Source organism: Mycobacterium sp. NGS41 (genome assembly GCF_059812725.1).
In genome coordinates this window covers 1-47,797 of sequence record NZ_JCALDF010000037.1, presented here as the reverse complement: position 1 = coordinate 47,797, position 47,797 = coordinate 1, and the positions used below count along the sequence as shown (strand labels likewise).

At 65.5% G+C, this 47,797-nt stretch carries 45 protein-coding genes and 3 riboswitches; of the genes, 40 read left to right on the top strand and 5 right to left on the bottom strand.

Annotation, left to right across the window (positions count from 1 at the left end; all coding sequences use genetic code 11):
- Positions 1–250: 250 nt before the first annotated feature.
- From AC5Y21_RS23135 to AC5Y21_RS23040, 20 genes are all read left to right on the top strand, one after another.
- Positions 251–550, top strand: coding sequence for a PE family protein (locus tag AC5Y21_RS23135; protein ID WP_499915915.1), 300 nt, complete (start codon positions 251–253; stop codon positions 548–550).
- A 10-nt stretch (positions 551–560) separates the two neighbouring features.
- Positions 561–1,778, top strand: a complete 1,218-nt coding sequence (locus tag AC5Y21_RS23130; RefSeq protein ID WP_499915912.1) for a PPE family protein — start codon at positions 561–563, stop codon at positions 1,776–1,778.
- A gap of 430 nt (positions 1,779–2,208) precedes the next feature.
- On the top strand, positions 2,209–2,508 hold the full coding sequence (locus AC5Y21_RS23125) for a PE family protein (protein WP_499915910.1): 300 nt from the start codon (positions 2,209–2,211) through the stop codon (positions 2,506–2,508).
- 326 nt (positions 2,509–2,834) lie between these two features.
- Positions 2,835–3,131, top strand: coding sequence for a WXG100 family type VII secretion target (locus AC5Y21_RS23120; RefSeq protein WP_499908221.1), 297 nt, complete (start codon positions 2,835–2,837; stop codon positions 3,129–3,131).
- 37 nt (positions 3,132–3,168) lie between these two features.
- Positions 3,169–3,453: a WXG100 family type VII secretion target gene (locus tag AC5Y21_RS23115; RefSeq protein WP_499908220.1), complete on the top strand. Its 285-nt coding sequence runs from the start codon at positions 3,169–3,171 to the stop codon at positions 3,451–3,453.
- A gap of 86 nt (positions 3,454–3,539) precedes the next feature.
- Positions 3,540–4,442, top strand: a complete 903-nt coding sequence (locus tag AC5Y21_RS23110; RefSeq protein ID WP_499915908.1) for an ESX secretion-associated protein EspG — start codon at positions 3,540–3,542, stop codon at positions 4,440–4,442.
- A gap of 193 nt (positions 4,443–4,635) precedes the next feature.
- Entirely contained in the window at positions 4,636–6,147 is a 1,512-nt protein-coding gene (gene eccD / locus AC5Y21_RS23105; RefSeq protein ID WP_499915906.1) for a type VII secretion integral membrane protein EccD, read from the top strand.
- The gene (gene mycP, locus AC5Y21_RS23100; RefSeq protein ID WP_499915904.1) at positions 6,125–7,870 is read left to right on the top strand and encodes a type VII secretion-associated serine protease mycosin; all 1,746 of its coding nucleotides are present in this window, start codon (positions 6,125–6,127) and stop codon (positions 7,868–7,870) included. Before eccD ends, mycP begins: the two co-directional genes overlap by 23 nt.
- A gap of 13 nt (positions 7,871–7,883) precedes the next feature.
- Positions 7,884–9,086, top strand: a complete 1,203-nt coding sequence (gene eccE / locus AC5Y21_RS23095) for a type VII secretion protein EccE (RefSeq protein ID WP_499915902.1) — start codon at positions 7,884–7,886, stop codon at positions 9,084–9,086.
- Positions 9,083–10,918, top strand: coding sequence for a type VII secretion AAA-ATPase EccA (gene eccA / locus AC5Y21_RS23090; RefSeq protein ID WP_499915900.1), 1,836 nt, complete (start codon positions 9,083–9,085; stop codon positions 10,916–10,918). The genes eccE and eccA overlap by 4 nt, the downstream gene beginning before the upstream one ends.
- A gap of 111 nt (positions 10,919–11,029) precedes the next feature.
- A riboswitch (M-box (ykoK) riboswitch) is annotated at positions 11,030–11,206 on the top strand.
- A gap of 295 nt (positions 11,207–11,501) precedes the next feature.
- A complete protein-coding gene (locus AC5Y21_RS23085; RefSeq protein ID WP_499915898.1) occupies positions 11,502–11,801 on the top strand; it encodes a PE family protein in 300 nt (99 codons plus the stop codon).
- 14 nt (positions 11,802–11,815) lie between these two features.
- On the top strand, positions 11,816–13,036 hold the full coding sequence (locus AC5Y21_RS23080; RefSeq protein ID WP_499915896.1) for a PPE family protein: 1,221 nt from the start codon (positions 11,816–11,818) through the stop codon (positions 13,034–13,036).
- A gap of 701 nt (positions 13,037–13,737) precedes the next feature.
- Positions 13,738–14,985 (top strand): PPE family protein, encoded by a 1,248-nt coding sequence (locus tag AC5Y21_RS23075; RefSeq protein WP_499915894.1) that lies wholly within the window; start codon positions 13,738–13,740, stop codon positions 14,983–14,985.
- A gap of 13 nt (positions 14,986–14,998) precedes the next feature.
- On the top strand, positions 14,999–16,405 hold the full coding sequence (locus tag AC5Y21_RS23070; protein WP_499915892.1) for a PPE family protein: 1,407 nt from the start codon (positions 14,999–15,001) through the stop codon (positions 16,403–16,405).
- Positions 16,406–16,485: 80 nt separating this feature from the next.
- On the top strand, positions 16,486–16,809 hold the full coding sequence (locus AC5Y21_RS23065) for a DUF732 domain-containing protein (protein WP_499915890.1): 324 nt from the start codon (positions 16,486–16,488) through the stop codon (positions 16,807–16,809).
- Positions 16,810–17,740: 931 nt separating this feature from the next.
- Positions 17,741–18,994: a PPE family protein gene (locus AC5Y21_RS23060; protein ID WP_499915919.1), complete on the top strand. Its 1,254-nt coding sequence runs from the start codon at positions 17,741–17,743 to the stop codon at positions 18,992–18,994.
- A 75-nt stretch (positions 18,995–19,069) separates the two neighbouring features.
- Positions 19,070–19,369 (top strand): PE family protein, encoded by a 300-nt coding sequence (locus AC5Y21_RS23055; protein WP_499915888.1) that lies wholly within the window; start codon positions 19,070–19,072, stop codon positions 19,367–19,369.
- 22 nt (positions 19,370–19,391) lie between these two features.
- Positions 19,392–20,783, top strand: a complete 1,392-nt coding sequence (locus AC5Y21_RS23050) for a PPE family protein (protein ID WP_499915886.1) — start codon at positions 19,392–19,394, stop codon at positions 20,781–20,783.
- Positions 20,784–20,788: 5 nt separating this feature from the next.
- Positions 20,789–21,106, top strand: a complete 318-nt coding sequence (locus tag AC5Y21_RS23045; protein WP_499915884.1) for a DUF732 domain-containing protein — start codon at positions 20,789–20,791, stop codon at positions 21,104–21,106.
- Between the two features lie 97 nt (positions 21,107–21,203).
- The gene (locus AC5Y21_RS23040; RefSeq protein ID WP_499915882.1) at positions 21,204–21,914 is read left to right on the top strand and encodes an MgtC/SapB family protein; all 711 of its coding nucleotides are present in this window, start codon (positions 21,204–21,206) and stop codon (positions 21,912–21,914) included.
- Positions 21,915–22,029: 115 nt separating this feature from the next.
- Here the strand turns inward: AC5Y21_RS23040 and AC5Y21_RS23035 are convergent, their stop codons facing one another.
- Positions 22,030–23,229, bottom strand: coding sequence for an NAD(P)/FAD-dependent oxidoreductase (locus AC5Y21_RS23035; RefSeq protein WP_499915880.1), 1,200 nt, complete (start codon positions 23,227–23,229; stop codon positions 22,030–22,032).
- A complete protein-coding gene (locus tag AC5Y21_RS23030; RefSeq protein WP_499915878.1) occupies positions 23,226–24,146 on the bottom strand; it encodes an alpha/beta hydrolase fold domain-containing protein in 921 nt (306 codons plus the stop codon). Before AC5Y21_RS23030 ends, AC5Y21_RS23035 begins: the two co-directional genes overlap by 4 nt.
- Positions 24,147–24,267: 121 nt before the next feature.
- Between AC5Y21_RS23030 and AC5Y21_RS23025 the strand changes: the two genes are divergently transcribed.
- Together AC5Y21_RS23025 and AC5Y21_RS23020 are read left to right on the top strand one after the other, a co-directional pair.
- A complete protein-coding gene (locus tag AC5Y21_RS23025) occupies positions 24,268–25,179 on the top strand; it encodes a sterol desaturase family protein (RefSeq protein ID WP_499915917.1) in 912 nt (303 codons plus the stop codon).
- A 103-nt stretch (positions 25,180–25,282) separates the two neighbouring features.
- Complete coding sequence (locus tag AC5Y21_RS23020) at positions 25,283–25,942, top strand: Rv1815 family serine proteinase (protein WP_499915876.1); 660 nt, start codon at positions 25,283–25,285, stop codon at positions 25,940–25,942.
- Positions 25,943–25,954: 12 nt separating this feature from the next.
- On the opposite strand, the gene AC5Y21_RS23015 is transcribed toward AC5Y21_RS23020, so the two are convergent.
- Positions 25,955–26,404 carry a nitroreductase/quinone reductase family protein gene (locus AC5Y21_RS23015; RefSeq protein ID WP_499915874.1) on the bottom strand — a complete coding sequence of 150 codons (450 nt, stop codon included), beginning with the start codon at positions 26,402–26,404 and terminating at the stop codon, positions 25,955–25,957.
- A gap of 122 nt (positions 26,405–26,526) precedes the next feature.
- On the opposite strand from AC5Y21_RS23015, the gene AC5Y21_RS23010 reads away from it, so the two are divergent.
- The 3 genes from AC5Y21_RS23010 (at position 26,527) to AC5Y21_RS23000 (ending at position 29,400) form a co-directional block, all read left to right on the top strand.
- Complete coding sequence (locus AC5Y21_RS23010) at positions 26,527–27,210, top strand: TetR/AcrR family transcriptional regulator (protein WP_499915872.1); 684 nt, start codon at positions 26,527–26,529, stop codon at positions 27,208–27,210.
- Between the two features lie 196 nt (positions 27,211–27,406).
- The gene (locus tag AC5Y21_RS23005) at positions 27,407–27,922 is read left to right on the top strand and encodes a VOC family protein (protein ID WP_499915870.1); all 516 of its coding nucleotides are present in this window, start codon (positions 27,407–27,409) and stop codon (positions 27,920–27,922) included.
- The gene (locus AC5Y21_RS23000; RefSeq protein WP_499915867.1) at positions 27,919–29,400 is read left to right on the top strand and encodes an FAD-binding protein; all 1,482 of its coding nucleotides are present in this window, start codon (positions 27,919–27,921) and stop codon (positions 29,398–29,400) included. Before AC5Y21_RS23005 ends, AC5Y21_RS23000 begins: the two co-directional genes overlap by 4 nt.
- Before the next feature lie 99 nt (positions 29,401–29,499).
- On the opposite strand, the gene AC5Y21_RS22995 is transcribed toward AC5Y21_RS23000, so the two are convergent.
- Complete coding sequence (locus tag AC5Y21_RS22995; RefSeq protein ID WP_499915865.1) at positions 29,500–31,407, bottom strand: ABC transporter ATP-binding protein/permease; 1,908 nt, start codon at positions 31,405–31,407, stop codon at positions 29,500–29,502.
- Between the two features lie 83 nt (positions 31,408–31,490).
- Here AC5Y21_RS22995 and AC5Y21_RS22990 point away from each other — a divergent pair, with 83 nt between their 5' ends.
- From AC5Y21_RS22990 to AC5Y21_RS22925, 14 genes are all read left to right on the top strand, one after another.
- Positions 31,491–33,131, top strand: a complete 1,641-nt coding sequence (locus tag AC5Y21_RS22990) for an acetolactate synthase (protein ID WP_499915863.1) — start codon at positions 31,491–31,493, stop codon at positions 33,129–33,131.
- A 117-nt stretch (positions 33,132–33,248) separates the two neighbouring features.
- Positions 33,249–35,585 (top strand): accessory Sec system translocase SecA2, encoded by a 2,337-nt coding sequence (gene secA2, locus AC5Y21_RS22985; RefSeq protein ID WP_499915861.1) that lies wholly within the window; start codon positions 33,249–33,251, stop codon positions 35,583–35,585.
- A 181-nt stretch (positions 35,586–35,766) separates the two neighbouring features.
- Entirely contained in the window at positions 35,767–36,396 is a 630-nt protein-coding gene (locus AC5Y21_RS22980; protein WP_499915859.1) for a CDP-alcohol phosphatidyltransferase family protein, read from the top strand.
- Positions 36,389–37,312 carry a DUF881 domain-containing protein gene (locus AC5Y21_RS22975; RefSeq protein ID WP_499915857.1) on the top strand — a complete coding sequence of 308 codons (924 nt, stop codon included), beginning with the start codon at positions 36,389–36,391 and terminating at the stop codon, positions 37,310–37,312. Before AC5Y21_RS22980 ends, AC5Y21_RS22975 begins: the two co-directional genes overlap by 8 nt.
- Before the next feature lie 55 nt (positions 37,313–37,367).
- Positions 37,368–37,700 carry a small basic family protein gene (locus AC5Y21_RS22970; RefSeq protein WP_067232259.1) on the top strand — a complete coding sequence of 111 codons (333 nt, stop codon included), beginning with the start codon at positions 37,368–37,370 and terminating at the stop codon, positions 37,698–37,700.
- Between the two features lie 37 nt (positions 37,701–37,737).
- Positions 37,738–38,625, top strand: coding sequence for a DUF881 domain-containing protein (locus tag AC5Y21_RS22965; RefSeq protein WP_499915855.1), 888 nt, complete (start codon positions 37,738–37,740; stop codon positions 38,623–38,625).
- A 26-nt stretch (positions 38,626–38,651) separates the two neighbouring features.
- Positions 38,652–39,050, top strand: a complete 399-nt coding sequence (gene gcvH / locus AC5Y21_RS22960; protein WP_499915852.1) for a glycine cleavage system protein GcvH — start codon at positions 38,652–38,654, stop codon at positions 39,048–39,050.
- 221 nt (positions 39,051–39,271) lie between these two features.
- Positions 39,272–39,754 carry a glycogen accumulation regulator GarA gene (gene garA / locus AC5Y21_RS22955; protein ID WP_499915850.1) on the top strand — a complete coding sequence of 161 codons (483 nt, stop codon included), beginning with the start codon at positions 39,272–39,274 and terminating at the stop codon, positions 39,752–39,754.
- On the top strand, positions 39,754–40,518 hold the full coding sequence (gene ftsR / locus AC5Y21_RS22950; RefSeq protein ID WP_499915848.1) for a transcriptional regulator FtsR: 765 nt from the start codon (positions 39,754–39,756) through the stop codon (positions 40,516–40,518). Before garA ends, ftsR begins: the two co-directional genes overlap by 1 nt.
- A 107-nt stretch (positions 40,519–40,625) precedes the next feature.
- The gene (locus AC5Y21_RS22945) at positions 40,626–41,120 is read left to right on the top strand and encodes a bifunctional nuclease family protein (RefSeq protein ID WP_499915846.1); all 495 of its coding nucleotides are present in this window, start codon (positions 40,626–40,628) and stop codon (positions 41,118–41,120) included.
- A gap of 275 nt (positions 41,121–41,395) precedes the next feature.
- A complete protein-coding gene (locus AC5Y21_RS22940; protein WP_499915844.1) occupies positions 41,396–42,019 on the top strand; it encodes a MerR family transcriptional regulator in 624 nt (207 codons plus the stop codon).
- A gap of 111 nt (positions 42,020–42,130) precedes the next feature.
- Positions 42,131–42,228: riboswitch (glycine riboswitch) on the top strand.
- A riboswitch (glycine riboswitch) is annotated at positions 42,229–42,349 on the top strand.
- Positions 42,350–42,393: 44 nt separating this feature from the next.
- The gene (gene gcvP, locus AC5Y21_RS22935; protein ID WP_499915842.1) at positions 42,394–45,219 is read left to right on the top strand and encodes an aminomethyl-transferring glycine dehydrogenase; all 2,826 of its coding nucleotides are present in this window, start codon (positions 42,394–42,396) and stop codon (positions 45,217–45,219) included.
- Between the two features lie 45 nt (positions 45,220–45,264).
- Positions 45,265–45,531: a type II toxin-antitoxin system Phd/YefM family antitoxin gene (locus AC5Y21_RS22930; protein ID WP_499915840.1), complete on the top strand. Its 267-nt coding sequence runs from the start codon at positions 45,265–45,267 to the stop codon at positions 45,529–45,531.
- Positions 45,519–45,911, top strand: coding sequence for a PIN domain-containing protein (locus AC5Y21_RS22925; RefSeq protein ID WP_499915838.1), 393 nt, complete (start codon positions 45,519–45,521; stop codon positions 45,909–45,911). The genes AC5Y21_RS22930 and AC5Y21_RS22925 overlap by 13 nt, the downstream gene beginning before the upstream one ends.
- 23 nt (positions 45,912–45,934) lie before the next feature.
- Here the strand turns inward: AC5Y21_RS22925 and AC5Y21_RS22920 are convergent, their stop codons facing one another.
- Positions 45,935–46,795, bottom strand: coding sequence for a haloalkane dehalogenase (locus AC5Y21_RS22920; protein ID WP_499915836.1), 861 nt, complete (start codon positions 46,793–46,795; stop codon positions 45,935–45,937).
- Positions 46,796–46,836: 41 nt separating this feature from the next.
- Here AC5Y21_RS22920 and AC5Y21_RS22915 point away from each other — a divergent pair, with 41 nt between their 5' ends.
- Positions 46,837–47,703, top strand: coding sequence for an alpha/beta fold hydrolase (locus AC5Y21_RS22915; protein WP_499915832.1), 867 nt, complete (start codon positions 46,837–46,839; stop codon positions 47,701–47,703).
- The last annotated feature ends 94 nt before the right edge of the window (positions 47,704–47,797 follow it).

The window sequence follows — 47,797 nt, the reverse complement described above, 5'->3', positions numbered from 1 at the left end:
TAGGAGGTTAACTTCAGCCGAATTTTTTTGCCCAGCGGTACGCGAGGAGTACGTGGGACCTCGCAGTATCCACGGAATTCGTAAGCGAACTACAAGTGAATTCTCCTTGCCAATACATGAACACTGGTTGGCCAGGAATGAATTGTTGGCATTGCGGGCAGCACCGTTTGGTGCAAGCGAAGTAGCGTGACCACGGAATGACTTCCGCTGAAGGTGATCGAGTTACAAAGCTATCGAGGAGGAAAACAAAATGTCGTTTGTGACGGCGCAACCGGAAGCATTGGCGGCAGCCGCGGCGAATTTGCAAAGTATCGGCTCGGCGGTAAGCGCCCAGAACGCGGCTGCGGCAATGCCGACGACAGGGGTGATTCCGGCGGCGGCTGACGAGGTGTCGGCGCTGACCGCGGCCCAGTTCGCCGCACACGGACAGATGTTCCAAGCGGTCAGCGCCCAGGCGCAGGCCATCCACGAGATGTTCGTCAGCACATTGCGCACCAGCGCAGGGTCGTATGCGGTCACTGAGGCGGCCAACGCGGTGGCGGCCAGGTAAGGGACGGGAAATGGATTTCGGGGCACTACCGCCGGAGGTCAACTCCGTGCTGATGTATTCGGGGCCGGGATCGGCCCCGATGGTGGCCGCGGCCGCCGCGTGGAACGGATTGGCCGCGGAGCTGTCTTCGGCCGCGTCCGGCTACGAAGCAGCGGTTACCACGCTGACCGGCGAAGAATGGCAGGGTTTCGCATCTGGGGCAATGGCAGAGGCGGCCAACTCATATATCTCGTGGATGAGCACGACCGCCGCGCAAGCCCAGGAGACGGCCAGCCAGGCCACCGCCGCAGCGGCGGCATATGAGACCGCGTTCGCGGCAACGGTGCCACCACCGCTGATTGCGGCAAACCGCGCCGAGGTGGCCCAATTGCTGAGTACCAATGTTTTGGGTCAAAACACCAACGCCATTGCGGCCCTTGAGGCGCAATACGGCGAAATGTGGGCTCAAGACGCTTCAGCCATGTACAGCTACGCCGGCAACTCGGCGACCGCGACCAAGCTGACGTTGTTCAACGCGCCGGCAGAAACGACCAACCCGGCCGGACAGGGCCTTCAATCTGCCGCGGTCGCTCAAGCCACCGGCACATCAGCGGGCACGTCCGCGCAGTCGACTGCAAATCTGATGACCTCGATGAACAGCCAGCTACAGAGTCTGTCGGTTGCCGGGTCCGGGGTGACGACGACCGCGACCGGGCTAGCTGTCGACCCGAATTCGATCCTTGGCTCTATCCTCACCGGGATAGGTGGAAGCAGCACAATAAGCCCGCAGTGGTTCATTACCGCATTCAGGAACTTTGTCGGTCCGCTTTACAACCTCGAGGGGTTGCCATACTTCTCATTCGGTATGGCAAATTCGATGATGTCCATCAGCAAAGGCCTGGGGGCAGGTGCCGGCGCAGCGGCGGCGGCAGGGGCCGCCAAAGGCCTGGGTGGTCTGGGTGGACTGCTGGGCGGAGGTGGCGGCGGTCCGGGAGTAGCTGCGGGATTGGGCCAAGCGGCGTCGGTCGGCAAGCTATCGGTCCCGACCACCTGGTCAATGCCCAGCCCTGCGCTGAGCCATGCCGCACCGCTACCGATTAGCACCATCAGCGCGGCCCCCGAATCGGGTGCCGGAAACCTGCTGGGCGGCATGCCGCTCGCCGGCGTTGGCGGTGGCGCCGGGGCCAACACCGGTCCCCGATACGGCTTCCGCCCCACCGTTATGGCGCGCCCGCCCTTCGCCGGATAGCCACGCACCGGGAGTTGCTGCGGTGTCCAATGAGCGGTGTCGCGCGGCCGGAGAGTTGCGCGCCTGCGCTGAGCCGCCATACGTCGGGCCGGCAACGGACCCGGGATGCGGCTCGGTCGCTACCGAGCCCGGCCGGCGCGAATTCATCGACGGCACGATTTTTATCGGACTCGCGCTCGGGCCGCCTGCCGTACACGCTGTTCAACAGGTGTTTGACGGCGTGGCATGGTTCGCCCACCTGCCTGGGGTTCACCGCTGCGAGCAGGCGCAGAACGGGCCGGAGACTGTTACTGTGTCGTTACAGAAAGTGAATTTGTCGTACCGCTTGGTGAACAGTTGCCAACAGGCGGCGCCGAAAACAACCTTGGACAGCGGAGTCATCTACTCTCGTGCAGAGCAGTTGCTGAGGGTCTATTGAGGAGGAAGCAACATGTCGTTCGTGACCACGCAGCCAGAAGCCTTGGCTGCGGCGGCCGGAAGCCTGCAAGGCATCGGCTCCGCCATGAACTCCCAGAACGCGGCTGCGGCCGCCCCGACGACCGGGGTGATTCCCGCCGCCGCCGACGAGGTGTCGGCGCTGACGGCAGCTCAGTTTGCCGCGCACGCGCAGATGTATCAGGCGGTCAGCGCTCAGGCCGCGGCGATTCACGAGATGTTCGTGAACACTCTGACGACCAGTTCCGGTTCATACGCGGCCACGGAGGCCGCCAACGCAGCCGCTGCCGGCTGACAGGCTGGCAAGGGCACGGGTTGTGACGGAGCACCACCGAGATGGATTCGTACGTGGGCTCTACCGCAACCCCCCAGCAGTCGGTGATCCCGGGGATCGACGGCTGGGCCGTAAGCGCCCGGGACGGTGTGAGTAGTTCGTCGAACGCGACTGTGCGGATTCGGCATCTGCTTGACCGTGTTGGAACGGCCGGTGGCACCGGCGACTGACGGAAAGGGGAGCGTAGTTAGTTAGCGGCTGGACGGGCGCGTCATCGCGTAGCCAGTCCGGCCATCGCCTTCCAGCACGACAATTCAAGTAACTAATCCACTGAGGAGAAGATTCATATGGCAACGCGCTTTATGACCGACCCGCACGCGATGCGGGCGATGGCGGGGCGTTTTGAGACCCACGCCCAGACCGTTGAGGACGAGGCCCGCCGGATGTGGGCGTCGTCGCAGAACATCTCGGGTGCGGGTTGGAGTGGTGCCGCCGAGGCGACCTCCTACGACACCATGGGTCAGATGAATACGGCGTTTCGCAACATCGTGAACATGCTGCACGGGGTGCGCGATGGCTTGATCCGTGACGCCAACAACTACGAGCAGCAAGAGCAGGCCTCCCAGCACATCCTGAGCAGCTAGCTGCCGACCCCTTTTCTGACGATAGGAGAACACCGAGATGACCATTAACTACCAGTTCGGCGACGTCGACGCGCATGGCGCGTTGATCCGTGCCCAGGCTGCCTCGTTGGAGTCCGAGCACCAGGCCATCGTCAGCGATGTGCTTGCTGCCGGTGACTTCTGGGGTGGTGCCGGTTCGGTGGCCTGCCAGGAGTTCATCACCCAGTTGGGACGCAACTTCCAGGTGATTTACGAGCAGGCCAACGCCCACGGCCAAAAAGTCCAAGCGGCCGGCAGCAACATGGCCAGCACGGACAGTGCCGTCGGCTCCAGCTGGGCCTAACAACCACATCAGGCGCGGCAGCACACCACCCCGGTGTGCTGCCGCGTCCTGCATCGTCTCAGCACGTCAACCCTTTGAGGTAACTGATGGATCAGCAGAGCACCCGCACTGATATCACCGTCAACGTCGACGGTTTCTGGATGCTCCAGGCGTTGCTGGACATTCGCCACGTCGCGCCGGAGCTTCGGTGCCGGCCATATGTGTCTACCGATTCCAATGACTGGCTGAACGACCATCCCGGGATGGCGGTCATGCGCGAGCAGGGCATCGTCGTCAAAGACGAGGTGAACGAGCAGGTCGCCGCCCGGATGCGGGTCCTTGCCGCACCCGACCTCGAGGTCATCGCCCTGCTGTCGCGCGGCAAACTGCTCTATGGCGTCCTCGACGACGAAGACCAGCCGCCGGGTTCGCGCGACATTCCCGACAACGAGTTCCGGGTGGTACTGGCCCGCCGGGGTCAGCACTGGGTGTCTGCGGTTCGAGTCGGCAGCGACATCACGGTCGACGACGTCGCGGTGTCGGACAGCGCCTCGATCGCGGCACTGGTGATGGACGGCCTTGAATCGATCCACCATGCCGAACCCGCAGCGATCAACGCGGTCAACGTGCCGCTGGAAGAAATGCTCGAGGCTACGAAATCGTGGCAAGAGTCGGGATTCAATGTGTTCTCCGGAGGCGATCTGCGGCGGATGGGCATCAGCGCCGCCACCGTGGCCGCGTTGGGGCAGGCGTTGTCGGACCCCGCGGCCGAGGTCGCTGTGTACGCGCGGCAGTACCGGGACGACGCCAAGGGACCCAGTGCGTCGGTGTTGTCGCTCAAGGACGGCTCAGGCGGCCGCATCGCGCTCTATCAGCAAGCCCGAACAGCCGGATCCGGGGAGGCCTGGCTGGCCATTTGCCCGGCGACCCCGCAGCTGGTGCAGGTCGGCGTGAAGACGGTATTAGACACACTGCCGTACGGCGAGTGGAAAACTCACAGTCGGGTTTAACAGCCGCGTAACTAGATACAGAGCGAAACCACGGGATCGAACATAAAGTGCTCCCGAGATGCGAACGCGGGATACTTCTCTAGAATCAGCAGCAAAACTCACACTGACATTGACCTTGAACTGACACAAGTCACCACAACTACTCACCGCGAGGCGAGCCACATGATTCGGAATTGGCAGGGGGTGCACGGCGATGACTGCGGTAGCTGACGCGCCACACACTGACATCGAGGGTGTTGCACAGCCTCGGGCCGTCGTGGTCGGCCTCATGGCCGGCGAGGGTGTCCAGATAGGCGTTCTGCTGGATGCCAACGCACCGGTTTCGCTGATGACCGACCCGTTGCTGAAGGTCGTCAACAGTCGGCTCAGGGAGCTTGGCGAGGCCCCGCTGGAGACCACCGGACGTGGCAGGTGGGCCTTGTGTCTGGTGGACGGCACGCCGCTGCGGCCCGCTCAATCGCTGACCGAGCAAGACATTTACGACGGCGACCGGCTGTGGATTCGGTTCATCGCAGACACCGAGCATCGGTCGCATGTCATCGAGCACATCTCCACCGCGGTTTCGACCAATCTCAGCAAGCGATTCGCCGCGATCGACCCGGTGATGGCGGTGCAGGTCGGCGCCTCCATGGTGGCGATCGGGGTGTTCCTTTCCGCAGCGCTGCTGGGCTGGTATCGCTGGCACCACCACTCCTGGCTGCCAACCATTTTCGCCGCTGCGGTCGCCGTGCTTGTGCTGGTGGTTTCGGTGCTGCTGTTGATTCGGGCCAAGAGCGACCAGGATCGGCGCGTCGGCGACGTCCTGCTGATGAGCTCGCTCGCGTCGCTGACGGTGGCCGCGACCGCCGCGCCGCCCGGGCCGCTGGGGTCCCCCCACGCACTGCTGGGCTCCGGAGTGCTGACCGTGGCCGCGATGCTGGCCCTGCGGTTCACCGGTCGCCGGCTTGGGATTTACACGGCGATCGTCACCGTCAGCATGGTGACGATGATCGCGAGCCTGGCGCGGATGGTCGCGATGACCGGCGCCGTCACCCTGTTGTGCTCCGTGACGCTGGCCTGCGTGGTGGCCTATCACGCGGCACCGGCGCTGGCCCGCCGGTTGGCCGGCATACGGCTTCCGGTGTTTCCGTCGGCCACCAGTCGGTGGGTTTTCGAGGCACGGCCCGACCTGCCCACCACGGTGGTGCGCTCCGGCGGCGGACCGCCGGTCTTGGAGGGGCCGGCGTCGGTGCGCGATGTGCTGCTCCAGGCGGAACGCGCGCGGTCGTTCCTGACGGGCTTGCTGGCGGGGCTGGGCGTGTTGACGGTGGTGTCGCTGACCGCGTTGTGCGATCCGCACACCTTCCAGCGCTGGCTCCCGCTCATACTCACCGGCTTCATCGCCGGCTTCCTGTTGTTGCGCGGCCGTTCCTACGTCGACCGGTGGCAGGCGATCACCTTGGCCGGAACGGCAGTGCTGGTTGTGGCTGCGGTGGTCACTCGGTACATCTTGGTGCTGGCGTCGCCGTTGTCGTTGTCGATCGGGGTTTCGATCCTGGTCCTGCTGCCCACGGCGGGATTGACTGCCGCGGCGGTAGTGCCCAACACCATTTACAGCCCGCTGTTCCGCAAATTCGTGGAATGGATTGAATACCTGTGCCTGATGCCGATTTTCCCGTTGGCACTGTGGTTGATGAACGCTTATGCGGCGATTCGGTACCGCTGACGGGCGGATATGGCGGGGACGGGCGTCCCGAGCGATCACCGCCGCAATCCTGCTCACTTCAGGTGCATTAGCGGGCCTGCCCCCCGTCTATGCGGTGACGCCGCCGCCGTTTGACCCGGGCGCGGTCCCACCGGACAGTCCGCCCGGACCCGCAGCACCGATGAAGCAGAACTCTTACTGCACCGAGGTCGGGGTGTTGCCGGGCTCGGACTTTCGGCTGCAGCCCAAGTACATGGACATGCTCAACCTGTCCGAAGCCTGGGCGTTCGGCCGCGGCGCCGGGGTGAAGGTCGCCGTGATCGACACCGGCGTGACACCGCACCCCAGATTCCCGCACCTGATTCCCGGCGGCGACTACGTGATGGCAGGCGGCGACGGATTGTCCGACTGCGACGCCCACGGCACCATCGTGGCGTCGATGATCGGCGCGGCGCCGGCGAACGGCGCGGCCGGGCCGCCGGCGGCGCCACGCAAGCCCGTCACGATTCCCACCACCGAGCCGCCCCCGAAAGCCCCACCGCCACAGACGGTAACGTTGTCACCGCTGCCTCAGACCGTGACAGTGGTGCCCGCCCCGCCGCCGCAGGAAGGCGGCGCGGGAGGTGCGCCGGGAGGCCCGCCAGCTCCGGCAGGACCGGCGCCGGGCCAGGCTCCGTCCGCCAATCATGGTGGCGGCACGATGACGGTCCCCAGCTACTCCGGCGGCGGACGAGTGGTCAGCGTCAACGGACCCCGCCCGCTCGACCCAGCGCCCAAACCGCCGGACGCGTTCAGCGGAATCGCCCCCGATGTCGACATCATCGCGATTCGCCAGTCCAGCAACGCTTTTGGCCTGAAGGATCCCTATACCGGCGACGAGGATCCGCAGACGGTGCACAAGGTCGACACCGTCGAGACCTTGGCGCGCGCGATCGTGCACGCGGCGAACATGGGCGCCTCGGTCATCAACGTCTCCGACGTGACCTGCATGAGTGCGCGCAACATCGTCGACCAGCGCACGCTGGGGGCCGCGCTGCACTACGCGGCGGTCGATAAAAACGTCGTCATCGTGGCGGCCGCCGGTGACAGCAACAAGAAGGATTGCAAACAGAACCCGCCGTACGACCCGTTGCAGCCCAAAGATCCCCGCGGCTGGAGCGGCGTCACCACCGTGGTCACGCCGTCGTGGTTCAGCGACTACGTCCTCACGGTCGGCGCGGTGGATGCCAGTGGCTCGCCGATGAGCCAATCCAGTATCGCCGGGCCGTGGGTCTCGATCGCCGCGCCGGGAACCGATGTCATCGGGCTTTCACCTCGGGACGACGGCCTGATCAACGCGATCGACGGTCCGGACAACTCGTTGCTGGTGCCGTCCGGCACCAGCTTCTCGGCCGCCATCGTGTCTGGGGTGGTTGCGCTGGTCCGCGCCAGATTCCCCCAGCTGTCGGCATACCAAGTCGTCAACCGGTTGATTCACACCGCCAGGCCGCCGGCTCGAGGGGTCGACAATCAAGTCGGGCACGGAGTCGTCGATCCGGTGGCGGCACTGACCTGGGATGTACCCGAAGGGCCGGCAAAGCCGCCGACCCGGCTGTCGTCGCCGCTGAACGTGCCGACACCGCCCGCTCGTCGCGATATGGTGCCGGTGTGGGTGGCTGCCGGTGGATTGACCGGTGCGCTACTGATAGGTGGCGCGGTATTCGGTACGGCGACGTTGATGCGGCGATCGCGTAAGCAGCAGTAGGGGCGGAGCAGCAATGAAAGCTCAGCGCAGGTTGGGATTGGCGTTGTCGTGGCCGCGGGTCACCTCGGTTTTTCTGGTCGACGTTTTCATCTTGGTGCTGGCCAGCCATTGCCCTAAGGCGTGGCAGGGCGAACATCATGTCGCGTGGTGGGTCGGAGTTGGCCTGGCCGCGTTAGTGGCGCTGATTTCGCTGGTCACCTACCACGGCATCACGGTGGGGTCCGGATTGGCCAGCTGGGTGTGGGACTGGTCCGCCGACCCCGGCACCGCGCTAGCGGTGGGGTGTACACCCGCGATCGACCACCAGCGCCGCTTCGGGCGCGACCGGGTCGGAGTGCGTGAATATCAAGGCCGGCTGGTCACCGTGATCGCGGTGGACGCCGGTGAGGAGGAAGCGTCGGGGCGGCATCGGCACCGGACGTCGTCGTCGGCCGCCCTGCCGGTGGACGCGGTTGCCGATGGCTTGCGTCAGTTCGATATCTACCTCGACGGCATCGACATCGTCTCGCTGAAGGTACGCCGCGGGGGCACCGCGGACGAGTTGTCGAAGCTCGACGACTGGGGCCCCGAGGAATGGGAGGAGCTCAACGACCGCCCCTACTCCTATCAGCGCCGCACCTGGCTCGTGTTGCGGATGAACCCGCAGCGCAACGTGGCCGCTGTCGCGGTTCGCGATTCGCTGGCCTCGACGTTGGTAGCGGCCACCGAGCGGCTCACCCAGGATCTGGACGGGCAAACTTGCGCCGCCCGCCCCCTCACCGCTGACGAGCTCGCGGAGGTCGACAGCGCTGTGCTGGCCGACCTGGAACCGACCTGGAGCCGGCCGGGGTGGCGGCGCCTCAAGCATTTCAACGGCTATACCACCAGCTTCTGGGTGACGCCGTCGGACATCAACGCCGAGACACTGGACCATCTCTGGGAGGCCGACACCGACGCGACGGTGGTCACGATCCGGCTCACCAGTCGCGGCGGTCGGCCTCGGGTCTCGGCGTGGGTGCGCTATCACACCGACGGCAAGCTGCCCAGAAAGCTGGCGGCCGGACTCAACCGGCTCACCGGCCGTCAGCTGGCCGCGGTACGCGCCAGCCTCCCCACCCCTTCGCTGCGGGCCCGGCTGTCCCTGCCCAGCCGGGGCTTGTACGACCATGACGACGAATTGATGTTCGAGCTTGGTCAGCCCCAGGAAAGCTCAACGAGCTTGCCTGCAGGGCGATGAGCCGCCCGCAGTCAACCGCGGAAGACGCCCGCAATGCGATGGTCGCCGGTTTGCTGGCATCTGGGATCTCGGTCAATGGGTTGCAGCCGAGCCACAACCCGCAGGTGGCGTTGCAGATGTTCACTACCGCCACCCACCTTGATCCCGGGATGTGCGACGCCTGGCTGGCGCGGGTGCTGGCCGGCGAGCAGGGCATCGAAGTGCTCGCCGGCGCATGGGCGGCGGTAAGGACATTCGGCTGGGAGACCCGTCGTCTGGGTGTCACGGACCTGCAGTTCCGCCCCGAGGTCTCCGATGGGTTGTTCCTGCGGCTGGCGGTTACCAGCGTCGATTCGTTGGCCTGTGCTTACGCCGCCACTCTGGCCGAAGCCAAGCGGTACCAGGAGGCGGCAGACCTGCTCGACAACATCGAGCCACGCCATCCCTTCGATGCCGAGCTGGTCACCTATGTCCGTGGCGTGCTGTACTTCCGCACCAAGCGCTGGCCGGATGTGCTCGTCCAGTTTCCGGAGGCCACGACGTGGCGCCATCCCGAGCTGAAGGCCGCGGGCGCCGCTATGGCCACCACGGCGCTGGCGTCGCTGGGGGTCTTCGAGGAGGCCTACCGTCGCGCGCAGGACGCTATCGAAGGAGACCGGGTGCCGGGCGGGGCCAACATCGCCCTGTACACCCAAGGAATGTGCTTGCGGCACATGGGTCGCGAAGACGAGGCCGTCGAGGTGCTGCGGCGGGTGTATTCGCGCGACCCGAAGTTCACCCCGGCCCGGGAAGCATTGGACAACCCCACCTTCCGGCTGGTGCTGAGCGACCCGGAGACCATCGAGGCCCGCACCGATCCCTGGGACCCGGACAGCGCACCTACCCGCGCGGAGACTGAGGCCGCCCGGCACGCTGAGGCCGCCGCGAAGTACCTGGGCGAAGGCGATGCCGAGCTCAACGCGATGCTCGGGATGGAGCTGGCCAAGAAAGAAATCAAACTCATCAAGTCCACGACCAAGGTGAACTTGGCCCGCGCCAAAATGGGGCTTCCGGTCCCCGTGACGTCGCGCCACACCCTGTTGCTGGGCCCACCGGGTACCGGGAAGACGTCGGTGGCCCGCGCGTTCACCAAGCAGCTGTGCGGGCTGACCGTGCTGCGCAAGCCGCTGGTGGTGGAGACCAGCCGCACCAAGCTGCTGGGCCGCTACATGGCCGATGCCGAGAAGAACACCGAGGAATTGCTCGAGGCGGCACTAGGCGGTGCGGTCTTTTTCGACGAGATGCACACCCTGCACGAGAAGGGCTACTCCCAGGGCGACCCCTACGGCAATGCGATCATCAACACGCTGCTGCTCTACATGGAGAATCATCGCGACGAGCTGGTGGTGTTCGGCGCCGGCTATGCCAAGGCGATGGAAAAGATGCTCGAGGTGAATCAGGGTCTGCGACGGCGCTTTTCGACGGTGATCGAGTTCTACAGCTACACGCCCGACGAGCTGATCGCGCTGACCAAGTTGATGGGCCGGGAGAACGAAGACGTCATCACCGACGAAGAGGCGCAGGTGCTGTTGCCGTCGTACACAAAGTTCTACAACGAACAGAGCTACTCCGAGGACGGCGACCTGATCCGCGGGATCGATCTGCTCGGCAATGCCGGCTTTGTGCGCAATGTCGTCGAAAAAGCGCGTGATCACCGCAGCGCCCGCCTGGACGACGAGGACCTGGACGCGGTGCTGGCCAGCGATTTGACGGAGTTCAGCGAGGACCAGCTGCTCCGGTTCAAGGAGCTGACGCATGAGGACCTGGCCGAAGGGCTCAGTGCGGCGGTAGCCGAGAAGAAGAGCCCGGACTAGCCGCTTTTCGGGCCCGCCGCGCCCGCCCACGACGAAGCCAATTGCGGCTTTATTGCAATTGGGTGGCAGTTGGGTTGACTCACACCGTTGTGAGTGCCACCATTTCCTTTGTACGCACCTCGCTAGGTGAGGCGTCTACATGGATACAGGCCACTGACCTCGAACGTCGAAAGACGCCCAGGGTCAGGACAGCTCTTCCCGGCTTAAGGGTTGAGCCCAAGTGGCTTCCGGCTCCGATTGAGTTGGATACGCCGTGTGGTGCCGAAGCTCTGACGAGAGGGGTGCCGCGCCCGCCGTCTTTGTCGGGCCCTCATCCTTGTGTGCAGCACGTGGCATCCCCGTATGCCCTGGCCGCGAGGAGGTGAGAGCGAAATGAGTCCCGGTGAGAGTCCGTATTCCAGATCGATGACCATTTCGTTGCGATCCGACCCCGGCACCTTCTCGGCAGTCTGACTCGGCTTACGCCGCAAAGACCGCACGTCTCCGCTGCGCGGAGACGTGCTGGCGGACTGCGGAAAACGTGAAGACGTGAAAACCTAGCCACCACGTCCGGGTTCGATCCCTTTCGATGAGGAGAAGCCCGATGTCCTTTGTAATTGCGCATCCAGAAGCACTGGCTACGGCCGCCGGTCACTTGAATGCTGTTGGAACCATGATGGCCGCGCAGAACACAGCCGCGGCAGCGGTGACGACGGGAGTGTTCCCCGCCGCCGCTGATGAGGTATCAGCCTTGACCGCAACGCAATTCAGCGCTCACGGCGCGATGTATCAGGCCGTCAGCACCCAAGCGGCGGCGATCCACGAGATGTTGGTCGAAATGCTGCGCTCCAGCGGCATTTCATACGCCGCCACCGAAGCCACTAACGCCATTGCCACCCGCTGAAGGGAAGATTCACCATGACACTGGATTTCGCAATGCTTCCGCCCGAAGTCAACTCGGCGCGGATGTACATGGGACCGGGTTCGGCCCCGATGCTGGCCGCCGCGTCGGCCTGGAAAGGGCTGGCGGCCGAGTTGCGTTCGACCGCACTGGTTTACGACTCGGTCCTGACCGGCCTTACCGGCGAAGATTGGCATGGTCCGGCGTCGGCGTCGATGACGGCCGCGGCTATGCCGTATGTGACGTGGATGAGCACCACGGCCGCGCAGGCTGAGCAGACCGGCGCGCAGGCCGACGCCGCCGCGGCGTCCTTCGAGGCCGCGTTTGCTGCCACGGTGCCGCCGCCGGTGATCGCGGCCAACCGCGCTCAGCTGGCGGCGCTGGTCGCCACCAACGTCCTGGGCCAAAACACCGCGGCGATCGCGGCCACCGAGGCCCAGTACACCGAAATGTGGGCCCAAGACGCCGCCGCGATGTACGGCTACGCGGGTTCCTCGGCGGTGGCCACCCAGCTCAGCCCATTCGCCCCGCCCCAACAGGCCACCACCCCAAGCGGGCTGACCGCGCAGTCTGCTGCGGTTGCCAAGGCGGCGGCCACTCCGGCCGGCACCCAGCAATCGACGCTGTCCCAGATGATGTCGGCGCTGCCCAATACGCTGCAGGGAATGGCCTCGCCAATGTCGTCCACATCGACGACGGGGACGGGCGCCGGGGGATTCCTCAACCTGCTGCTAGGAGGTTCTTCTGGGAATACCGCGCTCAACAACTTCTGGAACACTTGGGGACCCAACGCCAACATCTGGAACACCATCTTCTCGTCGGGCTTCTACATGCCAGGCAACTACTTGGGCAACGCCGTCGACTTCATGGCATTGTCCGGCCAACAGGCGGCCGCGGACGTCGCCGGCGCCGCCCCAGAAGCGGTCGCTGCGGCCGAGGGTGTCGCAGGAGCCCCGCTGGGCAACATCGGAGCAGTGGGCAACTCCGTAGCCGCGGGCTTGGGCCGCGCCTCGTTGGTCGGCCCGCTGTCGGTGCCGCCCAGCTGGACCTCCCCTGCACCCCTCGCGGGCCCGCTGTCCTCAGCGCTGGGGGGCACACCGATGATCGGCCCGCCGGCGGTGGCAGCGGGCATGCCGCCGGTACCCTTCGGCAACTTCGGCGGCCAAGGGTTTGGTCGGGCCGTGCCCCAATACGGCTTCCGTCCCACTTTTGTCGCACGTCCGCCCGCCGCCGGATAATATGTCCGATTCACGCGCGAACCGAGCATTCATGACACAAAAGACGACAATATTGCGAGCAGACTTATTTAGAGCGCGCGCACACTGCGATGTGCGACGCGGCACGGTCGCGTCGTCGTTGTACAAGTATTTGTAATGGTGCCATAGGTGCCATCAATTTTGCGGTCGACACGGTGACGAATATCTCATCGACAACGCCGATCGGCTGATTTACCTGCCCGGAACTGGCGCATGCGACGCCCTTCCGGTGCATTGCTAGATCTTGCCTTGCGAGGTCATAAGCTGTGTTTTTATTCAGGATCGGATTAGCCGCCGAGCGAATCTCACATGCTTTGTCCCGGCGCCTGCAGGTCTTTTTTACATTGTGATTACCTGGCGGGAACGCTCTGTGCATAAGTTCCAATCACCCTGGTCACTGTATTAAGGGCGGTCCTGGACCAGCACAAAGAGTGGCCAATCTGGTGCATTTTTTGTACATGGTGCGCAGATTCGCCGGCAAGGTTAGGGGAACCGGATGGCCATGGCGGCCATCTAAGGAACCAGAAGCAATACGTCGGCCACATATATCTAACGCCGTCAACAGTTTCCTGATGACACGGTTATAAGCGAGGTACTCCATGTCTTTTGTGATCGCACAGCCGGAGGACTTGGTATGGGCCGCTACCGACGTCGCGGTGACGTGAGGGCCGGGGGTAACGGGGTTGTTTGTCGACTTCGGGGCGCTTCCGCCAGAGATTAACTCGGCTCGGATGTATGTCGGCGCAGGGTCGGGACCGATGCTGGCCGCCGCCGCGGCCTGGGATGAATTGGCCGCGGAGTTGGAGTCCACGGCCGCCTCGTACCGCGCGACGATCGAAAGCCTGACGGGAGGACCGTGGACCGGTCCCAGCTCGATGACAATGGCGGCCGCGGCCACGCCGTATGTGGCGTGGATCAATACGACGGGCGCTCAGGCCGAGCTGGCCGGCACCCAGGCCAAACTCGCCGCCGCCGCCTATGAGACCGCATTCGCGGCCACGGTGCCGCCGCCGGTGATCGCGGCCAACCGCGCGTTATTGGCGACGTTGATCGCCACCAACATCCTCGGGCAGAACACCCCGGCGATCATGGCCACCGAAGCCGCCTATATGGAGATGTGGGCGCAAGACGCCGCCGCGATGTATGCCTATGCCGGCACCTCGGCGTCCGCGTCGCGGCTGACGCCATTCACCGAGCCGCCCCAGACCACCAACGCCGCGGGGAACACCCTGCAATCCGCGGCGGTGTCTCAAGCCGGCAGCGCGGCCGGCTCGGAGAACGGCACGCAGCTATCGCAGCTGATCAACTCGGTGCCGACTTGGCTGCACAACCTGGGCTCGACCGCCGGATCAGTTGGACAGTCGGGCGGACTCATGACCGACATCAACAACTGGAACACCATCATGTCCACCATCGCCTCCGGGCCTTACTCGTTGCAGGGGCTCACTTCGATACCCGGTGGCCCGTTCCTGTCGTTCGGGCAGATGTACGCCTACGTGCAGAATGCTCAGGGTCTCCAGGCGTATTTCACCCCACCCAAGCCCTTCACCGGGGCGTTGGCGCCCTTGACGACCGAACTGCCGGCGCAGATGGCGCCCGCGGGCTTAACGAACGCCTCGGTGTCTGGATCCATGGGCCGCGCGGCCCTGGTCGGCAGTCTGTCGGTGCCCCAAGGCTGGACCCAAGCCGCCCCGGCGATCAGAACGCTCGCCTCGGTGCTGCCCATCCATCCCGCAGCCCCGCCGGAGGCCGCCCTGGCGGGCGAGGGCGGCGTCTTCGGCGAAATGGGTCTGGCGAGCCTGGCGGGACGGGCCCTCGGCGCCACCGCATTCGGGTCGGGTGGCACTGCGACGGCCCGGTCGCTGAGCCTTGCCGTCGAGGCTGATCCCGCCGCGGCCACCATCTTCGTGATACCGGCGCTCGAGGACTGACGGGGGCATCGACATGTTCTATGCGGCGTTTCCACCGGAATTCAACTCTGGCCGGATGTACAGCGGCCCGGGGTCGGGCTCGATGCTGGCCGCTGCGGCAGCGTGGGACGGGCTGGCCAGCGAATTGCAGTCCGCAGCGAGCTCCTATTCGGCAGTGATCGCCAGCCTGACCGGCGGGCCGTGGGTCGGTCCGTCCGCGGTGGCCATGGCCGCCGCGGTCGCGCCCTACCTGACCTGGATGAGCGCCACCGCCACCCAGGCCGCGGAAGCGGCGAGCCAGGCCACCGCGGCTGCCAGCGCCTATGAGACGGCGTTCGCCGCTCACGTCCCGCCGGAAGCGATCGAGGTCAACCGGAGCCAACTCGCGATGCTGTTGGCGACCAACATCTTTGGGCAGAACACCGCGGCCATCGCGGCCACCGAAGCCGAATACGGCGAAATGTGGGCCCAGGACGCCGTGGCGATGGACAGCTACGCCGCATCCTCGGCGGCCGCCAGCCAGGTGACACCTTTCACCGAGCCGCCGCAGGTTGCAAATGCCAGCGGGCTGGCCGGCCAAGCCCTCGCCGCGGGTCAAGCCGCCGGCACCTCGGCCGGCAGTGTGCAGTCGACGGCGTCGTCGCTGTCGTCGATTTCCAATCCAGGGTCGTGGCTCTTGCAAGTGGGAGCAAACTTCAGCACCTCTTACACGCAAACGGCCCGTCAGATGTTGAACGCCCTCTTCGGGCCGTCCGGGGCATCGACGTTCGAAGCCCTGTATTCGGCCATCAAGGGACCGCTTGGCTTTACCACCGGGTTCAACGACATCGGGCTACTGGTCAACTTTCCCGCATCGCAGTTCTTGAAGTTCGCCCCGCACGCGACCGCGTTCGGCGACCTCCCGAAAGACGCACTCGGGGGCGGGCTCACGCCGCACTGGGGCCGAGGCTGGCTGACCAGCGCCACCAACCCGGCGCAGGCGGATTGGGGACGCGGAGTTCTGGTCGGAAAGTTGACCGTCCCGCCGAGCTGGGCGACTGCCACCCCAGGCATCAGGATGGTCGCCGCCGCGTTGTCGGCCGCCGGCCCGGACGCGGTTCCGGCGGCCGCGCTTGGCGAGGCGAGCCTGCTCAGTTCGATGTCTATGGCGGGCATGCTCGGCAGTGCCCTGGGCGCCGGGGCTCCGAGCAAGGTTGCGACCACGGGCGTTCGAGGCCGTCTTACCCCGCTCAAAGACCTCAAAGACAACGCCTCGCCGGACAAACTGAAACGCCTGGTCGCACAGATCGCGGAAAAACCCGAAAGCGTGCAGCACCACAACGTCGACCCAGAGGGCCTGGACAGCCTGCTCGAGCAACTGTCGAAGAAACCCGGTGTCCACGCGGTGCATCTGACCAAAGCCAAATCCAGAGTCGCGCCGCCGGATGAGCAGGTGAGTTAAGTGCTCGTCACGCGAAAAGCAGTACCTACCAAGCAATTTAAGAAAAAACAATTGCAACGGCCCGGACAGGATGGTGAATCATGAGAATGCTGCTGGCACTCCTGGGCGTCTCTATGGTGATCGGCCTCGCCGCGCCGGCATATGCCGAACCGCAGGAATACGGCTTCGGTGACGACGCCGGCTTCATCGGAGCTCTGCGGGACAGCGACATAGGCTTCAACAGCCCGGATCAAGCCATCATGTCGGCTAAAGCGGTGTGCACGTGTTTGGACAACGGCGAATCCGGCCTCGAGTTGATCCATGACCTGAAGGTCCGCAACCCGGCGATCACGTTGGAACACGCAAGCAGGTTCGCCGTACTCGCGGCGAAGTTCTACTGCCCCCACCAACTCTCCAGGGCATAGCAGTCTTGTTCGGCCTGGTCTGGGGGTTGAGAAGTGTTGCTTACCAAAGGATTCGAAACGCGTCGACTGACATGCAGCGGCGAACCGTATCCCGCCGAGCGTGACGCTGCAGTCACGTTGGGCACCGAACGTGACTGCAGCGTCACGTTCGAAGGGAGTAGCATTGCGGACGCGACTATTTTCGCCAAAATACACAAACTGACTTGTAAATTCGATGTGCCACGAGCCAAACCGGATCCGATACCTGCCAAATTCAAATAATTCGGCAGGCACACAGCGACTGCCGTGAATTCGGCTGCGCGACATAGATGACGACGTGCTTAATAGCACATATCAACATTCGCCAACGGTGCCGGTGTGCAGCAATTTGCCGGATACCGCGCTGCAACCCTGAAAATGCTTGAGATCCACCAGAGCTAGTTTGCTGAAACCAGCTCTACTGCTAGAGAACAGTAATAATATCGTTAGCTACACAGTCGAGCTCACGTCGCACATCTCACCGGCCGGGTGTCCCGAACGCGCCGCGCGCGAGTTCCCGGTCCAACGCCGCTGTATTAGCGCACTGCGGCCTCACCGGATCGAATCATCAGCCAATCTGATGTGTTTCCTATGAACCGCACTGCGTCAACAGCATGCCCAACGGTGCGTGATTACCATGGCGGCCATCTAAGGGACCAGAGGAATACGTAAGACGGCCAAACAACGCCGTCCACAGGTTCCTAACACTGGTCATCGAGGAGGTAGTTCATGTCGTTTGTGACCGTGCATTCGGAGGTCCCGCCCGCGTCCGCTCCGACGGGTGAGCTGAAATATGTTGCTGCCGAATCACTTTCGGCATCAGCAAGCGTACAGACCAGGATCGTTCACGAGCAGCCGGTGGCCGCCCCGGCGCTCGCGGCGTCGTAAGGAACCGGAGGTAGCGGGGGTGTTTGTGGATTTCGGGGCTCTTCCGCCCGAGATCAACTCTGCGCGGATGTACGCCGGCCCAGGACCGGGGCCGATGTTGGCCGCTGCGGCGGGTTGGGACGCATTGGCCGCCGGATTACATTCCAGCGCAGCGTCATTCGGCTCGACGATCCAGGGGATGACAGTCGGGCCCTGGCAGGGCCCGGCGTCGACCGCGATGATGACCGCGGCGGTGCCCTACGTGGGGTGGATGACAACGACGGCAACCCAGGCAGAGCAGTCGGCCGTACAGGCCAAAGTCGCCGCGGTCGCATACGAGACCGCATTCGCCGCGACGGTGCCCCCGCCGGTGATCGCAGCTAACCGCAGCCTGTTGATGACACTGATTGCCACCAACATTCTCGGCCAGAACACCGCGGCGATCGCCGCCACCGAAGCGCACTACGCCGAAATGTGGGCCCAGGACGCCGCGGCGATGTACGCCTACGCCAGCTCGTCGGCGGCCGCCACGCAGCTGACACCGTTCACTGAGCCGCCGCAAACCACCGACCCATCGGGGGTGGCCCGTCAATCCGCCGCCGTCACACAAGCCGCCGCCTCGGAAGCGTCGGAACTAACGGCACAGGTACCTCAGCTGATCAACCTGGTGCCCAACATGCTGCAAAGCCTCGGCGCGACAGCCCCGCTGGCAGCGACCCCGGCAGCGTCGATCATCGACTTCCTCTATCCAATCTCAGTGGAATTCCGCTCCATTTTTCAAGCCATCACCGGTGCTTACAGCCCCATCGTTCCGTTCGTCTTGGGCGGCGGCTGGTGGCTTTTTGCACTTCAGTTCCTGGGCCTGTCGCAGAACGCGCCTGGCGTTGCTGCACTTCTCAACGACAAGGGTGCCGTCGGGGCGCTTTCGCCGCTACGGGGCGGCTACGTGTCTTCGGTTACGCCGAACCCCGGGGCGGGATCAGTGGCAGGATCCATGGGCCGGTCGACCCTGGTCGGGTCGCTGTCGGTCCCGCCGGGGTGGGCCACGGAAGCACCGGTGATGAGAACGGTCGCGTCGGTCCTGCCCGGCACGACTTTGAGTGCGGGCCCGGCGATTCCGGCAGCCTCGCCGGGCGCGCTGTTCGGCGAAATGGCCGCGGCGAGTCTGGGCGGACGCATCTTGGCGGGCGCCGGTGTGAGCACGGTCAGTAATGGCGTCCGGGCCACGGGCGGCGCGGGAACATTGGAGCCCACTGACACGGCTACGACGGCCACCATCATCGTGGTTCCGGCGGACTAGAACGAGGGATTTCGGCGTGGCATCTGACTTGGGCGCAGCAGTACGGGGACTACTAGTGGAGATGGAGTTAGAGACATGAGTTTTGTTACGGCACAACCGGAGATGCTGGCGGCCGCGGCCGGCAACCTGCAGGCTCTCGGCTCGTTAATGACGGCCGAGAACGCTGCCGCAGCACCTCCGACGACTGGCGTGGTTCCGGCCGCAGCCGACGAGGTTTCGGCGCTCACCGCAGCGCAGTTCGCCGCACACGCGCAGATGTACCAGGCGGTCAGCGCCCAGGCAGCGGCGATTCACGAGATGTTTGTGAACACCCTGGCGACCAGTGCCGCATCGTATGCGGCCACTGAGGCCGCCAACGCAGCAGCTGCCGGCTAGCGGCCAAAGGAACGGTACGGCAATGAGTTTCGCATTCCAGCCACCGGAGATCACCTCCGCCGAGATGTATACCGGGCCGGGTGCCGGCCCGATGCTGGCGGCCGCCGCCGCTTGGGATGCGTTGGCGAGTGAGTTGCAGTCCACAGCGGTTTCCTACGGCACGATCGTCGAAGGCCTGGCCAACGATGCGTGGAGCGGGCCGTCGTCAGTGGCCATGGCGAGCGCGGCGGCGCCGTACGTGGCCTGGCTGTCGGCCACCTCGGTGCAGGCCAAAACCGCGGCCGGCCAGGCCGGTGCGGCCGCGAGCGCCTATGAGACCGCTTTTGCGGCCGTCGTACCGCCGCCGGAGATCGCGGCGAACCGCGCCCAGCTGGCAATGCTGGTGGGAACGAACGTTTTCGGGCAGAACACCGCCGCGATCGCCGCTACCGAGGCCGAGTACGGCGAAATGTGGGCACAAGACGCCGCCGCGATGGTCAGCTACGCCAGCTCGTCGGCAGCCGCGTCTCAACTCACGCCATTCACCCAGCCGCCGCCGACCACCAATGCGGCTGGGCTCGCCAGTCAGGCGGCCGCGGTAGGTGAGGCCGGCGGTGCGGCAAGCGGCACCAGTGCTGTGACGAATGCGCTGCCCGCGGCGGCAGCGCTCTCCTCCAACCCCATCGCGGACTTCCTGCGACCTTTCGGCGATGCTGCCCGCGCCTATATAGCTTTCGGGGACGGGATCCTCAATAGCCTGACGGGGTCACCCTTGGCCGGACCGCTGTGGCAGAACACTTTCGGGATTTTCGCCGACATCAGCCGTTTCAGCACGGTGGCCAACGACGGCATGAGCGTCCCCAACCTGGGCATGACCGAGTTCAAATATTTTTATAACCCTTCGGCCGGGCCTGATATCCCGAAATCGTCGCTGGGAGCGGGGCTGGGGCTACGGTCGGCGGGCCTGGCCAGTGCGGTCTCGGCCGGCGTCGGCGACGCGAACGTGGTGGGCAGCTTGTCGGTGCCACCGGCCTGGGCGTCGGCGACTCCGGCGATCAGGCTGGCCAGCAACGTGTTGCCGGCTACCAGCCTAGCCGCGGCGCCCGCCGCGGGAATCCCGGGCAGTCTGGTCGGCCAAATGGCAATGGGCGCCATGACCGGGGGTGCTCTGGCAAGTGCAGCTCCTCGAGTCCTCAGCGGAAGTGGTGCGCGCGCCCGCGCGACTGGCCGCGGCGGGCCGGTCGAGCCCGTCAAACTCGACCATGTCATCGCGAAGCTGCAAAAGGACCCCGACGCGGTGCAGCACTGGAACGTCGACAAGGCCGGCCTCGACGCTCTGCTAGATCGATTGTCGAAAAAGCCCGGCATCCACACGGTGCACGTCTCCAGCGGAGACAAGCCCAAAGTCACATTGCCCGACACGCAATCGAGTTGAGTGCCATGAAACGGCTATTAGCACTTGTCATCGCAGGTTCGGCGATCGCTCTCGCGGCACCCGCGTACGGCGAGCCGGAAGGCGAGGATGCCGCTTTCCTGTTCGCGCTGGAGAACGCCGGGTTCACCTACAGCAGCCCAGGCCAAGTCATCACGTCCGCCAAAGCCGTGTGCGGGATGATGAGCAGAGGCGAAACGGGCTTGCAGGTCGTCCATGACATCAAGAACGAAAATCCCGGAATGACGATGGACGCCGCCGCCCGATTCGCGGCCATCGCGTCGAACACGTACTGCCCCGAACATCTGACACCGAAATCCCGCTGACCGCAGCAACCACCGGTTCGCCTCGGCTCCACTTGCTGTTAACCCGCATCTGCTTAGCTGCCGTCGCCGTCGTGGAAGCGGAAGGAAGTGCGGCGTCATGCATACGCTGACCATCGCCGATTTCGCGCTCCGACTGGCCGTCGGCATGGGCTGTGGCGCCCTCATCGGTCTCGAGCGGCAATGGCGAGCGCGGATGGCCGGCCTGCGCACCAATGCACTAGTGGCCACGGGCGCCACCTTGTTCGTCCTCTACTCCGTCGTCACCGAGGACAGCAGCGCCACCCGGGTCGCGTCGTACGTGGTTTCCGGGATCGGGTTTCTCGGCGGTGGGGTGATCCTGCGCGAGGGGTTCAACGTCCGCGGACTCAACACCGCCGCCACCTTGTGGTGCTCGGCAGCCGTTGGTGTGCTGGCCGCCTCGGGACATCTGGTGTTCGCATTGATCGCGACCGGTGCCGTCGTGGCCATCCATTTGTTCGGACGTCCGCTGGGGCGCCTCATCGACCACGACAGCGCCGTCGAGGAAGACGAAGGCCTGCAGCCCTACCAGGTCCAGGTGATCTGCCGCCCCAAATCGGCAAAGTACGCGCGCGCCCAGATCGTGCAGCACACCGCCAGCAACGACCTCATTCTGCGCGGCATCCACACCGGGCGGGCCGACGACGAGGACAACCTCACCTTGACCGCGCACCTGCTCATGGACGGCCATACGCCTGCCAAGCTCGAGCGGCTGGTGGCCGAACTGTCGTTGCAGCCGGGCGTCTACGCGGTGCACTGGTACGCCGGCGAGCAAGCTCAAGCCGAGTGACCTACGTGGCGATCGCAAGCGCGGCGTAGCCGCGCGCTGCGGGTCGCCACCATCTGACCTACGTGGCGATCGCAAGCGCGGCGTAGCCGGGCGCTGCGGGTCGCCACCATCTGACCTACGGACGGGCCTGCAGCTCGGGCGCGGCCGCGGCCAGCAGATCGCCCCGGTCGCCCGACAACGGCGGATAGATCCGCACGGTATTGATGGTCTGTTTGGTCGTCTTGGCCTGCGCCCCTTGGGCCACCACTGTGCGGTCCCAGCCTTCGGTGTACACCGCGCCCGCCGGCCCGAGATCGAGAACCGTTACATACCAAGGGATCCGCAGCGTGAGCAACGGCTCGCCGAACAGGTCGCTGATGACGTTGTAGCCGGCGTAGCGGCCCATCGGGCGCCCGTGCTGGCACGACATCACCGAGACGTGCTCGTCGTCCATGCGGGCAACGGCGACGTCGCCCGCGGCGAATACCGCTGGGATACCGATCACCCGCAGGTGATCGTCGACCTGCACTCGCCCCAACCGGTCGCGGGCCACCGGCAGCTGTTCGGTCAGCGGGCTGGCCCGCATACCGGCACACCACACCACGGTGGCCGCCTCGATCTGCTCACCCGAGGACAGCGATACGCGGTCTTTGCCGACCGCGGCGACGCGCACGCCCGTCCTGGTCTCCACGCCGTTGTCCGACAAGGCCTGTTCGATCACCGGCCGCGCTGACGCGCCCATATCGGAGCCGACGAAGGCGTTGTGGTCGACCAGCACCACCCGGGGTGGGACACCGTTGCGCCCGAACATTGCCCGCAGCCGATCGGGCAGCTCGCAGGCCGCTTCGATACCGGTCAGGCCGGCTCCGACCACCACCACCGTGGCGGACGCCGTACTCGGCGGTCCGTCGGCCAGGCCGCACAAGTGGTGCTGCAGTAAGACAGCGGCGTCATAGGTGTCGACGTCAAAGCCGAAGTCGCGCAGACCCGGAACGTCGGGCTTGAGCACCTGACTGCCGGCGGCCAGAACCAGCCGATCGTAGCGGTGTGTCGTTCCGTTCGACGTCGTCGCGGTGCGCGCGTCGGTGTCGATCGCGGTCACCTCGGTGGCGACGTGCGCAATTCCGGCGGGGTCGAGCACATCGGCGAGCCGAATTCGGCACTCGCTCAGGTCAGCTTCGTAATTGCGAACCCGGATGTCGTGAAATGGCTTGGCGCTCAGCACCGTGATGTCGACCGTGCCCGGCGGGACGGCGAGGTCGTCGAGTCGCCGGGCGGCCCCGAGCGCAGCCCACAGGCCGGCGAACCCCGAGCCGATCACTATCACGTCGGTCAACGGCTCAACACCTGACGGATCTGGTCCAGCGCGGTCACGGCGTCGCGACCCGGCAGCAGCATCCAGGTGTGCAGGCCTCCCTCGAGTTCGTGCCAGCCGACATCGAGACCTTCGTTTGCCGCCCGCTTGCGAAAGGCCCTGGCGTCGGGGTTGAGCACGTCGTGGGTCCCGGTGAATATCGTCAGGCGCGGCAGTTCAGTCAGCGGTCCCACGCTGGGACTGACCAGGGGAGTGTCCAGCGGGTCGCCGTCGGCATAGCGGATACCGGCCGCGCGCAGGTCGTCCAGGTTGAGAAACGGGTCGCGCTTGGCGAGGGCCGGCACATCCGGGTCCGGCAGGCCGACGTGCATCCACGGGGAGAGCAACACGGCGTCGCTGGGCGGCGGGAGACCAGCGTCTCGCACCGCATGGCACAGTGCGAAGGCCATACCGCCGCCCGCCGAATCACCCATGAAGGCAACCGAACTCGGGTCACAGCCGTCCAGCATGCGCCGGTACACCTGCAGCAGGAAGGGGAACACCTCGCGGTAGCTGTGCTCGGGGGCGATGGGGTAGATCGGCACGATCATCGTGCGCCGCAGCAGGTTCGCCAGCTTGGCGATCGCGGGCCAGTGGAAGTGCGGCATCAAATCGAGCACGTAAGCCCCGCCGTGCAGATAGAGCACGTGATCGCTGGGCGTCTCGCCGTCGGCCAACCGCGGGGTGACCCGATATACCGACCGGTCGTTGAGGACTTCCCGAGTGACCTCGACCCTCTTCAGCACGCGCTTGGACGGCTGGCCGGCGTAGGGCAGTCGGGGGTTGGCCGCCCACTGATCCAGCTTCGCGGCCGGAAAGAGCCGATTTCGCACACCGGTGGCGCGGAGCAGACGCTGGGTGAAGCCTCTGTTGAGCATCCCGTGATTTGTCGGTCTCATCACGCACAGTGTGTACCCACCGTCCGCGGTTCCGTCAGGTGCTCACGTGGCGAGAACAAGGAGCCGTAATCTAGGTGCTGTGAATGCGCTGACCGGATTCTGGTTCGGGCTACCCGAGCAAATGCGGGAACCGGTCCTGTTCGCCATTCCCTTCTTCCTGTTGCTGCTGATCCTGGAGTGGACAGCGGCCCGCAAGCTCGAGCACATCGCCGCCGAGCAGACGCAGAACTCAACGCAGTCGCGACCGGCCTCCGGCGCATACCTCGTCCGCGACTCCATGGCCAGCATCTATATGGGGCTGGTTTCCATCGCCACCTCGGCCGCCTGGAAGGCTCTGGCCCTGCTCGGCTACGCCGCGATCTATGCGTACCTTGCGCCGTGGCATCTATCGCCGAGCCGGTGGTACACCTGGGTCATCGCGCTGCTCGGCGTCGACCTGCTCTACTACGGCTACCACCGCATCGCACACCGGGTCCGGCTGATCTGGGCCACACACCAGGCGCACCACTCCAGCGAATACTTCAACTTTGCCACCGCGTTGCGCCAGAAGTGGAACAACAGCGGCGAGGTCTTAATGTGGATCCCGTTGCCGCTGCTGGGACTTCCCCCGTGGATGGTGTACTTCAGCTGGTCGTTGAACCTGATCTACCAGTTTTGGGTGCACACCGAGCGAGTCGGCAAGCTGCCGCGGCCACTCGAATTCGTCTTGAATACCCCGTCGCACCATCGGGTGCACCACGGCATGGACCAGCTGTACCTGGACAAGAACTACGGCGGCATCCTGATCATCTGGGACCGGCTGTTCGGGTCGTTCCAGCCCGAGTTGTTCCGCCCGCATTACGGGCTGACCAAGCAAGTCGACACGTTCAACATCTGGAAGCTGCAGACCCGCGAGTACGTGGCGATCGCTCGTGACTGGCGCTCGGCCACCCGACTGCGTGATCGCCTCGGCTATGTCTTCGGGCCGCCCGGCTGGGAGCCACGCGCCGCACGTCAGGCCGACGACGCGGCCGCGCTGGCCAAGTCGCGGTAACGCTGGCGTCCGACGGCGCGAAAAGCTACGTCGAGGGGGGTTACGCGTAACCTCGACCTGTGGTCGGCCGTTGGCGCCGGCCCTGATGGATCGGAGGCCTTTGATGCGTCACCGGGCTATGCGCGTATGCGCCTCGGCCGCGGCCGGATCGGCAATTGCGTTCGGGGTGTCACCGGTGACGGCCAGCGCAGACCCCCCGACGGTATTCCCGGGCATGGAGATCCATCAGGACAGCAAACTCTGCACCCTGGGCTACGTCGACCCGGGCCGCAGGATTGCCTATACCGCCGGCCATTGCCGCGGAGGGGGCGTGGTCACCGACTGGGCGAACAACGTCATCGGTCATCTTGCGGCTTTCCGGGACAACACGCCGACCGGCACGACGGTGGCCACCGACCAGATGATCTCCGACTACGAGGCGATCGTGTTAGCCGACAACGTCGCGGTGAGCAACGTCCTGCCTGGCGGTCGGCCGCTGGAAGGCAGGGGAGTTTCGGTTGCTCCCGGCGAACCGATCTGTCATTTCGGCGTGACCACCGGTGAAACCTGCGGAACCGTCGAAAGCGTCAACAACGGCTGGTTCACCATGTCCCACGGCGTCGTCAGTCAGAAGGGCGACTCGGGAGGACCGGTCTATCTGTCCGGCGGGGGCGCGGCCCAAATCGTCGGAATCTTCAACAGCGTCTGGGGAGATTTTCCGGCGGCGGTGTCCTGGCGGAACATTTCCGAGCAATCCAACGCCGACCTCGGCGGCGCGGGGTAGCCGCGGCTCACCTCAGTGGGCTGCGGCGACCAGCGCGAATACCGGGATGGACGGCGCGACAGCGCGCAATTCGTCGTCTCCGGATTCTGGGGTCACGCCGAGAACGTAATCCTTGACCTGCCAGTACCACCGGGCCAGATAGCGCCGCAACAATTCGGGTTTGGCGTCGTCGGGCACCTCGCTGATGCCGGCACGCCGGCTGCGCCAGCGCGGTCCAACGTCGACGAACCCCGCGGCCCTTACGTTGCGCGCCCACTGGGTGTTGCCGCGCGGTGAGACGACATAGTCCACACCGTCGACGGTCAGCAGGTTGATCACCACACCGCGCTGTTTGCCGGTCTTGCGGCCCCGGACACGCAGCGCCCGGGTTCCGGCAATGCTGATCCCGAGTTCGGCGAGCCAGCGGATCACATTGTTGGCGGCTCGGGCGGCCCGGTTGGGTTCGTCGTATCGCGTGGGCATGATGTAATCCTCTCCGCCGCATCCGTAGCATTCGAGAGCAGTGCTCTCTTTCAACCGCATACGGTGCCACACGCCCGGGGGAAATGCAAGAGCAGTGATCTCGATTGTGCGAGACTGACCGGATGGGCAAACGCCAGGAATCGCGGGAGCAGATCGAGGGGAGAATCATCGAACTCGGTCGCCGCCACCTGGTCGAGCACGGCGCGGCGGGCTTGTCGCTGCGCGCGATCGCGCGGGATTTGGGCATGGTGTCCTCGGCGGTGTACCGGTACGTGTCCAGTCGCGATGAATTGCTGACATTGCTGCTCGTCGATGCATACTCCGACCTGGCCGACGCCGTGGATGCGGCGCGCGAAGCCCCGGCCGATGTGTGGAGTGACGACGTCCTCGCGATCGCGCGGGCGGCGCGGCGATGGGCGGTTGCGCACCCGGCCCGCTGGGCCTTGCTCTACGGCAGCCCGGTACCCGGCTATCATGCACCGCCCGAACGCACCGTCGGTGTCGGCACCCGCGTCGTCGGCGCGTTCTTCGACGCCATAGCCGCCGGAATCGCCACCGGCGACATCAGGCTGACCAATGACGTTGCCGCCCAACCGATGGCATCGGACTTTGAGCGGATTCGCCAAGAATTCGGCTTTCCGGGCGACGATCAGGTCATTGCGAAATGCTTTCTGCTATGGGCGGGCGTGGTGGGCGCGATCAGCCTGGAGGTTTTCGGACAGTACGGCGCCGACACCCTCACCGACCCCGAGCCGGTATTCGATACGCAGGTACGGCTGCTGACCGGCGTGCTGGCCGAGCACTGACGTACCACTGCCGAGCAGACGCAAAATCGCCCATTTCGGCACGAATTGGGGCGATTTTGTGTCTGCTCGGCAACTTGGGCACCGGCCGGAATTAGAACGTGTTCACCCAGGCTTCGGACGACGCTCGTTGCCGACGGCGGCAAAGTGCGTCCTGACCCTTTTTGACGACGCACGGGCTGGGCTATCCTGCGAGACGATGAACCTGCCCGTTCAATCGCCGATGCAGATCGCATGGGTCACCCCCGACCTGGACGCCACCGAAACGGCCCTCACCGGCTTGTTAGGCGTGCGGAAGTGGGTGCGCATCCCGGACGTCCATTTCGCTCCGGACAGCTGCAGCTACCACGGAAAGCCCGCGGACTTCGTCGCGAGTATTTCGCTGAGCTATCTCGGCGACATGCAGCTGGAACTGATCTCGCCGGTCGGCGGCGAGAACATCTATAGTGACTTTCTGCGCGACAACGGGCCCGGTTTGCACCACATCTGCATGGAGGCCGAAAGCGCGGAGCAATTCGACGCGGCGCTGGCGACAGCGGCGGCTAGCGGCGCGCCGGTTGTCCAGCAGGGCATGATGCCGGGCGGAATCCAATTCGCCTACGTGTCAGCGCCACAGGCCGGAGTGCCGTTCATAGAGATCGCCCACATCTCGCCGGAGATGAGGGCGTTCTACGACTACATCAAACACGAGCAGATCAAACAGGAGCAGCGGTGAGCACCCAGATCCCAGCGACGGTCAATGCGGACACGGTGACGTCCTGGTCGGATGACGTCGATGTGGTGGTGATCGGCTTCGGCATCGGCGGCGGTTGCGCTGCGGTCAGCGCGGCGGCCGGCGGCGCGCGGGTCCTGGTGCTCGAGCGCGCCGCCGCGGCCGGCGGCACCACTTCGCTTGCCGGAGGGCACTTCTACCTGGGCGGCGGCACCGCGGTACAGCAGGCCACGGGCCACCCCGACTCGCCGGAGGAAATGTACAAATACCTGGTCGCCGTGTCGCGGGAGCCGGACCACGAAAAAATTCGCGCGTACTGCGACGGCAGCGTCGAGCATTTCAACTGGCTGGAAGACCTCGGGTTCCAGTTCGAGCGCAGTTACTTCCCGGGCAAAGTGGTCGTCCCGCCGGGCACCGAGGGCCTGAGCTACACCGGCAACGAAAAGGTGTGGCCCTTCTGCGAGCAGGCCATCCCGGCGCCGCGTGGACACTCGGTGCCGGTACCCGGCGAGCTGGGCGGCGCGGCGATGGTGATCGACCTGCTGGTCAAACGCGCCGACGAGCTGGGGGTGGACATCCGCTACGAGACCGGCGCAACCAACCTGATCCTGAACGACGACGGCGCGGTGGCCGGCGTCGCGTGGAAGCACTTCACCGAAACCGGCGCGGTCAAGGCCAAAGCGGTGGTCATCGCCGCGGGCGGTTTCGCGATGAACGCGGACATGGTCGCCGAGCACACGCCCGCACTGGGCCAGCCGCGGCGCACCAAACACCATGGCCTGGTGGCGCCCTACATCCTGGGCAACCCCCACGACGACGGGCTGGGCATCCGGTTGGGTGTCTCGGCGGGAGGGGCCACCGAGCACATGGACGAGTTGTTCATCACCGCGGCGGCCTATCCGCCGGAAATTCTGTTGACCGGCGTGATCGTCAATAACGAGGGCAAACGCTTCGTCGCCGAGGACTCCTACCACTCGCGCACCTCGGCTTTCGTGCTGGAGCAGCCGGAACAGACCGCTTACCTGATCGTCGACGAAGCACACACCGAGATGCCCGGGATGGCGCTGATCCGGTTCCTCGACGGTTACGAGACGATCGCCGAAATGGAGACCGCGCTGGGTATTCCCGCGGGCAACCTCGCGGCAACGCTGGACCACTACAACGATCTGGCTGCCAACGGAGAGGATCCAGATTTTCACAAGCAGCCGGAATTCCTTGCGCCACAAGACCATGGCCCGTGGGCGGTGTTCGATCTGTCACTCGGGCGGGCTATGTACTCGGGATTCACCATCGGCGGCCTGGCGGTCACCGTCGACGGCGAGGTGCAACGCGCCGACGGCAGCGTCATCCCAGGGCTGTATGCCGTGGGTGCATGCGCGTCCAACCTCGCCCAGGACGGCAAGGGCTACGCCAGCGGCACGCAGCTCGGTGAGGGTTCCTTCTTCGGCCGCCGCGCCGGCACGCACGCCGCCACGCGGTGACGTTCGGCCGAGCCTGCGCCCAGGGCGTGAAAACTCGCGAAAACCGGGCCGTGGACGCAGGCTCGATGCCATGAGTGCAGGCTCGGCGCGCGGCGGTGCCTAGACCTGCGCCGCCTCCCGGTCCACCGGGCTGAGCCGCCATTGGCCCCCACCCAGCAACTCCAGTTGGTGATCGTGGAGCAACTCGACGGCATGGCGATGGCTGACGCTGACCACCACGCAGTCCGGCAATTCGCTCCGAAGCAATTGGTAGAGCGCGAATTCCAGCCCTTCGTCGAGCGCGGACGTGCTTTCGTCGAGGAAGACCGCCTTCGGTTTGGTGAGCAGGATACGGGCAAAGGCGATCCGCTGCTGTTCGCCCGGGGAAAGCACCTTGGCCCAGTCGCGCTCCTCGTCCAGCCGCTCGCACAACGGCGCAAGCGCGACTTGACCGAGCGTTTCCCGCAGCGTGTTTTCGGCAATGGCGTCCGGTGAGTTCGGGTAACACACCACGCTGCGCAGCGTGCCCAGGGGCACGTACGGCAACTGCGACAGGAACATCGTCGCGTTGTCGCCCTCCGGGCAGGTCAGGGTTCCCGATGCGTACGGCCACAATTCGGCCAGACTCCGCAGCAGCGTCGTCTTACCCGTTCCTGACTGACCGACGATCACCAGCGACGAACCCCTTTCCAGCTGTACGTCGAGCGGGTCGATCAATCGGTCTCCGGCCGGGGTGCGCACCTCGACGTTGGCGAGCTCAACGGCCACCTCCCGGCTGGGCTTGACCAGGATCGAGGGCAGCGCGCGGCCCCTTTCGTTCGCGTCCACCAGCCCGTGCAATCGGATGATCGCCGCGCGGTAGGCCGCGAACTGGTCGTATGAATTGCGGAAGAACGACAGCGAATTCGTGATCTCACCGAACGCCGACGCTGTCTGCGTGACGTCGCCCAACTGGATTTGACTCGAAAACAGCCGAGGCGCCTGGACCACCCACGGCAACGGGACAAGCGCCTGGGACATCGACCAGTTCCATCCCTCAAACCCGAGAGTCCGGCGAACATACCTGCGGTAGTTGACGATGATCGGCATGAAACGCCGCCACAATTGCGTTCGCTCGACGCGCTCACCACGATAGAAACCGACGGCTTCGGCGGCGTCGCGCAGCCGCACCAATGCATAACGGAATGCGGCGTTGAACTTTTCGTTGTTGAAGCTGAGCCAGATCAAGGGCCTACCGAGCCAGAATGCGACGACAGTCGCGAGCAGCACATAGACCAGTGCGATCCAAAACATGGCACGCGGCAGGATGCCCAGTTGTCCGGAGAGGTTCCACAGAATATCGGCGAAAGCAATCACCGAGGCGATGGCATGCACACCGCCTAGCAGCAGAATGTTCTGCGTCCCGTTACGTGGAATGTTCGGGGTGTTTCCGGCTCCGGCGGTGAAGATGTCGATGTCCTGCTGAATGCGCTGGTCGGGGTTGTCGATCGGCTTGTCGACGAACAGGTCCCGGTAGTAGGCCTTACCGTCCAGCCAGTCGTCGGTGAGGTGGCCGGTCAGCCAGATGCGCCAGGCGATGATGAATCGCTGAGTCAGATAGATGTCGAGCACCACCAGGCCAATGTAGATGGCTGCCAGCACGCTGAAATGCAGCATCGACATCCAAAAGCCCTGCACGCCAGATTGTTTGACCTCAGCGTTACCCAATGCCATGCCTCGGACCGCGTACTGCAGCGACGTATAGAGGTCGTTGTGGAAGTAGCTGAAGAGCACGTTGAGATGCACCGAGAACAGGACCAACAGCAACAAGACACCGAGCATCGCCCAGACCCGCACGGAATGCCGGCCAGTGAAGTAGCCTCCGCTGATCCGCCAGAACTGCCGGCCCCAGACTGTGAAATACCGCAACACGGCCAGCAGCACCACGACAGAGACCGCGCTGATCACCCACGCGATCGCGAGCCACCTGAGGGAATCCAGGGTCGCCGCGGACCAGTCAATGGACGGCTTGAAGAGCCTGTGGTCCATGGATGACGTCTCCTTGCTGCCGAGGTATCTGGTCGGGCGTACTTCCCCGCGAAGGTACCTGAGGGCGGCGATAGGCTGCGGATATGAGCACCGAGGCTCCCAGCCAGACAGTCCACGCCGGCCGGCTTATCGCCCGTCGACTGCGCGCCAACGGCATCGACACGATGTTCACCCTGTCGGGGGGTCATCTGTTCTCCATTTACGACGGCTGCCGCGACGAGGGTGTCCGCCTGATCGACACCCGCCACGAACAGACCGCGACCTTTGCCGCCGAAGGTTGGTCGAAGGTGACCCGGGTGCCCGGGGTGGCCGCGCTGACCGCGGGGCCTGGGGTTACCAACGGGATGAGCGCGATGGCTGCCGCGCAGCAGAACCAGTCGCCGCTGGTGGTGCTGGGCGGCCGCGCCCCGGCGCTGCGCTGGGGGATGGGCTCGCTGCAGGAGATCGACCACGTGCCGTTCGTGGCGCCGCTGACCCGGTTCGCCGCCACCGCAGAGTCGGCGGAAGCGGCGGGCCGGTTGATCGACGAAGCGCTACGGGCGGCGGTCACTGCGCCGTCCGGTGTGGGATTCGTCGACTTCCCAATGGATCACGTCTTCTCTATGGCTGACGACGATGGCGGCCCCGGCGCGCTCACCGAGCTCCCCGCCGCACCCGCGCCCGACGCCCAGGCCGTGGAGCGCGCCGCCGGCCTGCTGTCGACGGCGCGGCGACCGGTGATCATGGCCGGAACCAACGTCTGGTGGGGACACGCGGAGGCGGCGCTGCTGCGCCTCGCCGAAGAGCAGCGGATCCCGGTGCTGATGAATGGCATGGCCAGGGGTGTCGTCGCCGCCGACCACCCGATGGCCTTTTCGCGGGCCCGCGGCAAAGCGCTGGGCGAGGCGGATGTGGCGCTCGTCGTGGGCGTGCCCATGGATTTCCGCCTCGGCTTCGGCAAGGTGTTCGGGGCGGAAACCGAGATCGTCGTGATAGACCGTGTCGGGCCGCAGCGTGAGCACCCGCGATCGATCGCGGCCGGCCTGTACGGGGATTTGACGACAATCCTCGCTGCGTTAGCCGGCGCAGGCGGAACCGATCACCAGGACTGGATCGGCGAGCTGCGCACAGTGGAGACCGCGGCGCGTGACCACGAGAAGGCCGAGCTGGCCGACGACCGGACCCCGCTGCATCCGATGCGGGTGTATGCCGAGCTGGCCCCGATGCTGGACCGCGACGCCGTCGTCGTCATCGACGCCGGCGATTTCGGCTCCTATGCCGGCCGGGTGATCGACAGCTATCAGCCCGGCTGCTGGCTGGACAGCGGGCCGTTCGGCTGCCTCGGTTCCGGACCTGGTTACGCCCTGGCCGCCAAACTGGCCCATCCGGACCGCCAGGTCGTGCTGCTGCAAGGCGACGGGGCATTCGGGTTCAGCGGCATGGAGTGGGACACGCTGGTCCGGCACAACGTGCCGGTCGTGTCGGTCATCGGCAACAACGGCATCTGGGGGCTGGAGAAACACCCGATGGAGGCGTTGTACGGCTATTCGGTGGTAGCCGAGTTGCGCCCTGGCACCCGCTACGACGAGGTGGTGCGCGCCCTGGGTGGCCATGGCGAGCTGGTGTCCGCGCCGGGCGAGCTCCGGCCCGCGCTGGAACGCGCGTTTGCCAGTGGCCTGCCCGCCGTCGTCAACGTGCTCACCGATCCCAGCGTCGCCTATCCACGCCGATCCAACTTGGCCTAGCGGTTTCGCTCAAATCCGCGAGCGTGCGCACTTGTACGCCAGTCCCCGGCGTGTCGCGGACAAACATGCACGCTCGTGGCGTCCGTGTCTCTCCGAGGGCTCGCGTACCGTTGACCTGTGCCGAAGACCACCCAAAGCCAACCTGGCAGAGTCAGCAGCCGATTCTGGCGACTGCTCGGTGCCAGTACGGAAAAGAACAAAACCCGTTCCCTCGCCGAGGTAACCGCTTCCGCGGAGTACGACGAAGAAGCCGCCGACCTCAACGACGAGAAACTGCGCAAAGCGGCCGGGCTGCTGAAACTCGACGATCTCGCGGAATCCCCGGACATCCCGCAGTTCCTCGCCATCGCTCGCGAAGCGGCCGACCGGACCACCGGGCTCCGGCCTTTTGACGTGCAGCTGCTGGGCGCCCTACGGATGCTCGCCGGCGACGTGATCGAGATGGCCACTGGTGAAGGCAAAACCCTGGCCGGCGCCATCGCGGCCGCGGGCTATGCCCTCGCCGGGCGGCACGTGCACGTCGTGACCATCAACGACTATCTGGCTCGCCGCGACGCCGAATGGATGGGGCCGCTCGTGGAGGCCATGGGCCTGACCGTCGGCTGGATCACCGGCGAGTCGACGAGCGAGGAGCGCCGGACCGCCTACGGCTGCGACATCACCTACGCCTCGGTGAACGAGATCGGCTTCGATGTGCTGCGCGATCAGCTGGTGACCGACGTCGAGGACCTGGTATCGCCCAATCCGGATGTGGCACTGATCGACGAAGCCGACTCCGTGCTGGTGGACGAGGCGCTGGTGCCCCTCGTGCTGGCCGGCACGACCCATCGCGAAACCCCACGGCTGGAGATCATCAAACTGGTCGGTGAGCTGGCCCCGGAGGCTGACTATGACACCGACTCCGACAACCGCAACGTCCACCTGACCGAGACCGGCGCCCGCAAGGTCGAAAAGGCGCTCGGCGGGATCGATTTGTACTCCGAGGAACACGTCGGGACCACCCTCACCGAGGTCAACGTCGCGCTGCACGCGCACGTGCTGCTGCAGCGCGACGTGCACTACATCGTCCGGGACGATGCCGTGCACCTGATCAACGCCTCGCGCGGCCGCATCGCGCAGCTGCAGCGCTGGCCGGACGGTCTGCAGGCCGCCGTCGAGGCCAAGGAGGGCATCGAAACCACCGAAACCGGCGAGGTACTCGACACCATCACGGTGCAGGCGCTGATCAACCGCTACACAACCGTGTGCGGCATGACCGGCACCGCACTGGCCGCCGGCGAACAGCTGCGCCAGTTCTACAAGCTCGGTGTCTCACCGATACCGCCGAACACCCCCAATATCCGCGAGGACGAGTCCGACCGCGTCTACATCACCGCGGCCGCCAAGAACGACGCGATCATCGACCACATCGCCGAGGTGCACGAGACGGGACAACCCATGCTGGTCGGCACCCGCGACGTGGCCGAATCCGAAGAGCTGCACGAGCGGCTGCTGCGCCGCGGTGTGCCCGCGGTGGTGCTCAACGCCAAGAACGACGCCGAGGAGGCGCAGGTCATCGCCGAGGCCGGCAAATACGAGGCGGTCACGGTGTCCACCCAGATGGCCGGGCGGGGCACCGATATCCGGCTCGGCGGGTCCGACGAGTCTGATCACGACCGGGTTGCCGAACTCGGTGGGCTGCATGTGGTCGGCACCGGCCGGCACCACACCCAGCGGCTGGACAATCAGTTGCGAGGCCGGGCGGGGCGGCAGGGCGACCCGGGGTCGTCGGTGTTCTTCTCTAGTTGGGAAGACGACGTCGTCGCGGCCAATCTCGATCAGAACAAGCTGCCGATGGAGACCGATGAGGACGGCCGGATCGTCAGCCCGAAGGCGGCCGGGATGCTGGACCACGCCCAGCGGGTCGCGGAGGGCCGGATGCTGGACGTGCACGCCAACACCTGGCGCTACAACCAGCTGATCGCCCAGCAGCGCGCCATCATCGTGGAAAGGCGAAACACGTTGCTGCGCACGCCAACCGCGCGCGAGGAACTTGAACAGCTGGCACCGGACCGGTATGAGGAGCTGGCTGAGGCGATGCCCGAGGACGAAGCCGAGGAACGTCTGGAAAAGATCTGCCGACTGATCATGCTGTATCACCTGGACCGCGGCTGGGCCGACCATCTGGCGTATCTCGCCGACATCCGCGAAAGCATCCACCTGCGTGCACTGGGCCGCCAGAACCCGCTGGACGAGTTCCACCGGTTGGCGGTCGACGCGTTCGCCTCGCTGGCCGCCGACGCGATCGAGGCGGCTCAGCAGACGTTCGAAACCGCGAACGTGCTCGAAGAAGAGCCGGGGCTGGATCTGTCCAAGCTGGCTCGACCGACCTCGACGTGGACGTACATGGTCAACGACAACCCCTTGTCCGATGACACGCTTTCCACCCTGAGCCTGCCGGGGGTGTTCCGCTAGGGCTGCCGGGCTCGTTTGCGGTCCGTCGTGCGGACCGCATCGTCGCCGGGCTAGGTCTGATTGCCCGGCTCCTTTGCGGTCCGTCGTGCGCACCGCATCGTCGCCGGGCTAGGTCTGATTGCCCGGCTCCTTTGCGGTCCGTCGTGCGCACCGCATCGTCGCCGGGCTAAGGTCACCGCTCATGGAGCCCGCACGTCGCGCCCCCAATCGAGTGCTGACGGTACCCAACGTGCTGAGCGCCATACGTCTGGTGCTCATCCCGGTATTCGTCTACGTGCTGCTGGTCGCGCATGCGAACGCCTGGGCGGTGGCGATCCTGATGTTCAGCGGAATCTCCGACTATGCGGATGGCAAGATCGCCCGGCTGCTCGACCAGTCGTCGCGGTTGGGCGTTCTGCTGGACCCGGCTGTCGACCGCCTCTACATGGTGACGGTCCCGATCACGATGGCAGCGGGCCGGATTGTCCCGTGGTGGTTCGTCATCATGCTGCTGGTCCGCGATGGGCTGCTGGCCGCGACGCTGCCGTTGCTGCGCAGTCGCGGGCTCTCCGCGTTGCCGGTGACCTATGTCGGTAAGGCAGCGACTTTCGCGCTGATGTCCGGCTTCCCGCTGGTTTTGCTGGGCCAGTGGCACGCGTTGTGGAGTCGCGTCGTGGGCGCCCTCGGCTGGGGGTTTCTGATCTGGGGTTTGTACATGTATCTGTGGGCGTTCGTCCTCTACATCGTGCAGATGACGCTGGTGGTACGCCGGATGCCCAAGCTCAACCGGGCCGATCAGCCGACAGTCCGAAAAGCGGGTAAGCATGTCTGAACCTGACCGCCTGCTCGGGGGCTACGACCCCAACGCCGGCCGCAGCGCTCATGCGGCTGCGCGGCCCACCCTCATTCCGGTGCCGTCGCTGCTGCGGGCTCTGCTCTCCGAACACCTGGATCCCGGCTACGCTGCCGCGGCCACCAAACGTGAAGGCTTCGACAGCCCACCGAGTCGACTAGCACGCGTTTTCCGATGGTTCTGGCAAGCGCTGGCGGCGATGCTGGTGGCCACGGTGTTTGCCGCCGCGGTCGCACAGGCGCGCTCGGTTGAGCCCGGCGTGCGCACCGCTCAGCACCTGCTGGCGACCAGCGTGCGGGCAACGCAAACCGCGGCCGCCAAACTCGCTCAACGGCGTAATGTGCTGGCGGCCGAAGTCGACGGGGTGCAACGGCTCGCGCTCGCGGACAACGCCACTGGCCAGCGGCTGCTGACCCGCCTCGACGCACTCAGCCTGGCAGCGGCCAGCACTGCGATCACCGGTCCCGGCCTGACGGTGAATGTCACCGACCCGGGGATGGGGCCGAATCTTTCCGACGTGTCCAAGCAGCGGGTGAACGGGAGCCGGCAAATTATTCTCGACCGCGATCTGCAGCTGGTCGTCAACTCGTTGTGGGCGAGCGGTGCTGAGGCCATTTCGGTCGGTGGCGCCCGAATCGGCCCGAACGTGACCATCCGGCAGGCTGGCGGAGCCATCCTGGTCGACAATAACCCCACCAGCAGCCCGTATACGATTCTGGCCGTCGGGCCGCCGCACGGGATGCGAGACGCGTTCGGGAACAGCCCTGGTCTGCACCGACTCAGGCTGCTGGAGACCTCCTACGGCGTCGGGGTCAGCGTTAACGTCTCCGAGCATCTTTCGCTGCCTGCCGGAGCGATCCGTGATGTCAAGTTCGCCAAAAAGATTGGGCCCTAGTGAGAGAAATCCTGGTGATCCAGATCCCCTTGCGGAAGACGGGAATCCGATCAGCATGATCGGTATCGCGGCGGTTGCGATCGGCATCGTGCTGGGCTTGTTCTTCCACCCCAGCGTGCCGGAGGTCGTTCAGCCTTATCTGCCCATCGCCGTGGTAGCCGCGCTCGACGCGGTGTTCGGCGGCCTGCGTGCCTACCTCGAGCGGATCTTCGACCCGAAGGTCTTCGTGGTGTCGTTCGTGTTCAACGTCCTGGTGGCCGCCCTGATCGTCTACGTCGGCGACCAATTGGGCGTCGGCACCCAGTTGTCCACTGCGATCATCGTGGTACTGGGTATCCGAATCTTCGGCAATGCCGCGGCGTTGCGGCGCCGGCTGTTCGGTGCGTGACGGATGAGCTCGAAAGAAACAAAAAGATGAGGTCAGGGTGAGCGAGCGACCCCCGGAGTCTCAGGACCCACCAGAAGGCACTGCCGACGAGACCGCTGACGCGTCAACCCGGCATGCTGACCTCGAAGCCCCGGACCCTGCCCAGCACGGTCGTCATGAACTACCCGGAAACCGTCCCCGGCCCGAAATCGGGCCGCTGCGCCGGAGTGGACTGGCCGGCCTGCTGCGCGGCGGACGTTCTCGGGTGGCGTTCGGCGCGTTGGCGATCGTGTTGTGCGTGGTATTGGGGATCGCCATCGCCACCCAGGTTCACCAGACCAAGTCCGGCGATTCCCTGGACACCGCCCGTCCCGCAGATCTGTTGGTGCTGTTGGATTCGTTGCGGCAGCGTGAAGCCGCGCTTGAGACCGAGGTGAGCGAACTTCAGAACACGCTCAACAAACTGCGGGCGTCCGGCAACACCGACCAGGCTGCCATCGAAAGCGCGCAGGCCAGACTGGCGGCGCTGTCCATCCTCGTCGGCGCCGTGGGCGCGACCGGCCCCGGTGTCACCGTCAAGATCGACGACCCCGGTCCCGGGGTGGCGCCGTCCACGATGCTCGACGTCATCAACGAGCTGCGCGCCGCCGGCGCGGAGGCCATCGAGATCAACGACGCGCGGCAGTCCGTTCGGGTAGGTGTCGATACCTGGGTAGTGGGTAATCCGGGCTCGTTGACCATCGACGGAAAAACGTTGTCGCCACCGTATTCGGTTCTGGCGATTGGCGATCCGCCGACGCTGGCCGCGGCGATGAATATTCCGGGTGGCGCCGAGGACAGCGCCAAACGCGTCGGCGCGCGAATGACCGTGCAACAGTCCGACCACGTCGACGTGACCACCTTGCGGCAACCAAAACCACGCCAATACGCTCAGCCCGTCAAGTGAGCACGACCAACAGAACAGGATTGCCCGTGAGCGATATCCCGCCCGATCTGCACTACACCGCCGAACATGAGTGGGTTCGCCGTAGCGGGGACGACACCGTGCGGGTCGGGATCACCGACTTCGCGCAATCAGCGTTGGGCGATGTGGTTTTCGTTCAGCTGCCGGATGTGGGTGCCGAGGTGACCGCAGGCGAATCCTTCGGTGAAGTGGAGTCCACGAAATCGGTCTCGGATCTGTACGCGCCACTGTCCGGCACGGTGACGGCGGTCAACGCCGATCTGGAAGGCAGCCCGCAACTGGTGAACTCCGATCCGTACGGCGCCGGCTGGCTGCTGGATCTTCAGGTGCCGGATACGGCGGCTTTGGAATCCGGTATCGAGACACTGCTCGACGCCGAGGCCTACCGCGGCACACTGACCGAATGACGATTGCTAATGTGCCAGCCAGCATCGCGCGACGATCTTGCGGTGCGGACCACATTGCGGACCAGTGCACGGTACGGTCGACACATCAGTATTGAAGGCATTGAAGTCATTGAGAACTAGTAAGGCAGTAATCGGCAATACGAGGCGCCACAACGTATTGGCAAGCCGGCCCTAGCGGCCCGGTCAATCACAACGCCACAGCAGCTAGTAAGGAGCAGCGGGTGACGGACAAGGACTCAGGACGAGACCAGGACGAGACTTCCGACGATGTCACCGTAGAGACGACTTCCGTCTTTCGGGCCGACTTCCTCAACGAGCTGGACGCGCCCGCACAGGCGGGCACGGAGAGCACGGTCTCCGGAGTGGAGGGTCTTCCGGCCGGTTCGGCGTTGCTAGTCGTCAAACGCGGACCCAACGCCGGGTCGCGGTTCTTGCTCGACCAGGCCATCACCTCCGCGGGCCGGCACCCCGACAGCGACATCTTCCTCGATGACGTCACCGTGAGCCGTCGTCACGCCGAATTCAGGTTGGAGAACACCGAATTCCAGGTCGTCGACGTCGGCAGCCTGAACGGCACCTACGTCAACCGCGAGCCGGTGGACTCGGCGGTGCTGGCCAACGGTGACGAGGTGCAGATCGGCAAGTTCCGCTTGGTGTTCTTGACCGGACCTAAGCAAGGTGACGAGGGGGGAACCGGAGGCTAGTGAGCGCGCCCGATAGCCCGGCGGTAGCCGGGATGTCGATCGGGGCGGTCCTCGACCTGCTACGGCCGGATTTCCCCGATGTCACCATCTCCAAGATCCGTTTTCTGGAGGCAGAGGGGCTGGTGACGCCGCAGCGCGCCGCGTCGGGGTATCGCAGGTTCACCGCATACGACTGTGCGCGTCTCCGTTTCATCCTCACCGCTCAGCGGGATCATTACCTGCCGCTGAAGGTGATCAGGGCACAGCTCGACGCCCAGCAGGACGGTGAACTGCCGTCGGCCGGATCGCCTTACGGCGTACCGCGATTGGTGTCGGTCGTCGACAGCGGAGCGCTTGGAGAAGCGGGGTCCGAGGCCGCCGCGGGATCCGACACCGCCGCGGTGGCGCCCACCCGCATCCGGCTCAGCCGGGAAGACCTCCTGGACCGTTCCGGAGTGGACGAGGACCTGCTGACGGCGCTGCTCAAGGCCGGGGTGATCACCACCGGACCGGGCGGTTTCTTCGACGAACACGCGGTCGTGATCCTGCAATGTGCACGCGCGCTGTCCCAATACGGCGTCGAGCCGCGGCATCTGCGTGCCTTCCGGTCAGCGGCCGACCGGCAGTCCGACCTGATCGCGCAGATCGCCGGGCCGCTAGTCAAGGCCGGTAAAGCCGGTGCCCGCGACCGCGCCGACGACTTGGCGCGCGAGGTCGCCGCGCTTGCCATCACGTTGCACACGTCGTTGATCAAGTCGGCGGTTCGCGACCTTCTTCACCGCTGAGGACTAGACTTCGTTCGACAGCTTTGGTGTCGGCGGCACCAGTCATCTCGGGGTCGTCGCGCCGGGTTTGGGTCGGGCACAGTGGCGTAGGCGGAGGGCAGACACAGATGGGTGAAGTTCGCGTTGTCGGCATTCGCGTCGAGCAGCCGCAGAACCAGCCGGTGCTGTTACTGCGCGAAGCCGACGGTGACCGGTACCTGCCGATCTGGATAGGCCAGTCGGAGGCCGCCGCCATCGCGCTCGAGCAGCAGGGGGTCGAGCCACCGCGGCCGCTGACTCATGATCTGATCAGGGATCTCATTGCCGCACTTGGCCATTCGCTCAAAGAGGTGCGGATCGTCGACTTGCAGGAGGGTACGTTCTACGCCGACCTGATCTTCGATCGCAACATCACGGTGTCGGCCCGGCCGTCGGACTCGGTGGCGATCGCACTACGGGTCGGAGTTCCGATCTATGTCGAGGAGGCTGTTCTGGCCCAGGCCGGACTGCTGATACCCGACGAGAGCGACGAGGAATCCAGCAGCGCGGTCCGCGAGGACGAGGTGGAGAAGTTCAAGGAATTTCTCGACAGCGTGTCTCCCGACGATTTCAAAGCCACCTGACCGGGTCGTCCCACCCAGCCGGCGTCGCGTTTGAGCCGTTCGTACAACGTTACGGATGCGTCTCATCTGGCACGGCTTTGTCGACACGCCTCGCGGATGGCGGCTACTGGCGCGCGCGACAGCCATACTTTGAAGGCGAATTGAAGATCAATCTCGGGCCACGGCCGCTAGCGAAAAGCGTATGCTCACTAGCACTCGGGCCTGAGCGACCGTGGTTGCCGGGGGCAGCCAGTGACGCAGCGAGTACACGAGCGCGATCGGCGAGAGGAACCACCGTGAGCGAGCAGCCACGTCAGGAGCAGCTGGACCTTGCTGACTCTGCGAACGTCGCGACCACTGACGCCGCCGCACCAAGTGAGGCCGTGCAACCCGGACTGTTCCCCGACGACTCCGTGCCTGACGAGCTGGTGGGCTACCGCGGGCCAAGTGCCTGCCAGATTGCCGGCATCACCTACCGTCAGCTGGACTACTGGGCACGCACATCGTTGGTGGTCCCGTCGATCCGCAGCGCGGCCGGTTCCGGCAGCCAGCGGCTGTACTCGTTCAAGGACATTCTGGTTCTCAAGATCGTCAAACGCCTGCTCGACACCGGTATCTCGCTGCACAACATCCGGGTCGCGGTCGACCACCTGCGCCAGCGGGGCGTCCAGGATCTGGCCAACATCACCCTGTTCTCCGACGGCACCACGGTGTACGAGTGCACATCGGCCGAAGAAGTCGTCGACCTGCTGCAGGGTGGCCAAGGGGTGTTCGGCATCGCCGTGTCCGGTGCGATGCGGGAGCTGACCGGCGTCATCGCCGACTTCCACGGTGAGCGCGCCGACGGCGGCGAGTCCATCGCCGCTCCCGAAGACGAGCTGGCCTCGCGCCGCAAGCATCGCGACCGCAAGATCGGCTAGCTCGCCTTTTTTGCGCGAGCGTGCGCAGTTGTACGTCTGTTGCGGCGTGTCGCCGTACAGACACGCACGCTCGCGGCCGATGTTGAGGGCCGAGTAAACTGGACGATGCGTCGCGCTTACGCGGGAGAGTTCCGTGATCGCCAGTCATGGACGCCGAAGGAGCAACACCTCTCCGTCAACCTCTCAGGCCCCCGGACCGCGTGAGACAACGATGCCTCTGGAAAGCGGCTTGACCGGGTACCGGCCAAGCCCGCCGATGGGGAAAGGCGCCACGTGGCGGCGCCGAATCTCTCAGGCGCCTGGTACACGGGTGAAGACAGAGGGAGAGGGCCGCTAGACCCTTCCTCTGTGGTGCCGTATGTCAGGAGATCCTCGTGTCACACCAATCAACGTTCGCCGATCGGCACATCGGCCCGGACCGCCAGGCCGTCGAGGCCATGCTGGCCGTCATCGGTGTCGATTCACTCAACGAGCTGGCCGCGAAGGCCGTCCCGGCCGGGATTCTCGACAAGCTCACTAACACCGGCGCCGCGCCGGGCCTGGACAGGCTGCCGACGGCCGCCAGCGAAGCCGAGGCGCTGGCCGAGCTGCGTGCGCTGGCCGACACCAATACCGTCGCCGTGTCCATGATCGGGCAGGGGTACTACGACACGCTCACCCCGCCGGTGTTGTTGCGCAACATCATGGAGAACCCGGCCTGGTACACGGCCTACACGCCCTATCAGCCCGAGATCAGCCAGGGCCGGCTGGAAGCGCTGCTGAACTTCCAGACTCTGGTCAGCGATCTCACTGGACTGGAGATCGCGAACGCGTCGATGCTCGACGAGGGCACAGCGGCGGCCGAGGCCATGACCCTGATGCATCGTGCAGCCCGCGGCTCGTCGAACCGGCTGGCCGTCGACAGCGACCTGTTCGCCCAGACGGCAGCGATACTGGCCACCCGCGCCGAACCGCTGGGCATCGACATCGTCACCGCCGACCTGCGTGACGGCCTGCCCGAGGGTGAGTTCTTCGGCGTCGTCACCCAACTTCCCGGCGCCAGCGGCCGGATCACCGACTGGGCCGCTCTGGTGACGCAAGCCCACGACCGCGGCGCCCTGATCGCCGTCGGCGCCGATCTGCTGGCGCTGACGCTGATCACCCCGCCGGGCGAGATCGGCGCCGACGTTGCCTTTGGCACCACCCAACGCTTCGGCGTGCCAATGGGATTCGGCGGGCCACACGCCGGGTACCTGGCGGTGCACGCCAAGCATGCCCGTCAGCTGCCGGGCCGCTTGGTCGGCATTTCCAGGGACGTGGATGGCAGGGACGCCTACCGGCTGGCGCTGCAGACCCGCGAACAGCACATCCGGCGCGACAAGGCGACCAGCAACATCTGCACCGCACAGGTGCTGCTGGCGGTGATGGCCGCGATGTACGCCAGCTACCACGGCGCCGAGGGGCTGACCGCGATCGCGCACCGCGTTCACGGTCATGCCCAGGCGATCGCAGCGGCACTCGGCGATGCGGTGGTGCACGAGAAGTACTTCGACACGGTGCTGGCGCGGGTGCCGGGCCGTGCCGACGAGGTGGTGGCCGCGGCCAAGGCCAACGACATCAACCTGTGGCGTGTCGACGCAGACCACGTGTCGGTGGCCTGTGACGAGGCCACCACCGACGCCCATGTGGCGGCGGTTCTGGACGCGTTCGGGGTGTCCGCGGGTGCCCTGGGCGCGGCTGAGATCGCAATCCGTACGTCGGAGTTCCTGACCCATCCCGCCTTTACGCAGTACCGCACCGAGACGGCGATGATGCGATACCTGCGGGCGCTGGCGGACAAGGATCTTGCCTTGGACCGCAGCATGATTCCGCTGGGATCGTGCACCATGAAACTCAATGCCGCGGCCGAGATGGAGCCGATCACCTGGCCGGAATTCGCACGTCAGCATCCGTTCGCCCCGGCATCCGACACCCCGGGGCTACGTCGGCTTATCGCCGACCTGGAGAACTGGCTGGTGGGAATCACCGGCTATGACGCGGTGTCGCTGCAACCCAACGCCGGCTCGCAGGGCGAGTACGCGGGCCTGCTGGCGATCCACGACTACCACGCCAGCCGCGGCGAACCGCACCGCGACATCTGCCTGATCCCCTCCAGCGCGCACGGCACCAACGCCGCGTCGGCCGCGTTGGCCGGGATGCGGGTGGTGGTCGTGGGCTGCCACCAGAACGGCGACGTGGATCTGGACGATCTGCGCGCCAAGGTCAGCGAGCATGCCGACCGGCTCTCGACGCTGATGATCACCTACCCGTCCACTCACGGCGTGTTCGAGCAGGACATCGCCGAGATCTGCGCGGCGGTGCACGACGCCGGCGGTCAGGTGTACGTCGATGGCGCCAACCTCAACGCCCTGGTGGGGCTGGCCCGGCCTGGGAAGTTCGGCGGTGACGTCAGCCACCTGAACCTGCACAAGACGTTCTGCATTCCGCACGGTGGCGGGGGCCCGGGCGTCGGGCCGGTGGCGGCGCGTTCGCATCTGGCGCCGTTCCTACCGGGTCATCCCTACGCCCCGGAACTGCCCGACGGGCCTCCGGTGTCGTCGGCGCCCTACGGGTCGGCGTCGATCCTGCCGATCACGTGGGCCTACATCCGGATGATGGGCGGCGACGGTCTGCGCGCGGCGTCGCTGACCGCGATCGCGTCGGCCAACTACATCGCGCGGCGCCTCGACGAGTACTTCCCGGTGCTGTACACCGGCGAGAACGGCATGGTCGCCCACGAGTGCATCCTGGACCTGCGGGGGATCACCAAGTCGACCGGCGTGACCGTCGACGACGTTGCGAAACGATTGGCGGACTACGGTTTTCACGCACCCACGATGAGCTTCCCGGTAGCCGGCACGCTGATGGTGGAGCCCACCGAGAGCGAGAGTCTGACCGAGGTCGACGCCTTCTGCGAGGCCATGATCGCCATTCGCGGCGAGATCGACCGCGTTGGCGCGGGGGAGTGGCCCGTGGACGACAACCCGCTGCGCGGCGCCCCGCACACCGCCGAGTGTCTGTTGGTGGCTGACTGGGATCACCCGTATACCCGCGAACAGGCCGCCTATCCGCTGGGTGCGGACTTCCGGCCCAAGGTGTGGCCACCGGTGCGTCGCATCGACGGCGCCTACGGCGACCGCAACCTGGTGTGCTCGTGCCCGCCGGTGGAGGCATACGCGTGAACCCCGCCAGTGGATCAGAAAGTCAGATTACGATAATCTGATCCTATGCGCGAAGTAACTGCCTCAGAGGCTTCGAGAAACTTCTCAGCTGTCCTGAGTTCTGTGGAGCACGGAGAAACGATCGTGGTCACGCGAGGGGGTCGTCGGATCGCGTCAATCGCACCCGCACCTGCGGCGACCGGCGGGGCGTTGAACGCGGTCCTGGCACAATGGCGCGGAACCGCTGCCCTCGATGAGAAGTTCGCTGAATTGATCGGTACAGCGCGTGCCGCCGCGTCGATCGAGGGCGACAGCGACCCGTGGACCGCCTAGTCCTCGACACGGGTGTGCTTGTCGCAGCCGTGCGCGGTCAGGCCACGGTCCCCGACGAGTCCGACGTCGCCATCCCCGCGATTGTCATCGGGGAATACCTGGCCGCCGTCCAGCTCGACGACGACGCTGGTCGCCAGGCAGCCCAGCGAACATTCCTCCAGGCGGTCCTGGACGTGATACCGATTTGTGCGTATGACCGATTGGTCGCTGAGCACCATGCAGATCTGCTGGCTTACACCGCCCGACACGGCCGACGCCGAGGCCCTCATGACCTCATCGTTGCAGCCACCGCCCGCGCGACCGGTCGCACCGTATTGACCACGGATGTGCGCGCGCGTTTCGACGAACTTCCCGACGTCAATGCGCGGGTTATGGCCTAAACGCGCGAGACTGCGGTGCGTTATCAGCCGAACCGGTCGATGATCGCCGCGGCGATCTGATCGGGCGCGTCCTCCTGGATGAAATGGTTGGCTTCTGGCAGCTCGACGAGCACATGGTCGCGAAACGCTTCTCGCATCCGCGGGATCGTCGGGCCGGGCCGGAACGCCATGTCCTTCATGCCCCAAACGAATAGCGCAGGCTTGGCACCCAACTTTTCCGGCACTTCGCGCGCCAGCCGGGCCAGCAGCGGACGGGCCGCCAGGATCTGTTTGGGCAGCTCGGCCACGCCCCGACGCGCCTCGGCGTTGGGCTGCACCGCGCGGTAGTGCTCCATCACCACCGGGCTGGGCCGACGGGCCGTGCCCGCCGGAATCAACCGCTCGACAAAGAAATTCCGCCGCAGGATCGCGTATTGCATTGGGGGACTGGACATCACCCGGCTGAACAACTTCGTCGTCAAATCGTCCGTCGGCCAGAACCAGGTGTTGCCCAGCACCACGCCGCGCACCCGATCGGCACGCTCCACTGCGACGGCCGTGCTGATCGGCCCACCCCAGTCCTGACCCATGCTGATATAGCCGTCGAGGCCGAGGCGATCGACAAGCTCACCGACCACCCGCGCATGCTCCTCGATCTTGTAGCCGAACCCTGAGGGGCGTTCCGACAGCCCGAAACCGAGATAGTCCATTGCGATGCAACGGAATCTGTTTCGCAGCGCGACGATGATGTCGCGATACAGGAAGCTCCAGGTCGGATTCCCGTGGCACAGCAGGATCGGCGGGCCGTCACCCTCGGCGATGTAGTGGACGCGTCCCTGCGAGCTGTCGAACCAACGCGACTCGAACGGATACAGCTGGGGATCCGGCGTGAAATCGATCTTCATAACCCCTCCTCTGATCGCGCTGTCGATGGTATGTCCGATATGTGACATCCCCGAATGTGCAGGAGTGGCGCGACGCCGGACGTTGGCTTGAGACGGACGCCGGACGGATATTCGTCCGCTCACAAGCCGGTAATCCACCGACGGTGCTGCTGCTGCACGGCTTTCCGTCGTGTTCGTTTGATTTCCGCGGAGTGCTGCCGCACCTTCGCGGCCAGGCCTGGGTGACGATGGACTTCCTCGGCTACGGCTTGTCCGACAAGCCCCGCCCGCATCGCTACAGCCTGCTGGAACAGGCTGACCTGGTTCAGGCCGTGGTCAGCGAGGTCGTCACCGGCCCGGTGGTGCTGCTCGCCCACGACATGGGCACGTCGGTCACCACCGAGCTGTTGGCCCGCGACCTGGACGGCCGTCTGCCGTTCGAAATGCAGCGCGCGGTACTGAGCAACGGCAGCGTGATCCTGGAACGGGCCAGCCTGCGGCCGATCCAAAAGATACTGCGGGGCCCGCTGGGGCCGGTTGCGGCCCGGCTGGTCAATCGGCGCGGTTTCCAGCGGGGTTTCGGCCGATTGTTCTCAGATGATCACCCGCTGTCGGCCGAAGAGGCCGCAGCTCAGTGGGAGCTGTTGTCCTACAACGACGGCAATCGCATCGCGCACCTGCTGATCAGTTATCTCGACGAGCGGGGGCGATACGCGCAGCGCTGGCATGGCGCAGTACGTGACTGGCCCAGGCCGCTGGGGTTCGTATGGGGACTCGACGATCCGGTGGCCACCACGAACGTGCTCGACGGATTGCGGGAACTGCGCCCGAACGCCGCCGTGGTCGAGCTGCCCGGCCTGGGCCACTATCCGCAGGTGGAGGATCCCAAGGCCTACGCCGACGCGGCGCTGTCGCTGCTGGTCGGCTAGACGCTGCTGATGACGTGCCCGCGTCGGCTGTGAATCGTTGGCTTTGAGTGGGAAATGTTGGCACTGGGCGTGAAACCACGGCGGGAACGCCGCC

What these genes read in the sequence shown, in the direction of transcription:
- AC5Y21_RS23135 (WP_499915915.1), top strand. Translation starts at nt 251, where the DNA reads ATGTCGTTTGTGACGGCGCAACCGGAAGCATTGGCGGCAGCCGCGGCG.
- AC5Y21_RS23130 (WP_499915912.1), top strand. Translation starts at nt 561, where the DNA reads ATGGATTTCGGGGCACTACCGCCGGAGGTCAACTCCGTGCTGATGTAT.
- AC5Y21_RS23125 (WP_499915910.1), top strand. Translation starts at nt 2,209, where the DNA reads ATGTCGTTCGTGACCACGCAGCCAGAAGCCTTGGCTGCGGCGGCCGGA.
- AC5Y21_RS23120 (WP_499908221.1), top strand. Translation starts at nt 2,835, where the DNA reads ATGGCAACGCGCTTTATGACCGACCCGCACGCGATGCGGGCGATGGCG.
- AC5Y21_RS23115 (WP_499908220.1), top strand. Translation starts at nt 3,169, where the DNA reads ATGACCATTAACTACCAGTTCGGCGACGTCGACGCGCATGGCGCGTTG.
- AC5Y21_RS23110 (WP_499915908.1), top strand. Translation starts at nt 3,540, where the DNA reads ATGGATCAGCAGAGCACCCGCACTGATATCACCGTCAACGTCGACGGT.
- eccD (WP_499915906.1), top strand. Translation starts at nt 4,636, where the DNA reads ATGACTGCGGTAGCTGACGCGCCACACACTGACATCGAGGGTGTTGCA.
- mycP (WP_499915904.1), top strand. Translation starts at nt 6,125, where the DNA reads ATGCGGCGATTCGGTACCGCTGACGGGCGGATATGGCGGGGACGGGCG.
- eccE (WP_499915902.1), top strand. Translation starts at nt 7,884, where the DNA reads ATGAAAGCTCAGCGCAGGTTGGGATTGGCGTTGTCGTGGCCGCGGGTC.
- eccA (WP_499915900.1), top strand. Translation starts at nt 9,083, where the DNA reads ATGAGCCGCCCGCAGTCAACCGCGGAAGACGCCCGCAATGCGATGGTC.
- AC5Y21_RS23085 (WP_499915898.1), top strand. Translation starts at nt 11,502, where the DNA reads ATGTCCTTTGTAATTGCGCATCCAGAAGCACTGGCTACGGCCGCCGGT.
- AC5Y21_RS23080 (WP_499915896.1), top strand. Translation starts at nt 11,816, where the DNA reads ATGACACTGGATTTCGCAATGCTTCCGCCCGAAGTCAACTCGGCGCGG.
- AC5Y21_RS23070 (WP_499915892.1), top strand. Translation starts at nt 14,999, where the DNA reads ATGTTCTATGCGGCGTTTCCACCGGAATTCAACTCTGGCCGGATGTAC.
- AC5Y21_RS23065 (WP_499915890.1), top strand. Translation starts at nt 16,486, where the DNA reads ATGAGAATGCTGCTGGCACTCCTGGGCGTCTCTATGGTGATCGGCCTC.
- AC5Y21_RS23055 (WP_499915888.1), top strand. Translation starts at nt 19,070, where the DNA reads ATGAGTTTTGTTACGGCACAACCGGAGATGCTGGCGGCCGCGGCCGGC.
- AC5Y21_RS23050 (WP_499915886.1), top strand. Translation starts at nt 19,392, where the DNA reads ATGAGTTTCGCATTCCAGCCACCGGAGATCACCTCCGCCGAGATGTAT.
- AC5Y21_RS23045 (WP_499915884.1), top strand. Translation starts at nt 20,789, where the DNA reads ATGAAACGGCTATTAGCACTTGTCATCGCAGGTTCGGCGATCGCTCTC.
- AC5Y21_RS23040 (WP_499915882.1), top strand. Translation starts at nt 21,204, where the DNA reads ATGCATACGCTGACCATCGCCGATTTCGCGCTCCGACTGGCCGTCGGC.
- AC5Y21_RS23030 (WP_499915878.1), bottom strand. Translation starts at nt 24,146, where the DNA reads ATGAGACCGACAAATCACGGGATGCTCAACAGAGGCTTCACCCAGCGT.
- AC5Y21_RS23025 (WP_499915917.1), top strand. Translation starts at nt 24,268, where the DNA reads ATGCGGGAACCGGTCCTGTTCGCCATTCCCTTCTTCCTGTTGCTGCTG.
- AC5Y21_RS23020 (WP_499915876.1), top strand. Translation starts at nt 25,283, where the DNA reads ATGCGTCACCGGGCTATGCGCGTATGCGCCTCGGCCGCGGCCGGATCG.
- AC5Y21_RS23015 (WP_499915874.1), bottom strand. Translation starts at nt 26,404, where the DNA reads ATGCCCACGCGATACGACGAACCCAACCGGGCCGCCCGAGCCGCCAAC.
- AC5Y21_RS23010 (WP_499915872.1), top strand. Translation starts at nt 26,527, where the DNA reads ATGGGCAAACGCCAGGAATCGCGGGAGCAGATCGAGGGGAGAATCATC.
- AC5Y21_RS23005 (WP_499915870.1), top strand. Translation starts at nt 27,407, where the DNA reads ATGAACCTGCCCGTTCAATCGCCGATGCAGATCGCATGGGTCACCCCC.
- AC5Y21_RS22995 (WP_499915865.1), bottom strand. Translation starts at nt 31,407, where the DNA reads ATGGACCACAGGCTCTTCAAGCCGTCCATTGACTGGTCCGCGGCGACC.
- AC5Y21_RS22990 (WP_499915863.1), top strand. Translation starts at nt 31,491, where the DNA reads ATGAGCACCGAGGCTCCCAGCCAGACAGTCCACGCCGGCCGGCTTATC.
- AC5Y21_RS22980 (WP_499915859.1), top strand. Translation starts at nt 35,767, where the DNA reads ATGGAGCCCGCACGTCGCGCCCCCAATCGAGTGCTGACGGTACCCAAC.
- AC5Y21_RS22975 (WP_499915857.1), top strand. Translation starts at nt 36,389, where the DNA reads ATGTCTGAACCTGACCGCCTGCTCGGGGGCTACGACCCCAACGCCGGC.
- AC5Y21_RS22970 (WP_067232259.1), top strand. Translation starts at nt 37,368, where the DNA reads ATGATCGGTATCGCGGCGGTTGCGATCGGCATCGTGCTGGGCTTGTTC.
- AC5Y21_RS22945 (WP_499915846.1), top strand. Translation starts at nt 40,626, where the DNA reads ATGGGTGAAGTTCGCGTTGTCGGCATTCGCGTCGAGCAGCCGCAGAAC.
- AC5Y21_RS22930 (WP_499915840.1), top strand. Translation starts at nt 45,265, where the DNA reads ATGCGCGAAGTAACTGCCTCAGAGGCTTCGAGAAACTTCTCAGCTGTC.
- AC5Y21_RS22920 (WP_499915836.1), bottom strand. Translation starts at nt 46,795, where the DNA reads ATGAAGATCGATTTCACGCCGGATCCCCAGCTGTATCCGTTCGAGTCG.